Raw genomic sequence first — 55,761 nt, forward strand, 5'->3', positions numbered from 1 at the left:
GAGACGGCCCAGCACCGGCTGGAGGAGTTCAACGCCCGCACCGAGGACCCCGACCTCTGGAACGACCCGGCGAAGGCGCAGAAGCTGATGCGCGAGCGGCAGGTGCTGGTCGATGCGCTCGACACCTACAACGGGCTGAAGCAGGAGCTGGCCGACAACGTCGAGCTGGTCGAGCTGGGCGAGATGGAAGACGACGCCGAGGTGGTGGCCGAGGCCGAGAATGCCCTGATCGCGCTCGAGAAGCGCGCCGCCGAGAAGGAGCTGGAGGCGCTCTTGAATGGCGAGGCCGATGGCAACGACACCTTTCTCGAGATCAACGCGGGCGCGGGCGGCACCGAGGCCTGCGACTGGGCGCAGATGCTGCAGCGGATGTATGTGCGCTGGGCCGAGAAGCGCGGCTTCAAGGTGGAGCTCCAGTCGGAGGAAGCCGGCAGCGAGGCGGGCATCAAGAGCTGCTCCTACAAGATCAGCGGCACCAATGCCTATGGCTGGCTCAAGTCTGAGAGCGGCGTGCATCGCCTGGTGCGGATCAGCCCCTTCGGCAAGGGCACGCGCGAAACCTCCTTTGCCTCGGTCTGGGTCTATCCGGTGGTCGACGACAACATCGAGATCGAGGTGAACCCGGCCGACATCCGGATCGACACCTACCGCTCCTCGGGCGCGGGTGGCCAGCACGTGAACACCACCGACTCCGCCGTTCGCATCACCCACCACCCCACCGGCATCGTGGTCACCAGCTCGGAGAAGTCGCAGCACCAGAACCGCGACATCGCCATGAAGGCGCTGAAATCGCGGCTCTACCAGATGGAGCTCGACCGCCGGAACGAGGCGATCAACGCGGCGCACGAGAGCAAGGGCTCGGCCGGTTGGGGCAACCAGATCCGCTCCTACGTGCTCCAGCCCTACCAGATGGTGAAGGACCTGCGGACCAACCACGAGACCTCCGACACCTCCGGCGTGCTCGACGGCGACCTCGATGGCTTCATGGCCGCGACACTGGCGATGGATGTCTCCGGCAAGAGCCGGAGCGAGGCGCAGGCCGAGAGCTGATGACGGTCACCGACCTCTCCGCGGTGGAGCTCGCGGGGCTTCTCGCGCGGCGCGAGGTCGGGCCGGTGGAGGTGATGCAGGCCACGCTGGCGCGGGTGGGGGAGGCGAACCCCGCGGTCAACGCGGTGGTTTCCCTGCGGGACGAGGAGGCGCTGCTGGCCGAGGCGCGGGCAGCGGAAGCTGCGGGGCCTTCCGGCCCTCTCTGGGGTCTGCCGATGGCGGTGAAGGACCTCGTGGCCACCAAGGGCATTCGCACGACCTGGGGCAGTCCCGTCTACTCCGGCACCGTGCCGCAGGCCGATGACCTGATCGCCGCGCGGATGCGGGCAGCGGGGGCGATCTTCATCGGCAAGACCAACGTGCCCGAGTTCGGGCTTGGCTCGCATTCCTACAATCCGGTCTTCGGGGTCACCCGCAACCCCTATGACCTGTCCCGCACGGCGGGCGGCTCCTCGGGCGGGGCCGCGGCGGCGCTGGCCTGCCGGATGGTGGCACTCGCGGATGGCTCCGACATGATGGGCTCGCTCAGAAACCCGGCGGCCTGGTGCAACGTGTACGGGATGCGGCCCAGCCACGGGCTGGTGCCGGGCGACCCGGTGGGCGAGATGATGCTGCATCCGCTGGCGACCCTCGGCCCGATGGCGCGGACACCCGCCGATCTGGCACTGCTGCTCGGCGTCATTGCCGGGCCGGACCCCTTGCAGCCTGCGGGCGCCGATTTCGTTTTGGGCGGCGAGGGGCCGGCGGGCAAGCGGATCGGCTGGCTGGGCGACTGGGGCGGGGCCTGGCCGATGGAGCCGGGGCTGCTGGAGCGCGGCGAGGCGGCGGCGGCGGTGTTTGCCGAGCTGGGCGCGGTGGTGGAGCCGGTGGCGCCGCCCTATCCGGCGGAGCGGATCTGGGAGAGCTGGGTGGCGCTGCGGGCCTGGGCGGTGGCGGGCAAGCAGGGGGCGCTCCTCGACGACCCGTCAAACCATGGCCGGATGAAGCCCGCGCTGATCTGGGAGATCGAGCGGGGCAGGGGGCTTTCCAACGCGGAGATCCTGGAGGCCAGCGCGCGGCGCTCGGAGTGGTACCGGGCGGCGGCGCGGATGCTTGACCGCTACGATGCGGTGATCCTGCCCAGCACCCAGATGTGGCCGTTTCCGGCAGAGTGGGACTGGCCGAAGGAGGTGGCGGGGGTGGCCACCGACACCTATCACCGCTGGATGGAATGCGTGGTGCCGGCCTCGCTGATCGGCCTGCCGGTGGTGAACCTGCCGGCAGGGTTCGGGCCGGAGGGTCTGCCGGCGGGGGTTCAGCTCATGGGGCCGCGCGGGGCGGACGGGGCGCTGCTGGCGCTGGCCGAGGCCTATCACGCGGCGGTGGACTGGCCTGCCGCGCGGGTGCCGGGCGCTGCTCACCGGGGCCTCGGCTGACGCCCCGGCCTCTCTTTGCAGCGCGGTGCCGACCTGCGGGGCTTGCGCCGCCGGTGCCGCTCGGGCCAAATGGCGCCCGGAAACGCGCGGGCATGGGATGGAGGACACATGCTTGACGCCACATATGCCGAGGCCGACCCCAAACCGGATGTCGCCCGGCTGGGATTTGCCGACCTGCGCGCGGCGCTCGCCGCCGGGTGGCGCGACTTCACCCGCGCGCCGCAGTTCGGCCTGTTCTTTGCACTGGTCTATGCGCTGGGCGGCTTTGCCATGGTGAAGCTCTCGCTCGGCCATGTCGCCACGGTGCTGATCCTGTCGCTCGGCTTTCCGCTCATCGCGCCTTTTGCGGCGGTGGGGCTCTACGTGGTGTCGCGCCGCCTGGCTCGCGGCGAGAGGCTCGCCTTCCTCGGGCGCAACGGCGTGCTGCTCCGGGTCTGGCGCGAGAGGGCGCGGCAGATCCCGTGGATCGGGGCGATCATCGTGATCTACTTCCTGTTCTATACCTTCTTCGCCCATATGCTCTTTGCCGTCTTCCTCGGGCCGAGGGCGCTGATCAACATCTCCGCCGGGCTGGAGGCGCTGATGACACCGGCGGGCTACCGGATGATCGCGGTGCAGCTGCTTTTCGGAGGCGCGGTGGCGGTGCTGCTCTATGCACTCACCGTTGTCTCGATCCCCTTCGCGCTGGACCGGGAGGTGGATTTCATCACCGCCATGCTGACCAGCCTGGCTGTGGTGCGGGAGAACGCGCTGGTGATGCTCGCCTGGGCGGCCTTTCTCGCGCTGGCACTCTTTGCCGCGATGGTGCCTTGGTTCCTTGGCCTGCTCATCGCCCTGCCTGTGCTGGGCCACGCGACCTGGCACCTCTACACGCGGGCGCTGATCCACCCGGCCACTAGCCGGCCAAGCCCAGGAGCGCCAGAAGGGCCGTGAGGGTGACGAAGCTGGCCAGCGTCTGAAGCAGCAGCACCGCCGCCGGCGTGGTGATCTCGCCGTAGCGGCGCGCCAGCACCGGGTAGATCGTCATCGCGGGAAGCGCCGTCATGACGAGGAGGGCGGGGGCGAGTGGTGCAGGTTCGGGGGTGAGGCCGAAGGCGGCGCATGCTTGCAGCAGGGCATAGGCGAGGGCGGGCATGGCGAGCAGCTTCAGGCCGGTGATCGTCCAGGCTTGCGGCCCGAGGTCGCGCAGGGTGAGGCCGGCCAGCCCGCCGCCGATGACCAGCAGGGAGACGGCGGCGGAGGAGTTGGCGAGGATGTTCACCGGGCCCGAAACGATCTGGGGCAGGTTGAGGCCCAGGGCGGCGACGGCGAGACCGGCGAAGAGGGCGAGGATCACCGGAGAGGTTGCCAGCCTGCGGGCGATGAGCGGCGCGATGCGGGCGGTGCTGGCGGCGGCGCGGGCCTTCTCGGCTTCGGCCAGGGCCAGCACCAGCGGGATCATCACGAGGTTCTCGAAGCTCATGTTCAGGGCCAGCGCGTGGTCGGCCACCTGCGGCATGGCGAGGCCCATCATCGGGTAGCCGACGAAGCCCGAGTTCGCGCAGCTTGCCCCCATCGCTCCGAAGCAGGCGGCCATGGGCGAGCCGCCGAAGACGCCGCGCACCAGCCAGTAGCTCGCCGCGAAGACGGTGAGCGAGGTGGTGAGGAGCGCGAGCAGGTAGGCGGCGTCGAAGGTCTCTGCCACCGGGCGAGAGGAGACGGCGCGGAAGATCAGGGCGGGCAGCGCGCAGGTGACGACGTAGCCGCCCAGTACGTCGAGCGCCGTGCCGTCGAAGACCCCGCGCCGCACCAGCAGCCAGCCCAGCGCGATGACGGCAAAGATGGTGCCGGAGATGGAGAGAACCTGGATCACCCGCGCAGGTATGGGCGCGCAGCAGGGGGATCGCAAGATGCTTCACTTGTTCAGGTGATCGTCGTCCCGCCAAGGCCGCGCGTCGAGGCTGGCGGCGGCCCCTGGGGCACCGGGCAGGCTCCGGGGTTGGCGGGCTTCCTCCCGAGCGCAGCGAGGCCACCGAAAGCAAGAAGGGCGCCCGGAGGGCGCCCTTTCAGAACCGCATGGAGCCGTCGCTCAGCCCTGGGCCTTGGCCTCGGAGGTGGGCGTGGGGAGCGGCTTGGGGGCGGAGGTGTTGCCGGAGGCGAGCGGGTCGTCCTGGCGCTGCACCGAGCCCTCGAAATGGGCGCCGCTTTCGATCGCGATGGTCTTGTGGATGATGTCGCCTTCCACCCGGGCGGTGGAGGTGAGGCGGACCTTCAGGCCGCGCACGCGGCCGACGACGCGGCCGTTGACCACGACATCATCGGCGATGCACTCGCCGCGCACGGTGGCGCCTTCGCCGACGGTCAGAAGGTGGGCGCGGATGTCGCCTTCGACGGTGCCCTCGATCTGGATGTCGCCCGTGGTCTTGATGTTGCCCACGATCGTCAGGTCCGACGAGAGGGTCGACGCCGGCGGCTTGGCCTTGGGCGTGCTCGAGGTGGGAACGGGGGTGCCGGTGGGCGGCGTGGTGGCCTGCTTCGCGGGCGCAGACGACTCGGGCGAGCTGGGTTTGTTGGCGTCGGCGCCAGCGCCGGAGCCAGGCTCGTTGATCCTGGATTTAGAAAACATCTTGTCCTGCCTTGATGTAGGTCATCGGGTTCACCGGTTTGCCGCCAACCCGCACTTCGTAGTGGAGATGGACGCCGGTGGACCGTCCGGTGCTTCCCATATCACCGATGCGGTCACCGCGCGAGACCCTTTGGCCCACTTTAACGCGAACGGCGCTCATATGCGCATAGCGGGTCTCGATGCCGAACTCGTGCTGGATCTTCACGAGATTTCCGTAGCCCGACTGGCGGCCTGCGTGGATCACCACGCCGTCGCCGGTGGCATAGATCGGGGTGCCGTAAGCGGCGGCGAAATCGGTGCCGTTGTGCATCCGGCCCCAGCGCGGCCCGAAGCCCGAGGTGAAGCGGAAGGCCGACTTGACCGGGATCGCGAAGGGCGCCTTTTGCGCCGCGATCCGGTAGTAATCCATGCGCTCCAGCCCCTTGAGGATGTTGTTGGCGCGATTCTGCCCCATGTCGAGCGGCAGGCCCTTGGTCGAGAAGGTCAGCGGGGTCAGCGGGCCGCCCTGGCCCGAGTAGCCGCGCTTGACGGTCGAGATCAGCTGGTCGGGCGGCAGGCCCGCATCGCGGAACATCTTGTCGAGCGGCGCGACGGAGACGGTGAGCGCCTCTTCGAGCTGGGTGAAGATCTGGTCGTTGCGGTCGAGGATCAGCTCGCGCTCGAAGGCGAGGGCCTGGGCCTCTTCGCGGGCGGCGGCGGCGGTATCGGCCATCGCGTCGCGCTCGCGGGCGGTGCTCTCGAGCGCCGCCGTCAGGAAGTCGACGGTGCCTTCGACATCGGTCAGGCGGCCGTCGGTCGTCTTGGCGGAGCCGGTGGCACCCTGGAGGGTGGCGATGGCCTCGGCCTCGCCCTTGAGCGCCGCGTCACGCTCCTTCATCGTCCGCCGCAGGGTGCCCTGCACCACGTTCAGCCCGGTCTCGAGCTCGCGGCGGCGGTCTTCGGAGGCGAGCAGCTGGGACTGCATCACCGAAATCTGCGCCAGCGCGGCGTTGAAACGCTCCTGCGCGGCGGCGGCCTCTTCGGCCCGAGCGTCGCGCTGGGCGGAGAGGGCGTTGAGCCGCATCTCGTAGCTCTTCTGCTCGCGCTTGGCCTGCTCGCGGAACGAGCCCGATCCGATCGAGTCCATCAGCAGGACGGCGGTGGCGATGATCGCCCAGCCGACCACGAGGGCGGAGCCCGCGAGCGCGATGAGCTGCGTCTCCGGCTTCAGCCGGATGAACCGGGTTTCGGTATCCGAGCGGAGAAAGAGCCGCTGCTCGGGCAAGTGGCGCTCAAGGGCGCTGTGCAAGCGGTGCAAGACGCGTGCTTTCAATGATCCGTTCCTGTTCCCGATACCCCAATTTCGTCTGCCCGGTGTCCCAGCGCCCCGGACGAACTGCAGCCCTGTTAGCGCAACCCCCCGCCGGATGGCAACAATGGCGGGCCGGGCGAGAGGGTTAACGCCGGTTATCCGGCGCGATTCGGCGATTTCTTGCCGACTTTTTACCGTGTGAACAAAAAGCTGCGGCAGCCTGACGCAGCGGGCGTCGGCGCGGGGTCAGGCGCGTTCGACCAGCGGCCAGTAGAAGTCGGGCGGCATACCGGCCTCGGCGCGCTTTTCCTCGTTGAAGGGCGGCTTGGGACCGCCGGGGAAGTAGCGGCGCACAAGATCGTGGAAGGCCTCCTTCGGGTCCAGCCCGTCGCGCCCGCAGAGCCAGTTGAACCACTTGGCGCCATAGGCCACGTGGCTGACCTCCTCGGCGTAGATGGTCTGGAGGGCGGCGACGGCGGAGACGGCACCGGCCTTCGAGAAGAGTTCGATCATGCCGGGCGTCACATCGAGCCCGCGGGCCTCGAGCACCATCGGCACCACAGCAAGGCGGGCGGGCAGGTCGTGGGCGGTGTCGGAGGCGGCGCGCCACATGCCGGCGTGGGCGGCAAGATCGCCATAGGCGAGGCCCATCTCCTCGAGGCAGTCGCACATCAGCATGAAGTGGCGGCTCTCGTCATCGGCCGCCCGCACCCAGTCGTCATAGAAGCCCAGCGGCATGGGCGTGTCGGTGAAACGCGCCACGACATCCCAGTGCAGGTCGATGGCGTTGAGCTCGATATGGGCGACGGCGTGGAGGATGGCCTTGCGGCCTGCCTCGGTGCCGGGGCGGCGGCGGGGCACGTCGCGCGGGTCGAGCAGGGCGGGGCGCTCGGGGCGGGCCGGCATGTCGGGCGGGGCGGCGGTGCCAAGGGGCAGGGGCTGGCCGGCCTCGCGGGAGGCCAGCCAGGCGGCGGCATGGCGGCGGGAGAGCTCGGCCTTGCCGCGGCCTTCGGCGCAGGTGAGGACTTCGGTCGCGAGGGCGGCGAGGGTGGTGCTGGTCATGGCCGGGTTGTAGCGGCGCGGGCGGGCGCGTGGAAGGCGCAGCAGGCTCTCGTGGCCTTCATGACGGCTGCGAAGCGGGTCGCAGGGGCCGATGGGGGCGGGCGGGATCAGAGATCGCGCACCGCCTCCAGCACCTCGTCGACGTGGCCCTTGACCTTCACCTTGCGCCACTCGCGCACCACCGTGCCCGCGCCGTCGATCAGGAAGGTCGCGCGTTCGATGCCCATGCTCTTCTTGCCGTACATGCTTTTTTCGACCCAGGTGCCGTAGGCCTCGCAGACCGACCCGTCCTCGTCGGCCACCAGCGGGATGCCGAGGCCGTGCTTGGCGATGAACTTCTCGTGCTTGGCGACGGTGTCGCGGCTCACGCCGACGACCTTGGCGCCGGCCGTCTCGAACTGCGGCAGGGCGGCGGTGAAGTCGAGCGCCTCGGTGGTGCAGCCGGGCGTGTCGTCGCGCGGGTAGAAGTAGAGCACCACCGGCGCGGGCCGCAGGCCGGAGAGCGAGAGTTCGCCACCGCCGTCGCGGGGCAGGGTGAAGTCGGGGGCGGGCGTGCCGGTAAGATCCATGGTATTCTCCTGTCATGACGCTTCTCAAACCGTGCCGGTCCTGCGAATATGGCGCGCAAGAGCTGCGAGGCCAGAGCAAGGATAACGAGGCCGGATGAGCCCGCCGAAGGAAAAGCCCCAGGACGAGGCACGGGAGGCCGGTGCGCGGTGGTTCGACGCCGCCGCCGAGGCCGAACGGCTGGAAGCGGAGGCGCGCGAGGCCGGGCGTCTCGGGCCTGCGGGCGCGGAGGGCGTGCCGCCGCCGCTCGGGGTGCCGGAGCGCGAGCCGCAGGGCCCGAAGCTTGCGCCGCTGCTGTTGCTCACGCCCGAGCGGATGGGGCTCGAGGCGGAGCTGCCGACCGACAGTGCCGCCCCGGCGCTGGGCGCGCCGGATGTGCCGGTGACAGGCGGCGGGGCCAAGGTGGTGGAGGCGCTGCGACAGGGCGGCGCGCTGGACCGTCCGGCGGAGCCGGGCGAGGCGGGCGAGGCCCATGTGCCTATGCCGCGCCGGAGAGGGCGCAAACGCCGCCTGCTCGCCAGGCCCCTGGTCTGGGCCTTCGACGTGGCCGTGCTCTGCGTCGTGGCCCTGATCCTCGCCATCCTGCTGACCGCGGGGCGTGAGCTGCCCGCGCCCGGCTGGTTGGCCGAACGGGTGCAGGCGCGGCTCAACGAAGGCCTGGGCGGCGCGACGGTGGAGATGGGCGGGCTCTACGTGGTGTTCTCCCGCACCGCCCTGCCGCGGGTCAGCTTCCGCGATGTCGACATCCGCGCCCCTGATGGCACGCATATCGTTCATGTTCCGGCCCTTGGGGCCACGCTGGACAAGGCCGCGCTGATGCAGGGTCGCATCCAGCCACGCGGGATCAGCATCACCGGCGCGGCAATGCGGGCCGAGCGCGACGCCGAGGGCAACTTCGACCTCCAGCTCGGCGACGTGGCCATGAGCTGGGAGGGCACGGGCAGCCTTGCCGGGCTGCTGGGGAGCGTCGACCGGATGCTGGCCCTGCCGAGTTTCGCGCCGATCGACGAGATCAGCGCCGACAACCTCGTGCTCGAGTTCTTCGATGCCCGCACCGGCCGCGAATGGGTGCTCTATGACGGCACGCTGACCATCGCGCAGGCGCCCGAGCAGGTTTCGGTTCGGCTGGCCCTGCAACTGGCCGCCGACGCGGTGACCGAGGACGCCCGGGACGCCGCTGCCGAGGGGGCCGGGGGCGCCGGGAGCGCTGCCGCCGAGCTGGCGTCCGGCGATACCGGCGCGGCCTTTGACATCGCCCCGGCCGCCGTGACCCTGAGCTTTGTCTCGCAGAAGGGCTCCAGCGCCGCCGAGCTATCGGCCAGTGTCGAGGGCGTTGCGGCGCAGGACATCGCCACGCTGAGCCCGGCCACCGCCTTCCTCGGCCTGATCGACGCGCCGATCTCGGGCTCGATGCGCGCGCAGGTCGACGTGGTGGGCGGGCTGGAAGAACTTGCCGGGCGGCTCGAGATCGGCGCAGGCGCGATCGACCCGGGACAGGGGCAGGCGGCGATCGGCTTCGACGGCGGGCGCAGCTACTTTCGCTATCAGCCGGAGCGCGCGCGGCTGGTTTTCGACGAGCTGCGGCTCGCGGCGCCCGACGGGGCCTTCACCGCCAGCGGGCAGGCCTACCTGGAGGGCATGGAAGAGACCGGATGGCCGACCGACCTGGTGGGCCAGCTTGCCTTTTCCGATGTTGCGGTGAACCCCGAGGGCGTCTTCGCCGATGGTCTGGCCTTCCAGTCCGGTGCGCTCGACCTGAAGCTCTCGCTCGACCCGCTGCGCCTGCGGATCGGCCAGATGGTGCTGAGTGGCGAGGAGGTGACGCTGCGGGCCAAGGGCGGCGCCCGGCCGGTGCCGGAGGGCTGGGAGGCGGCGATTGACCTCGAGATCGACCGGATCGACCACGAACAGCTGCTCACCCTCTGGCCGCTGGCGCTGGCCCCCAACACCCGCGACTGGATCGCGGAGCGGGTTCAGGCCGGCGAGCTGTTCAACGTGGCCGGTGCGCTCCGGGCGCGGCCGGGAGAGACGCGCCCGGTGGTCAGCCTGGTCTACGAGTTCCGCGACGCCAAGGTGCTGCCGCTGCCGACGCTGCCGCCGGTCGAAGGGGCCTCGGGCTATTCCTCGATTTCCGACGGCGCCTATACGCTGTCGCTCGATGCGGGCCACATGGACGCGCCCGAGGGCGGGCGGGTCGATGTTGCGGGCTCTGTCCTGCGGGTGCCCGACGTGCACCAGGAACCGGCCGACATGGAGGTGCACCTCGTCTCGGAAAGCAGCGCGACGGCGGTGCTCTCGATCCTCGATCAGGAGCCGTGGCGGTTCATGAGCAAGGCCGGGCAGCCGGTGGACATTGCCGAGGGCCGCGCGGCGCTGGACGGCGTGATCCGCTTTCCGCTCATCAAGGACGTGCCGAAGGAGGTGATCGCGTTTCGCGTGGGCGGCGTGCTGACCGGGGTGCGCTCGGAGCGGGTGGTGCCCGGCCGCACCCTCACCGCCGAGCGGCTGGAGGTGCTGGCCCATGGCGAGGAGATCGTGATCGAGGGCGCGGGCCGGATCGAGGGGCTGCCGATCACCGCGGCCTGGGTGCAGCCGATCGACAAGCCGGGGCCCCAGCCCTCGCGGGTGGAGGGCACCATCGAGCTGAGCCAGGCCTTCGTCGACCGGTTCAACATCGGGCTGCCCGACGGCATGGTCTCGGGCACCGGCACCGGGCAGTTCACCATCGACCTCGCCCGCGGGCAGGCGCCGCGGTTCAGCCTGCGGTCGGACCTGAACCGCATGGGCCTCGCCATCCGCGAGCTTGCCTGGAGCATGGGCGCCTCGGCCAAGGGGTCGCTGCAGGTGGAGGGCCAGCTGGGCGAACCGCCGGTGATCGAGCGGCTCTCGCTGACCGCGCCGGGCCTGTCGGCGGAGGGCCGGGTGACGCTGAACGCGGGTGGCGGGCTGCGCACGGCGGAGTTCTCTCGGGTGCAGGCGGGCCGCTGGATCGACGCGCCGGTGACGCTGACGGGGCGCGGCAAGGGCGCCACGCCTGCGGTGACGGTGCAGGGCGGCTGGGTGGATATCCGGCAGACCTCCTTCGCGCAGGGCAGCGGCGGCGGCACGGCAGGTGCGCCGATGACGCTGGCGCTCGACCGGCTCGTGATCTCCGACAGCATCTCGCTCACCGGGTTCCGCGCCGACCTGACCACGCGGGGCGGGTTGAACGGCACATTCCGGGGCGCGGTGAACGGCGCGGCGCCGGTCTCGGGCTCGGTGGTGCCGGTGAAGGGCAAGACGGCGGTGCGGATCGCCTCGGACGACGCGGGCCGGGTGTTTCGCGCGGCCGGGCTCTTCAAGAAGGGGCAGGGCGGCGCGATGCAGCTCACGCTGGTGCCGCGCCCGGAGCCCGGGCAGTACAACGGCGAGCTCAGGGTGAAGAACGTGCGGGTGCAGAGCGCGCCGGGGCTGGCGGCGCTGCTCAACGCGATCTCGGTCGTGGGGCTGCTCGAGCAGGCCAACGGGCCGGGGCTGCTGTTTTCGAACACCGAGGTGGATTTTCGCCTGACCCCCAACGCCGTGCAGATCAGCCACGGCTCGGCGGTGGGCCCTTCGGTGGGGATCTCGATGGCCGGTGTCTACGACATGAACCGCGACTACATGGCGGTGCAGGGCGTGTTCTCGCCGATCTACGTGCTCAACGGGATCGGGCGGATCATCTCGAAGAAGGGCGAGGGGTTCTTCGGCTTCAACTACAAGATGACCGGCCCGGCCTCGGGGCCGAAGGTGACCGTGAACCCGCTCTCCGTGCTGACGCCGGGGATCTTTAGGGAGATCTTCCGCCAGCCGCCGCCCAAGCTGGGGAACTAGGCGCCCCTGGCGGGCGGCGGAGTGGGGGCGCTGCCCCCACACCCCCGAGGTATTTGGACCAAGAAGAGGGGAGGCGCGCGGGTTCGCGCGGGGCTTCGTCGGGTTTGGGCTTGTGCTGGGAGGGGCCGCGCTTGTAGGGCGCTCGTGATGAAGCTGGATGATTTCGATTTTGCGCTCCCCGAGGAGCTGATCGCGGTGCGGCCTGCCTATCCGCGCGGCGCGTCGCGGCTGCTCGTGGCCGGTGCCGACTGGATCGAGGACCGGGGCGTGGCCGATATCGTGGACTACCTGCGGCCCGGCGACCGGCTGGTGCTGAACAACACGCGGGTGATTCCGGCGCGGCTGAGCGGCGTCAGGCGGCGCCTGTCGGCGCAGGGACCGGTCGAGGCGCGGGTGGAGGTGACGTTGCTCGAACCCGGCGCGGGCGGCGAATGGCTGGCCCTGGCGCGCCCGGCCCGGAAGGTGAAGCCGGGCGAGGTGCTGGAGTTCGGGGCTGGGCTTGCAGCGGAGGTGCTGGAGCGCGAGGGCGGCGAGGTGCGGCTGCGGTTCTCGGTGGAAGGTGCCGATTTCGACGCGGCGCTGGAGCAGGTGGGCGCGATGCCGCTGCCGCCCTACATTGCCGCGCGCCGCGCCGCCGACGAGGCCGACCGGGAGGATTATCAGACCGTCTTTGCCAAGCGGCGGGGCGCGGTGGCCGCGCCGACGGCGAGCCTGCATTTCGACGAGGCGCTTCTGGCGCGCATCCGGGCGATGGGCGTCGGGCTCACGGAGGTGACGCTGCACGTGGGCGCGGGCACCTTCCTGCCGGTGACCGTGGAGGATGTGACCACCCACCGGATGCATGCCGAGCGCGGCGAGGTGAGCGCGCAGGCGGCCGACGAGATCAACGCGACCAAGGCGGCGGGCGGGCGGATCATCCCGGTCGGCACGACGGCGCTGCGGCTGATCGAGAGCGCGGCGGTGGAGACGGGCCGGATCGCGGCCTGGGACGGGGAGACGGATATCTTCATCTATCCCGGCTTCCGTTTCCGGCTGACCGATGCGCTGATGACGAACTTCCATCTGCCGAAATCCACGCTGATGATGCTGGTTTCTGCGCTGATGGGACAGGACCGGATACGCGAAGTTTACCGGCACGCCATAGAGGCGCGCTACAGGTTCTTCTCCTACGGTGATAGCTCGCTGCTGCTGCCCGGCGCTTAACGACCGCAAGTGTCGCTTGCAGGCGGCTCAGCCCGGGGCCGGATGGGCGATCAGGGCGGGAAACACGGAAAGGCCGAAGACGATGATAAAGGTGATTTCGAGCACATGGGCGCTTCTGCTGGGCGTGATGCTGCTGATGGTGGGCAACGGCGTGCAGGGCACGCTGCTTGGCATCCGGGGCGCGCTCGAGGGATTCTCGACCTGGGAGATGTCCTTTGTCATGTCGGCCTACTTCGTGGGCTTCCTCGGCGGGTCGCGGCTGGCGCCGGAGATGATCCGGCGGGTGGGCCATGTGCGCGTCTTCGCGGCGCTGGGCTCCTTCATCTCGGCGGTGCTGGTGCTCTACCCGACGGTCACCGAACCCTGGGCCTGGATCTTGGGGCGGGTCATCATCGGCTTCTGCTTCTCCGGCGTCTACGTGACGGCGGAAAGCTGGCTCAACAGCTCCGTCACCTCCGACATCCGGGGCAAGGCGCTCTCGCTCTACATGATCGTGCAGATGGTGGGCATCGTGGCCGCACAGGGGCTGCTGCTGACCGCCGACCCCTCGGGCTTCGTGCTCTTCGTGATTCCCAGCGTGCTGGTGTCGATCTCCTTCGCGCCGATCCTGCTGAGCGTCCAGCCGACGCCGGCTTTTGCGACCACCAAGCCGCTCTCGCTTGTCGCGCTTTACCGGATATCGCCGCTGGGGTGCGTGGGCACCTTCCTGGTGGGGGGCATCTACTCGGCGCTCTTCGGCATGGCGGCGGTCTTCGGTGCCCAGGCCGGGCTGTCGGTGGCGCAGATCTCGGCCTTCGTCGCCTCGATCTACATCGGCGGGCTGGTGCTGCAATACCCGGTGGGCTGGATCAGCGACCGGATGGACCGGCGGTTGCTCATTGCCATGCTTGCCGTGGCGGGCGGGGCCGGGGCGATCTTCGGATTCGTCTTCGGCGGCTTCTTCGTGGCGATTCTGGTTGCGGGCCTTGCCATCGGCGGCATGACCAATCCGCTCTATGCGCTGCTCATCGCCTATACCAACGACTTTCTCGACCCCGACGACATGGCCGGCGCGAGCGGTGGCCTGATGTTCATCAACGGGCTCGGCGCGATCGCCGGCCCGCTGGTGACCGGCTGGCTGATGAGCGTGGCGGGGCCCAACGGGTTCTTTCTCTACATCGCGGTGCTGATGGCGGCGGTCGCGGGCTATGCCTTCTGGCGGATGACGCGGCGGCCCGGCGTGGCCGTGGAAGACACCGGCCATTACGCGCCGGTGCTGCCCTCCGCCACGCCGGTGGCGGCGGAGATGGCGCAGGAGGTCTTCATCGAGGGGCTGGAGGGCGAGGCCGCCGAAGAGGCCGCCGCGCGCGGCTGAGACGCGGCGGACAGTTGCTCCTCCCGCGCACCCGTGCAAGGCTGGATACGGGAGGATTGCAGATGGTCGAACCGGAGGAGATTTGCCGGTATTGGGTCGACGAGGTTGGCCCCGAGGGATGGTATGCCCAGGACGAGGCCCTCGACGCCGATATTCGCGCACGCTTTCTGGAGAGCTGGGAGGCGGTGGCGGCGGGCGACCTGCCACGCTGGGGCTGGAACGGACGGGCCGTGCTGGCGCGGATCATCCTGACCGACCAGTTTCCGCGCAACATGTTCCGCGGCGATGCGCGCAGCTTTGCAACCGATGGCCGCGCCCGGGAGTGGGCCAAATGGGCGGTGCAGGAAGGCCGCGACGGGCGGGTGGAGGGCCCGGCGAAGCAGTTCTTCTACCTGCCGATGATGCATTCGGAGGTGCTGGCCGACCAGGACCAGGCGGTGCGGCTGTTTCTGTCGCGCCTGCCGGGCGACAACCTGCGCCACGCCCGCGCGCATCGGCAGGTGATCCGCGACTTCGGACGATTTCCCTATCGCAACGCGGCGCTCGGGCGGGTCTCGAGCCCGGCGGAAGAGGCCTATCTGGCGGCGGGCGGTTACCGGTGGTCGCTCCAGCATGTCGACGATCCGCATGGGGCAAGCTGGCATGAAGTCGCATAAAGCGCTGAAATCTTTCTGCTTTCGCGTAGTTCTGCCCCTGCGGCAGTTCTGCGCGGGGCGGGGGCTATCGCCGGTGGGCGAAAATAGTTTAATACCAAACTAGTTTTGGAACGGGAGAGAATCATGGCCTCGCAGAACTTCGACATGATCGTCATCGGTGCCGGACCGGGTGGCTACGTGGCCGCGATCCGCGCCGCGCAACTGGGGCTGAAGGTTGTCTGTATCGAGCGGGAGAACCTGGGCGGCATCTGCCTGAACTGGGGCTGCATCCCGACCAAGGCGCTGCTGCGCAGCTCGGAGGTGTTTCACCTGATGCACCGGGCCAAGGATTTTGGCCTTTCGGTCGAGAAGGCCGGCTTTGACCTCGACGCCGTGGTGAAGCGCTCGCGCGGCGTGGCCGCGCAGATGGAAGGCGGGATCAAGCACCTGTTCAAGAAGAACAAGGTGACCTCGATCATGGGTGAGGCCAGGATCACCGGCAAGGGCAAGGTTTCGGTCAAGACCGACAAGGGCACCGAGGAGCTGACGGCCAAGAACATCGTGGTGGCCACCGGCGCGCGGGCCCGCGAACTGCCCGGGCTGGAGGCCGATGGCGACCTCGTGTGGACCTACCGCCATGCGCTCACCCCCAAGCGGATGCCGAAGAAGCTGCTGGTCATCGGCTCGGGCGCCATCGGGATCGAGTTTGCCAGCTTCTACAACACGCTGGGTGCCGACACGACCGTGGTGGAAGTGATGGACCGGGTGCTGCCGGTGGAAGACAAGGACATTTCTGCCTTCGCCAAGAAGCAGTTCGAGAAGCAGGGCATGAAGATCATGGAGAAAGCCATGGTCAAGCAGCTCGACCGCGCCAAGGGAAAGGTGACGGCCCATGTCGAGGTGGGCGGCAAGGTCGAGAAGATGGAATTCGACACCGTGATCTCCGCCGTGGGGATCGTGGGCAACGTCGAGGGGCTGGGGCTCGAGGAGCTGGGCGTGAAGATCGACCGGACCCACGTGATCACCGATGAATACTGCCAGACCGGGGTCGAGGGCGTCTATGCCATCGGCGACATCGCCGGCGCGCCTTGGCTGGCGCACAAGGCCTCTCATGAGGGCGTGATGGTGGCCGAGAAGATCGCGGGCCAGCATGTACACCCGATCAAGCCGGGCAGCATTGCCGGCTGCACCTATTGCCACCCGCAGGTGGCCAGCGTCGGCATGACCGAGGCGAAGGCCAAGGAAGCGGGCCACGAGGTGAAGGTGGGCAAGTTCCCCTTCATCGGCAACGGCAAGGCGGTGGCGCTGGGCGAGCCCGAGGGGCTGGTGAAGACGGTGTTCGACGCCAAGACCGGCGAGCTGCTGGGGGCGCATATGGTGGGCGCCGAGGTGACCGAGCTGATCCAGGGCTACGTGGTGGGCCGCCAGCTGGAGACCACCGAGGAAGACCTGATGCACACGGTCTTCCCGCACCCGACGCTGAGCGAGATGATGCACGAGTCGGTGCTGGAGGCTTACGGCCGGGCGATCCACATCTGAAGGCCCGCGGGTGGTTTCATCCCGCTTTCAGCCGCGATCCGGAGTTGGACGCAGATTTGGCCGGGAGCGACGCGGGGCGTCGCTTCCGGCCTTGTCTTGATCGGGACGGGCTGATTTGCTGGCGGCAACGGAGGCTGCCGCTTGCGCTACAATGCACTGAAAATCCTGACCGAGGGGCTGACCGGCAACAAGGGCTGGCGGCCGGCCTGGCGCACGCCGGAGCCGAAGCCGGCCTATGACATCGTCATCATCGGCGGCGGCGGGCACGGGCTTTCGACCGCCTATTACCTCGCCAGGGAGCACGGGCTGCGCAACGTGGCGGTGCTGGAGAAGGGCCGGCTGGGGCTGGGCAACGTGGGCCGTAACACCACCATCGTGCGGGCCAATTACTTCTTGCCCGGCAACTCCGAGTTCTACTCGATGAGCCTGAAGCTCTGGGAGGGGCTTTCGGCCGATCTCAACTACAACGTGATGCACAGCCAGCGCGGGCTGATCAACCTGTTCCACTCCGATGGCCAGCGCGATGCCTTTGTCCGGCGCGGCAACGCGATGATCAACCAGGGCGACGACGCGGTGCTGCTCGACCGGGAGGGGGTGCGCAAGATGCTGCCCTATCTCGACTTCGAGCAGGGGCGGTTTCCGATTTACGGCGGGCTTTACCATCCGCGCGGCGGCTCGGCGCGCCATGATGCGGTGGCCTGGGGCTATGCCCGGGGGGCCGACAGCCGGGGCGTGGACCTGGTGCAGAACTGCGAGGTGACCGGGATCGACGTGGAGGGCGGACGCGTGACGGGCGTGCAGACCACGCGGGGCGCGATCCGGGCCAACAAGGTGGCGATCGTCACTGCAGGCCGCTCGGGCCAGGTGGCGGCGCTGGCGGGGCTGCGGCTGCCGATCGAGAGCCACGTGTTGCAGGCCTTCGTGACCGAGGGGCTGAAGCCGGTGATCGACCATGTCATCAGCTTCGGGATGGGGCACTTCTACATCAGCCAGTCCGACAAGGGCGGGCTGGTCTTTGGCGGCGATCTCGACTTCTACCCGAGCTATGCCCAGCGGGGGAACCTGCCGATGGTGGAGCACGTGATGGAGGCGGGCATGACGCTGATGCCGATGATCGGCAAGGCGAAGGTGCTGCGCTCCTGGGGCGGGATCATGGACATGACGCCCGACGGCTCGCCGATCATCGACAAGGCGCCGATCGACGGGCTCTACCTCGATTGCGGCTGGTGTTACGGCGGGTTCAAGGCGGTGCCGGGCTCGGGCTTTGCGCTGGCCCATCTGATCGCGACCGGGCGGCCGCACCCCGATGCGGCGGGCTTCCGGCTCGACAGGTTTCGCACCGGGCGCGGACTGATGGACGAGGAGGGGACGGGTGCGCAGCACAATCTTCATTAGTGCACTCTTCATTGGTGCGCTGACCCTGGCCGGGTCGGCGGGGGCGCAGGAGTTCGGGGGCGAGTGCTATGCGCGCGACTATTCCGCCGAGCATCTGGCAAAGTTTCCCGCACAGGGCGTGGCCTCCGTTCGGGTCGATTTCGGGCAGATGGGAGGCGCGGTGGAGGGCGAGATCGGCGTGGCGGGTCTGCGGGCGGTGATGGCCGACACTGCCTTGACGCGGCAAGAGGGCTCGGCGGGCGAGACCTTCTCGGCCTTTCTGATCTGCCGGAAGAAGCCGGCGGAATGGGACATGGGCGACTGGGTCAGCGACGGATCGGTGATCTGCAGTGCGGAGTGCGACGGCGGCTTCTTCATGGTGGAGCGGATCAGCGCCGACGAGCTGGTGATCCGCACGGAGGGCGTGGCGCTGGAGGGCGAGGGCGAGGGCTGCGGGGGCCGCGCGATGCTGGCCGACTTCGCGCCGGGCGACCCGACCCGCCACGTGCTGACCCGCTTCCGGCTGACCCGGGCGCCCGCCGAGGTCTGCGCTCAATGAGGATCGACTGCCCCCTCTGTGGCACCCGCGACAGCCGCGAGTTCACCCCGATCGGTGGCGCCGAGCTGCTTGACCGGCCCGCAGCGGATGCGGGGGCAGAGGCCTGGGATGACTACCTCCACAACCGGGCAAATGCCTGCGGGCCGAGCCGGGAGCTGTGGTATCACGGCGCGGGCTGCGCAAGCTGGCTGGTGGTGGAGCGGGACACGGCCAGCCACGAGGTGCTGGGCGTGACCCTGGCGCGCGAGGTGGCGCGGTGAGGGTGGTCGGCCGGTGGATTACTCCCACCCTTCAGCACCGGGCAGGCATCGCATGAGGATCCAGGGCCGGGGACATGCGCTGGACCGCGGGCGGACGATGCCCTTCTCCTTCGACGGCAAGCTGATGCACGGGCATCCCGGTGACACGCTGGCCTCGGCGCTGCTGGCCAATGACCAGCGGGTTATTGCACGTTCGTTCAAATACCATCGCCCGCGCGGGATTTTCAGCGCCGGGCCGGAGGAGCCGAGCGGGTTGGTGACGGTAAAGGGCCCCTGGGGGCCGGTGCCCAATGTGCGGGCGACCATGGCGGAGCTGCATGAGGGCCTCTGCGCCAAGAGCCAGAACCGTTGGCCCTCGCTCGGGTTCGACCTGCTGGGGATGAACGACCTGCTGCATCCCTGGCTCGGCGCGGGGTTCTACTACAAGACCTTCATGTGGCCGCCGAAGGCCTGGCTGAAGCTCTATGAGCCCTTCATCCGGCGGGCGGCGGGCATTGGCGCTCTGAGCACGACGCATGACGAGACGCCGCAGGAGAAGGGTTTTGCCTTTTGCGATCTGCTGGTGATCGGCGGCGGGCCTGCGGGGCTGATGGCGGCGCTGGTGGCGGGGCGGGCCGGCAAGCGGGTGATCCTCTGCGACGAGCAGAGCGGGTTCGGCGGGCGGCTGCTGGGCGAGCGCGAAGAGGTCGGCGGGGTGCCGGGGCAGGACTGGGCGGCGGGCGCGGCGGAGGAACTGCGGGCGATGGCGAACGTGCGGGTCATGGCACGAACCTGCGTGACCGGCGTGTATGACCACGGAACCTTTGCCGCCGTCGAACGGGTGGGAGAGCATCTCGCCAGGCCGGCGGAGCACCTTCCGGCCACGTGCTTCTGGCGGATCGTGGCGGGGGCGAGCGTGCTGGCCACGGGCGCGGTGGAGCGGATGGTGGCCTTTCCCGGCAACGACCGGCCCGGCGTGATGGCGGGCGGGGCGGTCAGGGCCTTTCTCAACCGCTGGGGCGTGGTCGCGGGGCCGCGCGTGGCGGTCTTTGGCGCGGGCGCGGGCGTGGTGCGCACCGCGCGGGAGCTGGCGGCGATCGGCCTGCCGCCGGTGGCGGTGATCGACGGGCGCGACGGGGCCGAGCTGCCCGAGGGCCTCGATGCGCCGTTCTTCGGCGGGGCCCAGGTGGCGGCGGTGCAGGGCCGGATGGGTATGACCGGGGTGACGGTGCAGGCGGCGGGCCGGCGCGAGAAGATCGGGGCGGATGTGCTGGCGGTCTGCGGTGGCTGGGTGCCGCAGGTGCAGCTGGCCACCCATCTGGGCGCAAGGCCGCTGTGGCGCGACGGGATGTTTCTCGCGCCGGAGGGGGCGGTGCCGGGCATGGTGGTGGCCGGAGCGGCGGCCGGGCTGGCGGGCACCCATGAGGCGCTGCGCTCGGGCGCGGAGGCGGCCCGGCAGGCGCTGGGCCTGACGGCGGCGGCGGATATCCCCGAGGCCGAGGACAGGCCGCACGAGGAGGCGCCGCATTTCGTGGACCTGAAGGGCCGGGCCTTCCTGGACCTCGGCAACGACGTGACGGTGAAGGATATCCGCCTGGCCGCGCAGGAGGGCTTTCACCGGGCCGAGCACACCAAGCGCTACACCACGCAAGGGATGGCGCCCGACCAGGGGCGGGTTTCGGGCGAGGCGGCGATGGCGGTGCTGGCCGACGCGACCGGGCGGACGCTGGCCGAGACCGGGCTGACGACGCACCGGCCGCCCTACGCGCCGGTGAGTATCGGGGTGATGGGTGCGGGCGGGCGCGGCAAGGGCTTTGCCCCGGTACGCGAGACCACGAGCCATGCCGCCGCCCTGGCGGCGGGCGCGCCGATGGTGGAGGCGGGGCTGTGGTACCGGGCGAGCTACTTCCCCAAACCGGGGGAGACCACATGGCGCGAGGCCTGCGACCGCGAGGTGCGGATGGTGCGCGGGGCGGTGGGCGTGTGCGACGTGTCCACGCTGGGCAAGATCGACCTGCAGGGGCCGGGGGCGGCGGCGCTGCTGGACCTGCTCTACACCGGCAAGATGTCTGGCCTGAAGGAAGGCCGGGTGCGCTACGGGCTGATGCTGCGGGAGGACGGCCACGTGATGGACGATGGCACCGTGGCGCGGCTGGGGCCGGAGCATTTTCTGGTGACGACCACCACCGGCGCGGCGGGGCCGGTGATGCGGCACGTGGATTTTGCCGCGCAGGTGCTGGCGCCGGATCTGGACGTGCAGGCGATCTCGGTCACCGAGCACTGGGCGCAGTTTGCCGTGGCCGGGCCGCGGGCGTGGGCGGTGCTGGGCGCAGTGGTGCAGGAGGTGCCGGAGCTGCCCTTCATGGGCTGCGCGGCGGTGGATGTGGCCGGCGTGGCCGGGCGGCTCTTTCGCATCAGCTTTTCCGGCGAGGCGGGCTGGGAGATCGCGGTGCCGTCGCGCCATGGCGCGGCGCTCTGGGCGGCGCTGGTGGCGGCGGCGGAGGCCGAGGGCGGCGGGGCCTACGGGATGGAGGCGCTGAACGTGCTGCGGATCGAGAAGGGCTTTGTGACCCATGCCGAGATCCATGGCCGTGTGACGGCGGGCGACGTGGGCCTGGGCGGCATGGTCAGCCCCTCGAAGGACTGCATCGGCAAGGTGATGAGCGCGCGTCCCGGGCTGGCCGACGGGCCGCATCGCGAGCAGCTGGTGGGGCTGAGGGCGGTGGGCGCGGTTAAGGCGCTCAGCGCCGGGGCGTTTCTCTTCGAGGAGGGGGCGGAGGCGAGCCGGGTGAACGCGCAGGGCTACACCACCTCGGCCTGCTGGTCGCCGACGCTGGAGACCGGGTTGGCGCTGGGGTTCCTGAAGAACGGGCGGGCGCGGCATGGCGCGCGGCTGCAATTCATCGACCACCTGCGCGATGTGCGGGCGGTGGTGGAGGTGTGCGAGCCGGTGTTCCTAGACCCCGAAGGGGAGCGGATGCGCGGCGAGGTTGCGGTAGAAGGCCGGTGGAGGGCGCCTGCCCTGGCGGCCGCGGAGTTTGCGGCGGAGCCGGTGGAGGCCGGCGGGCTGCGGCTTTCGGCGCTCGGTGCCGGGCCGATCTGGGCGGTGCTGCCGCTCGGCGGGGCCAGGGTGAAGGTTGCGGGCATGGCCCTTCCGGCCCCCGGCAAGAGCGCGGCAAGGGGGGGCGCGCGGCTCTGCTGGTGGGGGGCGGGGCAGGCGATGCTCCTTGGCGCGGAGCCGGGCGCGGTGACAGGGGCCGCGCTGGTTGACCAGTCGGATGGCTGGGTGGGATTTGCGCTGGAGGGCGCCGGCGCGGCGGAGGTGCTGGCGCGGCTGGTGCCCCTGGACTGCGCGGCCATGGCCGAAGGCTGCGTGGCGCGCAGCCTGCTCGGGCACATGCCGGTGGCGGTGCTGCGGCTGGGCGAGGGCTTTGCGCTCTACGTGTTTCGCTCGATGGCCGGCACGGCGCGGGAGGAGCTTGGGCACGCGATGATGGGCGTGGCGGCGCGGCTGGGTTCGGCTTGAAAAATCTACAGGATGAAGCGGTTGCGCACCGGCGTTACTGCTATTTCTGACGCCGGATGACGCGCGCCAACCAGACACCCAGAAAGATCGTCAGGCCGAGGGCCGCGAGAAAGCCGATGGCCTGAGAGGCCACCTGGGCCCCGAGGGCGAGGTTGTCGGCAAAAACGAAGCCGAGGCCGACGTAGAGACCGACCCAGACCACCTCTCCGGCGAGACCCCAGAGGGTGAAGGTGAGCCAGCTCATCCGGCTCGCCCCGGCGGCGAGGTTGGCATAGGGGCCGAGCGGCGCGAAAAGCCAGCAGGTGAAGAAGATGCCCGGCCCGCCGCGATTGAGGGTAAAGTCGCGGGCGCGGGTGAAGAGCTGCTGGCGTTTGGGGCGACTGGCGACGGTGCGGTCGAGCCATGCGCCGCCCCGACGGCCGACCTGGTAGCCCGTCTGGTCGCCCAAGACCGCGCCGCCATAGGCCCCGAGCACGACGGGCGCGAGCGAGAGGTCGCCGGTGGCGGTGAAGGCTCCGCCGGTGAGCATCAGCAGCGACGAGGGGACAGGCACGCAGAGGCAGGAGAGAAAGGTGACGCAGGCGAGGATTGGCACGCCGTAGGCCGCGAGGAGTTCGAAGAGGAGATCGGACACCGGGCGCTACTCCTGGCGTTCGGCGTGGAGGGCGAGGAAGGCTTCGGCCTCGGCGATCACCTCCGCCAGCGGGACGCCGCGCTTTTTGGCGATGGTCTCGAGCGTGGGGCGCTCTTTGGGGTCGGGCGGGACGCCGAGGTGCCGGGCGAGGGCGCGGCCGTCGACGAGCCAGGAATGGGCGATGTAGCGCGGCGTCATCCAAGGCTCCAGCGCCTGGGCCTGATGGGCCGGGTCCATCCAGTAGATCGTGCGCTGGATGGTGCGGACGCCGAAGTAGAGCGTTGCCGAAAGGGCGAGCGCGAAGCAGGTGACGAGGACGGGGTGGCGGCGGAGGAGGGTCATTTGCTGTGTGCGGGGAGAGATCCTCGGGGCGGGCCGGAGGATGACGGGGGTGCGGAGGGGAGCGGAGCGTTCATTTCGTCAGGCTCTTCATGCCTGCCGTCAACCCTTCGAGGGTCATCGGGACCATCCGGTTCTCGAAGATCTCGCGGATCATTGCGATCGACTGGGTATAGCCCCAGTGGCGCTCGGGCACCGGGTTGATCCAGAGGGACTGCGGCCATTGGGCGCGGGCGCGGGCGAGCCATGTGGCGCCACTTTCCTCGTTCCAATGCTCATTGGCGCCGCCGGGGTAGGCGACCTCGTAGGGCGACATGGAGGCGTCTCCGACGAAGATCGCGCGGTAGTCGGGCCCGTAGGTGTTGAGCACCTCCCAGGTGGGCGTCTGCTCGGACCAGCGGCGGCGGTTGTCGCGCCAGAGGCCCTCGTAGAGGCAATTGTGAAAATAGTAGTATTCGAGGTGCTTGAACTCGGCGCGGGCGGCGGAGAAGAGCTCTTCGACCACCTTGATATGCGGGTCCATCGAGCCGCCGACATCGAGGAACAAGAGCACCTTCACGGCATTGCGCCGCTCGGGGCGGGTCTTGACGTCGAGGTGGCCGTGCTCGGCGGTGGCACGGATGGTGCCGTCGAGGTCCAGCTCCTCGTGGGCGCCGTCGCGGGCCCATCGGCGCAGGCGCTTCAGGGCCACCTTGATGTTGCGGGTGCCGAGCTCCACGGTGTCGTCGAGATTGCGGAATTCCCTTTTGTCCCAGACTTTTACGGCGCGTTGATGACGTGATTTATCCTGCCCGATTCGCACGCCCTCGGGGTTGTAGCCATAGGCGCCGAAGGGCGAAGTGCCGGCGGTGCCGATCCACTTGTTGCCGCCCTGGTGGCGGCCCTGCTGCTCTTTCAGGCGGTCGCGCAGGGTTTCCATCAGCTTCTCGAAGCCGCCTGCCGCCTCGATCTCGGCCATCTCCTCTGGCGTCAGGCGCTTTTCGGCCTGCTTGCGGAGCCAGTCGGCGGGCAGGTCGACGGCCTCCAGCACGGCCTCGAGCGGGATGCTCTCGATCCCCTTGAAGGCATGTGAGAACGCCTGGTCAAAGCGGTCGAGATGGCGCTCGTCCTTTACCAGGCAGGTGCGGGCGAGATAATAAAAAGCCGTGATGTCGTAAGTGGTTAGCCCCGCCGACACGGCATCGAGAAAGCCCAGGTGTTCCCGAAGCGTTACCGGAACGCCCGCCTTTCGGAGGGTCTGAAAGAAGGGCAGGAACATGGGGGCAGGGTGGGGCCGCAAGCGGGGGCGGTCAAGGCCCGGTTCACGTGTCGGCGAACTTGATCGACTCGCCGCAGCCGCAGGCCTCGGTCACATTGGGGTTGTTGAACTTGAAGCCGGACTCCAGAAGCGAGGTTTCATAGTCGATCTCGGTGCCGAAGAGGAACATCTGCGCCATCGGCGCGATCATCACGCGCGCGCCGTCCTGCTCCACGACCTCGTCATGGGCATTGACCTCGGTGGCGTATTCCATCGTGTATTCCATCCCAGCACAGCCGCCCTTCTTGACGCCGATGCGCAGGCCCTGGTGGCCGTCGCGGGCCATCAGCCTGGCGATCTCCGCCACGGCGCGGGGGGTGATGGTGACGGCTTGCTTGCCGGGAATGCCGAACATGGGTGTGCTCCTTTGGCCCATATGTAGGCCGCGAGGGGCGGTGGCTCAAGGGTGCTGTGGGGGGTGGAAAATCTTCACGAAGATTTTCCGGCCCAGGCAGGACTCCCGGCGAAGGAGCCGCCGTGGGGGGAGGGCGCCCCGCGCGCCGGACGCGCAGGGCGCCAAGGGCTCAGAGGCCCATGCAGTTGGCGTAGAAGGTGACCGTGGCGGGCCAGTCGGAGAAGATGCCTTCAACTTCAACGTCTTGGGCCAGGGCGTCGACCAGCTCGTAGATATCGCCGTCACTGTCGGTGATCTCGGTGGTCGAGTTGTAGTACCAGCCGCCGCCCGAGGCGAGGGGGCCGGAGCGCTCGAGCGACCAGGTGATGAGCTTGAGGCCTGCCTCCCTGGCCGCCTTGGCATAGGCGGAGGCGGCGTAGGTGCCGTTCTCGGGGGTGACCAGCATGTTCATCGAGGGGGCGAGATATTGCACGCCGCGGGCCTTCAGATCGGCGAAATCCTCGGCCCAGGTCTCGGGGGTCTGCTCGTCGAAGCCCTCGGCGGGCTCCACGAGAAACACGGCCTGCTTGCCGAATTCCGGTTCGTTCTCAACCCAGTAGAGGACATCCTCGAGGTTGAAGGACTGCGGGAAGACCTGGCTCGGATCGACACCGGCGGCCTTGTACTCGTCGATCATCTTCTGGGCGTAGTCGGCCTGGGTGAAGCCGTTGAAGGGCATCTCGACGGAGGGCGATTTGAGCTCGGGGGTCATCTTGACGCCCAGCTCCTTGAACAGCTCGATCGACTCGGCGTGGGTGAGGATGGTGGGCTCCTGCACGTAGAGCGCGGTGCGCCAGCCGGCGATGCCGCCCTGATACTCCTCAGCCGTGGTGGCGGCGCTGTCGGCGCTGTCCATCTTGGGCATCAGGCTCTTGAATTCGCTCAGGGAAAGCTCGCTGGTGCGGCACTCGGCCGCGGCCTTCGTCTCGCCGGAGGCGGGGCTGAAGGGGGTGGCGCAGGTGGCGGCGAGATCGCTGACCAGGATGTCGGTGGTGGTGTGCAGGTCGTTCTGGGCGTGACGGCAGACCAGTTCGAGATCCTTGGTGAAGGTCACGTCGCATTCGCCGATGCCCGCTCCCATGGCCGCGCCGGCGCGGTAGCTCTCGGCGGTGTGCTCGGGAAACATCATCGGCGCACCGCGGTGGGCGATGGAAAAGTCAGACTTTGCAATGGGTTGGCCGAGGCAGCTTTGCAGCTTTGTCTTCAGCTCGCCCTCGGGCAGCTTGCCGATCAGATAGGCCGGGCGGGGGCCGTAGCCGTCGAGCGGGGCGGCGGCGAAGGCCGGGGCGGCAGTGCTCAAGGCTAGGGCGGCGAGAAGGGGGATCTGGCGCATTTGGTGCGACTCCTTGGTTTGCGATGGGCGCAAGAAAGGGTCGGTGTGTGACGCCCGCAAAACGGCTGCGTGACGTTCAGGTGAATTTGCGCAAGGCCCTGGAAGGGTTACATGAATCCGAGTTCGAGGCGGGCCTCGTCGCTCATCATCTCCATGCCCCAGGGCGGCTCCCAGGTGATCTCGACATCGACCTGCTTGACGCCGGGGATGGGCTCGATGGCATCGGCCAGCCAGCCGGGCATCTCGCCGGCCACGGGGCAGCCCGGCGCGGTGAGCGACATGATGACGTTCACCTCGTTCTCGGGCGAGATGGCGAGCGTGTAGACCAGGCCGAGGTCATAGATATTTACAGGGATTTCAGGGTCATAGACCGTGCGGCACGCCTCGACGATCTGCTCGTAGAGCGGATGATCGGTAGAGGAAGGCTGGATCAGCGGGGTGCCTTCGAGGGGGGGCGTGTCTTCGGGCATGGATCTGGTGGCTCCTGTTCCTGAGGGTTTACATAGGAGAAAGGGGCCGGTGCGGCAAGGGCAGGGTGTTGCGCGCACGGTGCGGTAACGCCTGGTCGATTTTCGGCATTAACCGCAGGGAGGTCACAGGCACAACCCATGCACAAGTGATGCACATCCCATGCATACGCGATTTCGGGCGTGATGGTTAAGTGAACGGTGCGTGCGGTGGGCGCCCGGGCGGCGCGGGTATGGCCGCAGGATGGAGCGGCCCCCAGGTGGGCGGCGCGTCGCGCAGGAGGGTGCTGGCCTCGAGCTGGTCGAGCCGGGCGAGCGCCGCCTGGACATCGCCGTCATGCCGGGCCAGCGCGCGGTTGAAGGCGCGCAGTGCGGAGCGGGCCGACCACGGAAGGGCGGCGCGTGAGAGCCAACCCCGGAGCGCGGGTGGCAGGCTGTCGTAGGCGCGCATCGGGCTGGCTCCGCGCCGCCGCCGGCGGGGCAGGGAGGTGGCGAGGTTGCGGCGGGTCATGCCGGCTCGGGCTCGGCCGCGCGCCAGCCGGGGAAGGGATCGGGGAGGTGGCGCCAATTCTCCGAGAGCGCATCGGTCCCGGGCATCAGGGCGGCGTCGAGTGCGGCCGTTATGGCGGGCTGGTCCATGCCGGCGCCGATGAAGACCAGCTCCTGCCGCCGGTCGCCGTAGGGCTCCTGCCAGTGGTGGTCGATGTAGCGCCGCGCCTCGGGGTGCGTGGGCCATCGCTCCTGCGGGACCGAGGCCCACCAGCGGCCCATGGGTTTGACCGAGGAGAGCGCCCCGGCGAGCGAATACTCGGCCAGCCAGTCGGGGCGCGTGGCGATCCAGAAATGCCCTTTGGCGCGGATCACGCCGGGCAGCGGGCCGTTCAGCACGGCGTGGATCTTCTCGGGGTGGAAGGGCGCGCGGGCGCGGTAGGTGAAGGAGCTGACGCCGTATTCCTCGGTTTCGGGCACATGGTCGGCGAAGCCGTAGAGCTCCTTGGCCCAGAGCGGGTGTTCGTGGGCGGTCTCGAAGTCGAAGAGCCCTGTGCCCAGGATCGCGGAGGGGGTGACGGCGCCGTAATCGGCCTCGATGATCCTGGCGTCGGGATTGAGGGAAGTCACGATCAGGCGGGCGGCGCGGCGGGCGTTGTCGCCTGCGGTGGTGACCTTGTTCAGAACCACGACGTCGGCAAACTCGATCTGCTCGACCAGCAGATCGACGAGGGTGCGCTCATCCTCGGGGCCGAGGCTCTCGCCCCGGTCGCGCAGGAAGTCGTGGCTGGCGTAGTCGCGCAGCAGGTTGGCGGCATCGACCACGGTGACCATGGTATCGAGCCGGGCGACATCGGAGAGGCTGGCGCCAGCCTCGTCGCGGAACTCGAAGGTTGTGGCGACGGGGAGCGGCTCGGAGATGCCGGAGCTTTCGATCAGCAGGTAGTCGAAGCGGTTCATCTCGGCGAGACGGCGGACCTCGGTGAGCAGGTCGTCGCGCAGGGTGCAGCAGATGCAGCCGTTGGTCATTTCGACCAGTGTTTCATCGGTGTGCGAGAGGTTGGCGCCGCCGTCGCGGATGAGGTCGGCGTCGATGTTCACGTCGGACATGTCGTTGACGATGACCGCCACGCGCAGGCCCTCGCGGTTGGAGAGCACGGCGTTGAGCAGGGTGGTCTTGCCCGCGCCGAGGAAGCCGGAGAGGACGGTGACGGGGAGGCGGGTATCGGGCATGGGACTCACTGTAGGTATGTTATAACATAACAATACAGGGACCGCGGGCCGGGTGCAAGCGGTCGGCGGGGCGTGATGGGCTAGAGAATCGGGCCGATGGTCGCGACGGCGTTCTGCCAGATCCGCTGGCGCAGGGGCCAGCCGCGGACCGTGGCCAGGGTGATCTCCTTCGAACGGGCGAGATACTCGGCCTGGCGCGCCTCGATGGTCGCGGTGGTGGCGCGGTCGTGCAGCAGGATGTTGTTCTCGTAGTTCAGGTCGAAGCTGCGCAGGTCGAGGTTGGAGGAGCCGATAAGGGCGGTGGCCCCGTCGATCGTGAGGGTCTTGGCGTGCAGCAGCCCGCCCTCGAACTCGTGGATCCGGCAGCCGGCCTCGAGCAGCTGGCGGTAGTAGCTGCGGGAGGCGGCGCGGACGATCAGGCTGTCGTTCCGGCGCGGGAAGACGAGGGTGGTGGCGACGCCGCGGTTGGCGGCGGCGGCGAGGGCGGAGAGCACTGTGGCGTCGGGGACGAAGTAGGGGGTGGTCAGCGTGATGCGCTCCTGCGCGGCGGCCAGCAGGGTGGCGAAGAGCTGGGGCGTGGCGCCGGGGCGGAGAGTGGGGCCGTCGCCCAGGGCGACGGCGGGAAAGCCGGGAGCGGGAGATGCGAGGGTCGGGTCCGAGGATGACGGGGCGCGGGGGGCGGGAGATGCGAGGGCCGGGGCCGGGGATGACGGGGCGCGGGCGGGGGCGATGGCGAGCTGGGTGAGCGGGGTGCCGGTGGCGGCCATCCAGTCGGAGGCGAAGAGCAGGGCGTTCTGGGTGACGACCGGGCCGGTGAAGCGCAGCATGATGTCGACCCAGGGCGCGAAGCGGTGCTTGGGCCGGAAGGCCGGGTCGGCGGCATTGCCGGAGCCGCACCAGGTGACCCGGCCGTCGATGACGGTGATCTTGCGGTGGTTGCGCAGGTCGATCCGGGCGGTCAGCAGGGTGCGGAGCGGCTTGTCGAGGGGCAGGGCGGTGGCGGTGTGCACGCCGGCATCGCCCATCTCCTTCCAGAGGGCGGAGCGCAGCATGGCCCGCGACCCCAGCGCATCGGCCATGGCGCGGACCAGAACGCCGCGGCGGGCGGCGCGGATCAGGGCGCGCGCCAGCGCCGTGCCGGTCTCGTCCTGCAACCAGATGTAGAACATCACGTGGACGTGGTCGGTGGCGGCGTCGATGTCGGCGATCATCGCGTCGCGGGCGGCGGCGCCATCCTCCAGCAGGGTGGCCTCGTTGCCGGGCGCGGGGGTGAAGCCGTTGATCGAGGCGGCGGTGCGGAAGGCGGGGCGGATCTGGGGCGGCAGCGCGCTGGTGGCATCGGTCTGCGGGTGGGCGCGGAGCCACTCGTCGATCTGGGCGAAAATGTAGCTGTCGTGCCGGGCCGCCTCGTGGCCGATGTCGACCTCGCCGAAGAGGAAATAGGCGGCGGTGCCGATGTAGGGCACGGCGGCCAGCACCACGAACCAGGCCATGCGGGCGGGCGGCGAGAGGTCGTCGCGCAGCAGGATGCGCAGGGTGAAGCCGATGACCAGCAGGGCGTGGAGGGTGAGGAGCAGGGTGATCATGGGTCAGCCTTGCAGGTCGAGCACGATGGGCAGGTGGTCGGAGGCGCGGGCGGCGGCGGGCGAGTGGTGCACATGGGCCGAGGCGTGGCTGACCCCGAGCAGGGCGAAGCGGTCGAGCGCGACGGTGGGCCGGGAGGCGTGAAAGCTGGGGCCGGGCGCGAGGAGGCGAAAGTGCGAGGCCTCGCCCTTGCGCCCGCGCCACATGTTGAAATCGCCGCCGATCACCACCGGCCCCTCGGGAAAGCGGCTTTCCAGCGTGGAGAGCTGGCGGGTGCGGGTGCGGGGGGTGAGGCCGAGGTGGACGCCGACCACGGTGACGCCGGCGACCCGAGCGGCGACGGCCCCGCGGGGCTCCAGCGAGGGCAGGTGCAGGCGCTGGGGCCGTTCGGTGCGCAGCCGCGACAGGATGGCGTTGCCGTGCCAGCCGTGGCTCGCCGGGCGCAGGTTGACCGGGGCGAAGCGGTAGCCCATGTCGCCCAGCGCCTCGGCGGGCAGCACGCCCGCGCGGGAGCCGAAGCGGCGGTCGGCCTCCTGGAGCAGGACCACGTCGGCGTCGATCTCCTCGAGCACCGCGAGGATGCGGGCCGGGTCGCGCCGCCAGTCGAGCCCGACGGCCTTGCGGATGTTGTAGCTGGCGATCCTCATCTGCGGCGCAGGGGGCGCGACGGGGAGCGCGACGGGGGGCGGGTCGGGGCGGCGGCAGGGGGCATGACGATCTCTCCGGGGCGGGCTGCAATACAGGGTGCCGCCTGGGGGCGGGGAGTCAATGCGGAGCGGGGGCGCGGGGTTCCGGCGGGTGGCGCGCTTCGGGGTCAGGCCTTGCGGCGGCGGACGTGCTTGGGCCTCACGTGATGCTCGATCTCGTCGTAGAGCTTGCCGACCACGTTCTTGCCGGTGGCCGCCTCGATCCCCTCGAAGCCGGGCGAGCTGTTGACCTCCAGCACGCGCGGGCCCTCGGCGGCGCGCAGCATGTCGACCCCGGCCATGCCCAGCCCGAAGGCGCGGGCGGCGCGGGCGGCCGTTTCGCGCTCTTCCCTGGAGATCCGCACGGCGGTGGCGGTGCCGCCGCGGTGCAGGTTGGAGCGGAAGTCGCCCTCGGCGCCCTTGCGCTTCATCGAGGCCACCACCTTGCCGCCGACCACGAGGCAGCGGATGTCCTCGCCGGCGGCCTCCTTCACGAAGTCCTGCACCAGGAAGTTGGCGTTGAGGCCGCGGAAGGCGTCGATCACCGACTCGGCGGCCTTGCGGGTTTCGGCCAGCACCACGCCCTTGCCCTGGGTGCTTTCCAGCAGCTTGACGATCAGCGGCGCGTTGCCCGCCAGCGCGATCAGGTTGTGGGTGTCCTTGGGCGAGGCGGCGAAGGCGGTGTCGGGCATGGGCACCTTGGCGCGCGACATGATCTGATGCGCGTGGAGCTTGTCGCGGGAAGCGGTGATGCCGTGCGACGGGTTGACCGAGAAGGTGCCGATGGTCTCGAACTGGCGCACGATGGCGGTGCCGTACTGGGTGACGGAGGCGCCGATCCGGGGGATCACCGCGTCGTAGCGGGGCAGGCGCTTGCCGTCGTAATGCACCTCGGGCGCGAGGGTGGAGATGGCCATGTAGCAGCGGGTGGTGTCGATCACCTCCACGGTATGGCCGCGCTTCTCGCCCTCCTCGACCAGGCGGCGGGTGGAATGGTTGTTCTCGCGCGAGAGCACGGCGATGCGCAGGGCGCGCGGCGGCTGGGCGGCGCGGACGGAGGGGCTGTGGTAGACCTCGTAATCCAGCTCGGGCTGGCAGAAGCGGTCGGTCGCGTGGATGTTGATCGCCTCGTGCAGGGCCTGCCGGCCGAGCAGCATCCGGGAGGCCATGGTGGAGCGGTCGGTCAGCGTGACCTCGATGGGCCAGCGGGTGCCGGCGACCTCGAGCGGGGTTTCGATGACGTAGCGTAGTTCCTTCTCGCCGTTGGAGGAGGTGATCTCGCGGCGGTCGGAAATGGCGGCGGAGCAGGGGATCAGCAGATCCTCCCGGCCGGGAATCGGGTGCACGGTGAATCGCACCTTGGGCCGCGCCTGGGGGCCGAAGGTTTCGATGTCGGAGGCGTGCAGCGCCGAGGTGCGGGCGCCGGTATCGACCTTGGCCCTCAGGGCCGGCAGGCCCAGCGCGGGCAGGGCGATCCATTCTTCCCAGCCGAACTGGAGGGGGGTGGGCGCGGGACCGGTCATGGGAGGCTGGCTCCTTGGCATTTGGTTTCAACTGTCGGATATGGAGCGCCAAGGAGACGGTCTCATGACGACGCGCGTGACATACGAAGTGAAGGCGAGGGACGGCAAGGCCCGATTGGGTGTGCTGTCGACGCCGCGAGGGGAGATCCGCACGCCGGCCTTCATGCCGGTGGGCACGGCGGCGACGGTGAAGGCGATGCTGCCCGAGAGCGTGGCGGCCACCGGGGCCGACATTCTGCTCGGCAACACCTATCACCTGATGCTGCGGCCCGGCGCGGAGCGGGTGGCTCGCCTGGGCGGGCTGCATGGCTTCATGAACTGGGAGAAGCCGATCCTGACCGACTCGGGCGGCTTTCAGGTGATGAGCCTGGCCGATCTGCGCAAGCTGACCGAGAAGGGCGTGACCTTTCGCAGCCATGTGGACGGGTCGAAGCACTTTCTCTCGCCCGAAACCTCGATGGAGATCCAGCGGCTGCTCGGATCGGATATCGTGATGTGTTTCGACGAGTGCCCGGCGCTGCCTGCCGAGGAGGCGGCGGTGGCCGAGAGCATGCGGCTCTCGATGCGCTGGGCGGAGCGCTCGAAGGCGGCCTTTGGCGACCGGCCGGGGCACGCGCTCTTCGGCATCCAGCAGGGTGGCGTGACGGAGGCGTTGCGCGGCGAGAGTGCCGAGGCGCTGAGGGCGATCGGCTTTGACGGCTATGCCATCGGCGGGCTTGCGGTGGGCGAGGGGCAGGAGGCGATGTTCGGCGTGCTCGACTATGCGCCGGGGATGCTGCCCGAGGACAAGCCGCGCTACCTGATGGGCGTGGGCAAGCCCGATGATATCGTCGGCGCGGTGAAGCGGGGCGTGGACATGATGGATTGCGTGCTGCCCTCGCGGAGCGGGCGCACCGGGCAGGCCTGGACCCGCCGGGGGCAGGTGAACCTCAAGAACGCCCGCCACGCCGACGACCCGCGCCCGCTCGACGAGCACTGCACCTGCCCGGCCTGCCGGGGTTATTCACGGGCCTATCTGCACCACGTCTTCCGGGCGGGCGAGATGATCTCGGGGATGCTGCTGACCTGGCACAACCTGCATTACTACCAGGAGCTGATGGCGGGGATGCGCGCGGCCATTGCCGAGGGGCGGTTCGCGCAGTTCGAGGCCGAGTTTCACGCGATGCGGGCGGAGGGGGACATTCCGCCGCTGTGAGGCGGGGCTCGCCCGGCACTCATGCGTTACCGAATTATGCCCTATCGCGGTATCGTGTAACGTATCGGTTGCGCCGAATCTCCCCGGAGCGTAGATTTCTCCCGGCGAGCAGGGAGGAATACGCATGGCCGGAGAGGCTTTCATCTGTGACGGGGTGCGCACGGCGATCGGGCGTTATGGCGGGGCGCTGTCTTCGGTGCGGGCGGATGACCTGGCGGCGGTGCCGATCCGGGCGCTGATGGCCCGCAACGCGGGGCTGGACCCGGCGGCGATCGACGATGTGATCTATGGCTGCGCCAACCAGGCGGGGGAGGACAACCGCAACGTGGCGCGGATGGCGCTGTTGCTGGCGGGCCTGCCCGAGACGGTGCCGGGGGCGACGATCAACCGGCTGTGCGCGAGCGGGATGGATGCGATCGGCACGGTCGCACGCGCGATCAGGGCGGGAGATTACGACCTCGCCCTTGCCGGCGGCGTGGAGAGCATGAGCCGCGCGCCCTTTGTGATGGGCAAGGCCACCAGCGCCTTTTCGCGGGCGGCGGAGATCTACGACACCACCATCGGCTGGCGCTTCGTGAACAAGGCGATGAAAGCGGCCCATGGCACCGACTCGATGCCCGAGACCGCCGACAACGTGGCCGCCGATTGGGGCGTGAGCCGCGCGGATCAGGATGCCTTTGCGGCGCGCTCGCAGGCCCGCTGGGCCGGGGCGGACGCGGCCGGGATCTTTGCGCAGGAGATCGTTCCGGTGGAGGTTCCGCAGCGCAAGGGCGAGCCGCTGGTGGTGGACCGCGACGAGCACCCGAGGCCGGGCACGACCGCCGAGCAGCTTGGGCGGCTCAAGGGGGTCAACGGGCCGGAGCTGACGGTGACCGCAGGCAATGCCTCGGGCGTGAACGACGGGGCGGCGGCGCTGCTGGTCGCTTCTGAGGCCGCCGCGCAGGCGCAGGGGCTCACGCCGATGGCGCGGATCGTGACCATGCAATCGGCGGGCGTTGCGCCGCGGGTCATGGGGATCGGCCCGGTGCCGGCGGTGCGCAAGGCGCTGGCGAAGGCGGGGCTGGAGATCGGCCAGATGGACGTGATCGAGCTGAACGAGGCCTTTGCCGCCCAGGGCATCGCCGTGCTGCGCGACCTCGGCGTGGCGGAGGATGCGGCCCATGTGAACCCCAACGGCGGGGCCATCGCGATTGGCCATCCGCTCGGAATGAGCGGCGCGCGGCTGGTGCTGACGGCGGCGCGGGAGTTGCAGCGGCGCGGCGGGCGCTACGGGCTCTGCACCATGTGCGTGGGTGTGGGGCAGGGGGTTGCCCTCATCATCGAAAGGGTCTGAGCCATGTATGCACAGATGATCAAGTCCGAGGGCGGCAAGAGCCGTGCGGAGATGAGCCCGCAGGAGGCGGCGTTTCAGGACCGGATCGACGCGGGCGAGACCATCGAGCCGCAGGACTGGATGCCGGAGGGCTATCGGAAGACGCTGATCCGGCAGATCGGCCAGCATGCCCATAGCGAGATCGTGGGGCAGCTGCCGGAGGGCAACTGGATCACCCGCGCGCCGACGCTGGAGCGCAAGGCGATTTTGCTCGCCAAGGTGCAGGACGAGGCGGGGCACGGGCTCTACCTGTATTGCGCCGCCGAGACGCTGGGGATCAGCCGCGACGACATGACGGAGCAGCTGCTTTCGGGCCGGATGAAATACTCCAGCATCTTCAACTATCCCACGCTGAGCTGGGCCGATATCGGCGCGGTGGGCTGGCTGGTGGATGGCGCGGCGATCATGAACCAGGTGCCGTTGCAGCGGACGAGTTATGGGCCCTATTCGCGGGCGATGATCCGGATCTGCAAGGAGGAGAGCTTTCACCAGCGGCAGGGCTTCGACATCATGATGAAGATGGCGAAAGGGACGGAGGCGCAGCGGCGGATGGCGCAGGATGCGCTGGACCGGTTCTGGTATCCGTCGCTGATGATGTTCGGGCCGAGTGACGCGGAGAGCGTGCATTCGGCGCAAAACATGGCCTGGCGGATCAAGATCAACGGCAATGACGAGCTGCGCCAGAAGTTCGTGGACCAGACGGTGCCGCAGGCGGAGTACCTCGGGCTGACGGTGCCCGACGAGAAGCTGGCCTGGAACGAGGAGAAGGGCGGCTACGACTTTTCGGAGCCCGATTGGGAGGAGTTCTTTGCCGTGCTGAAGGGGCAGGGGCCGGAGAGCGCCGAGCGGATGAAGGCGCGGCGCGATGCCTGGGAGGAAGGCCAGTGGGTGCGCGATGCGATGAGCGCCCATGCGGCGAAGAAGGCGGCGCGGCGGGAGGCGGCGGAGTGAGCGGCAAGGTGCGGGGGAGTGAGCGGCGTCATCCTCGGGCTTGACCCGAGGATCTCGTGGAATGAGGCCCTCGGGTCAAGCCCGAGGGTGACGGTGGAACGGGGATGCTGGAGGCCCTCGGGTCGAGACTGAGGGTGACAGTGGAGTTGGGGGGCTGGAGATCCTCGGGTCAGGCCCGAGGATGACGGAGAAAGGGAGCAGGCGATGAGCAGGGAATGGCCGTTGTGGGAGGTGTTCATCCGGGGCAGCCACGGGATGAGCCACCGGCATGTGGGGAGCCTGCATGCGGCGGATGCCGAACACGCGCTGCTCTCGGCGCGGGATGTGTATACGCGGCGCAACGAGGGGGTCTCGATCTGGGTGGTGCCCTCGGTGCAGATCACCGCCTCGAACCCCGATGACAAGGGGCCGTTCTACGAGCCGTCGCAATCGAAGGTTTACCGGCACCCCAGCTTCTTCGACATCCCCGACGACGTGGGGGCGATGTGATGCTGGATGCGGGCTTCGACCCGGTCGGCGCGCTGGCGCTCCGGATGGGAGACAACGCGCTGATCCTCGGGCACCGGGTGAGCGAGTGGTGCGGGCGGGCGCCGGTGCTGGAGGAGGACATCGCGCTGGCCAATATCGCGCTCGACCTGATCGGGCAGGCGCAGCTCTGGCTCGGGCTGGCCGGGGAGAGCGCAGGGAAGACGGCCGATGAGCTGGCGTTTCTGCGCGATGCCTGGGACTTCCGGTGCCTGCTGCTGGTGGAGCAGCCGAACGGGGATTTCGGGCGCACGGTGATGCGGCAGTTTCTCTTCGATGCCTGGCATGTGGAGATGCTGCGGGGCCTGTGCGCCTCGTCGGAGCCTCGGATTTCGGAGATCGCGCAGAAGGCGGTGCGGGAGGTGGACTATCACCTCGAGCGCTCCTCGGCGCAGGTGGTGGCCCTCGGCGACGGCACCGAGGAGAGCCACGCGCGGATGCAGGCGGCGCTCGACTGGCTCTGGCCCTGGGCGGGCGAGGCGCTGGTGGCCGATCCGGTGGATGTGGCGCTGGCCGAGGAAGGGATTGCGCCTGCGCCGGAGGCGGTGCGGCCGGGCTGGGAGGCGACGCTAAGGCGCGTGCTGGGGGAGGCGAGTTTGGCCCTTCCGGAGAGCGATTTTGCCCATCGTGGCGGCAAGGATGGCAAGCGCCATTCCGAGGCGCTGGGGCATCTGCTGACCCAGATGCAATGGCTCCAGCGCGCCTATCCGGGGGCGACATGGTGAGCGTGGCCACATCGCGCCTGTCCGAGGCGGAGGCCTGGGAGGTGCTGGCGGGCGTGCCGGACCCGGAGATCCCGGTGATCAGCCTCGTCGACCTGGGGGTGATCCGGGGGCTGGGCTACGAGGGCGCGCTGCTGGTTGTCACGGTGACGCCGACCTATTCGGGCTGCCCGGCGACGGCGGTGATCAACATGGAGATCGAGGCGGCCCTGCGCGCGGCGGGGGTGGAGCAGCTGGAGCTGCGCCGCCAGCTCGCGCCGCCCTGGACGACCGACTGGCTCTCCGAGGCGGGCCGCGCCAAGCTGGAGGCCTATGGCATCGCCCCGCCGCAGCCCGCGGGCGGGCCGGAGCGCTGCCCGCGTTGCGGATCGGACAACCTGAGCAAGGTCAGCCAGTTCGGCTCCACCCCCTGCAAGGCGCAGTGGCGCTGCGGCGACTGCCTGGAACCCTTCGACTACTTCAAGTGCATCTGACATGGCCCGATTTCTCCCCCTCACCGTGACCGACGTGCGCCCGACCACCCGCGAGGCGGTGGTGGTGACGCTCAGGCCCGACGACCCCGAGGCCTTTGCCTTCGTCCAGGGCCAATACCTGACCTTCCGGGCGGTGATCGACGGCACCGAGATCCGGCGCAGCTATTCGATCTGCTGCGGCGTGGGCGAGGGGTTGCAGGTGGGGATCAAGCGGGTCGAGGGCGGGGCCTTCTCGTCCTGGGCCAATGACAACCTCAAGCCCGGGATGCGGCTCGAGGCGATGCCGCCGGCGGGGCGGTTCTTCGTGCCGCTGGAGGCGGGCCTGGCGCGGCATTACCTCGGTTTCGCCGGCGGCTCGGGGATCACGCCGGTGCTCTCGCTCATCCGCACCACGCTGGCGCGGGAGCCGCAGGCGCGGTTCACGCTGGTCTATGCCAATCGCGCGGCGGCGACGGTGATGTTTCGCGAGGAGCTGGAAGACCTGAAGAACCGCCACATGGGGCGGTTGCAGGTGATCCACGTGCTGGAGCACGACGCGCAGGAGGTGCCGCTGTTCTCGGGCCGGGTGGACGGCGAGAAGGTGGCGGCGCTGTTCTCGGGGTTGATCGAGTCGGAGGGGGTGGACGTGGCCTTCATCTGCGGGCCGGAGCCGATGATGCTGGCGATTTCGGAGGCGCTGAAGGCGGCGGGGTTGCGCGACGATCAGATCAGGTTCGAGCTTTTCACCTCCGACCAGCCGGGGCGGCTGCCGCAGCGGGCGGCGGCGGCGGTGGCGGCGGGGGCGGCGGGCGCCAAGGCGCTGGTCACGCTCGACGGCGTGACGCGGACGCTGGTGGTGGAACCGGGGCAGACGGTGCTGGAGGCCGGGCTGGCGGCCTCGCTTGAGCTGCCCTTTGCCTGCCGCAAGGGCGTGTGCTCGACCTGCCGCTGCCGGGTGCTGGAGGGCGAGGTGGAGATGGCGGCGAACCATGCGCTGCAGGATGACGAGGTGGCCAAGGGCTACGTGCTGAGTTGCCAGAGCCACGTGATCTCGGACCGGGTGGTGGTGAGCTACGACGCGTGATCCGCAGGTCGGAACAAGTCCCGGCCTGCGCTTCCGCCCCGGCCTGTGCCAGAAGGACCGCATGGACTGGACAGCCCCGATCGACGGCTATTGCGAGCGGCTCTCCCCGGCGTTCTGGGCGGAGCCGGTCAATGCCCTCACCAACGCGGCCTTCCTGCTGGCGGCGTTGGTCGCACTCCTGCACGCGCGTCGGATCGGGCAGGCGCGGGGCGCGGTCACCGTGCTCTGCCTGCTGCTCGCCGCCATCGGGATGGGCTCGCTTGCCTTTCACACCTTCGCGACGCGCTGGGCCGCGCTGGCGGATGTGGTGCCGATCCAGCTCTTCTCGCTGGTGGCGCTGGTCGCCGGGCTGCACCGGTTCACCGGGGCGCAGGGGCGCCGGACAGCCCTGCTGGTGCCGCCGGTGCTGGCGCTGCTCATTGGCGCCACATGGGGGCTTGCGCTGATCGCGCCGCCCCTGCTGCGCGGGGCGGTGGGCTATGCGCCGGCCTTTCTCTCGCTCTGGGGCTTCGCCGCTCTCACCGCGGCGCAGCGCAGCCCGCCCTTTGGGCGGATGGCCACGGCGGCGCTGGTCTTCACCGCCTCGCTCACCGCCCGCACGCTCGACGGGCCGCTCTGCGCGGTGCTGCCGCTCGGCACCCATTGGCTCTGGCACCTCGCGAACGCGGTCACGCTGGCGCTGGTGATCGGGGTGCTGGCGCGGCAGGGGGCGCTGCTGCGGCGGCGCCAGGAGCGGCGGGCAGATTGCCCGCCCCACGGACCGTCGCCAAGTGGCAGGCTGACAGACCGGCCTACCTGTCCACGGGCAGCCCGCTGGGCACGGTATCGGGCACGCCGAGGCGGCCGTCGATGGCGGGCTGGTCGGTGAGGCTTTCGAGAAAGGCCATGATCGCATCGGTCTCGGCCGCCGAGAGCGGCCTGTCCTCGACCTCGATGGCGGCCTCCAGCGCGGCGCGGTCGGCGGCGTCGGAGAGCGGGCCCAGCGCGTCATGCTCGAGCGCGGCGAGGCGGGCGGGGGCGCCGGTGTAGGCGGCGAGCGCGGCGCGTGGGGCGGCATGGGCCTGCACGAAGTCGCGCAGATCGGCATAGGCGCCGGAATGGCCATAGGGGGCGGTGGCCGTCACGTTGCGCAGGGACGGCGTGCGGAAGGCATAGGCATCCTCCGCGCGGCCGGTCACCCCCATGCGGCCGATGTCGCTGTGGTGGGTCTCGAAGGCCATGCGCTTGCCGGGGCCGATCTGGGGCACGCCCATGGCGTGAAAGCCGTGGTCGGTTTGCAGGGCGCCGGCGTGACAGCCCGAGCAGCCGGCCGCGCCGTAGAAGAGCTTTGCGCCCTCGAGGGCCTCGGCCGAAAGCGCGGCGGCGTCACCGCGCAGGAAGGCATCGAAGGGGGCCATGTCGGCCCGCCACTCGAAGGCCATGAAGGCGGCGATGGCGTTGGAGATATCGGTAAAGTGCAGCGGGCGGCCTGCGGCCACCTCGGGGTAGACCGCCTCGAAACGCTGCTGGTAATCCCCCGCGCCCTCGACGCGCCGGGCGATGATGTCCCAGGCGCCGCCGGGGCCGGTGATCCGGCCCGAGCGCACCGCCTTGGCGATGTCGTTTTCCTTCACGTGGCCTGCCATCTCGTCGGCCGAGAGCACCGGGAACATGGTTTGCGCCGACAGGATGCCGGAAAAGCCCACCTCCATGTCTTCGCCCATCGGGGTGCGGAAGCCGGATGTGCGGGCCGGGTCCACCTCGATGCGGCCGTCGTGGAAGAGCACGGTGACCTGAGTGGCCCCGAGGTTGAAGAGCGCGGGCGCGTTGCGGGGGATGAACTCGGTGGGGTAGTTGGCGGGGTCGGCCACCCGGTCGGGGCCGAGGCCGATGCCGCCCTCGCCCATGCCGAGCGAAAGCCCGTCGGAGGTGGCGAAACGGGGGTGGTGGCAGGTGGCGCAGGCGATGTTGCGGTTGCCCGAGAGGATCGGGTCGTAGAACAGCAGTTGCCCGAGCGCGGCCTCGGCCTCGTTCACGGCGATGAAGTCGGCCTCGGTCAGCGGGGCGGGGAACTCCTGCGCGGCGGCGGTGACCGGGAAGGCGAGGGCGAGCAGCAGGCTACGCATAGGCGGCGGCCTTCTCTTCGAGCGTGATGACGCAGGGCTCGGCCAGGGGTTCACCGCCGGGAAACAGCGGGTGGTGCTTTTGTGCGCCCTTCAGCCAGCCGCCGAGGATGATGCGGCCCATCACCGCCACCGCAGCGAAGGTGCTGCCCTGCGCGGGCGGCAGGCCCTCGGGCAGCACCTTTCCCTTGGGGATGTTCACCCGTGCCTTGAGCGGGCCGAGGCGGTCCTTGTCGGCGATGGTGTGGGTGATCGCGCCGAAGAAGGGGTATTTCGGGCCGGGGCCGGTGTTGCCGAGCGGCGTGGTGCAGCAGGCTGCATACCAGCGGGCGAGACCCTTGGGCGAGAGGCGCAGGGCGGCGATGTGCTCGGCACCGCGGGCGATGGCGAGCCGGTCGCAGCGGACCTGGAGGATCTCGGTGCCGTCGCCCGCATCGAGAATGTCGGCCCGGCCCAGCACCCGGGCGAAGGCGCGGCAGGCGTTGCAGTGGCAGATCACCCGGTTGCCCTGGGGCGGGCGGGACCGGGCGGCGATGTGCAACTGAACCTTGCCGCAATCGCAGGTGAGGGGGATCGGATCCATGGCTGCGCCTCCCGTCGCGGGGGCGACAATAGGGCAGGACGCGCGGGCAGGGAACACCCCGCGACTGCGCCGGGCCAGGGCCTTCACAAAAGTGATTCGAAAAGTCCTTCCCATGCGAATCACCTTGCGTTACTGTCGGATCAGACCCGGAAAACCGGGCGTTTCGAGGCAGTCAGGCAGTCTGATGACAGAGATGGTTTTCGGCACGGCACCCGTGGGCGCGGGCGAGCCGGTGCTCCCCAAGTGGTGGCGGACGATCGACCGGTGGTCGATGTCGGCCATACTCCTGCTGTTCGGGGTCGGGCTGCTGCTCGGCCTGGCCGCTTCGCCGCCGCTGGCGGCACGAAACGGGCTGGACCCCTTCTATTACGTGCAGCGCCAGGCCTTCTTCGGGGGGCTCTCGCTGGTGGTGATGTTCGCCTTCTCGATGATGAACCCCAACCTCGTGCGCCGCCTCGCGGTGCTGGGGTTCTTCGTGTCTTTCGTGGCGCTGATGCTGCTGCCGTTCTTCGGCACCGACTTCGGCAAGGGCGCGACCCGGTGGTTTTCGCTGGGGTTTGCCAGCGTTCAGCCCTCGGAGTTCCTCAAGCCCGGCTTCGTGGTGCTGGCGGCCTGGCTGATGGCGGCCTCGCAGCAGGTGGCGGGCCCTCCGGGCAAGAGCTTTTCGTTCATCCTGGCGGTGATCATCGTGCTGCTGCTCGCGCTGCAGCCGGACTTCGGGCAGGCCTGCCTGATCCTCTTTGCCTGGGCGGTGATGTATTTCGTGGCCGGAGCGCCGATCACGCTGCTGGTGGTGGTGGCCGGGATGGTCGTGGTGGGCGGGCTGACCGCCTATGAGGGCTCGGAGCACTTTGCCCGCCGGATCGACGGCTTCCTGAACCCCGATCTCGACCCGCGCACCCAGCTGGGCTACGCGACCAACGCCATCATCGAAGGCGGGTTCTTCGGGGTCGGCGTGGGCGAGGGGCAGGTGAAGTGGTCGCTGCCCGATGCGCACACCGACTTCATCATCGCGGTGGCGGCGGAGGAATACGGGCTGGTGCTCGTGCTCGCCATCATCCTGCTTTACGCCTCGATCGTCGTGCGCTCGCTGCTGCGGCTGATGCGCGAGCGCGACCCCTTCATCCGGCTTGCGGGCACCGGGCTGGCCTGCATGTTCGGCGTGCAGGCGATGATCAACATGGGCGTGGCGGTGCGGCTGCTGCCGGCCAAGGGCATGACGCTGCCCTTCGTCTCCTACGGCGGCTCCTCGATGATCGCCGGGGGCATCCTGGTGGGGATGCTGCTGGCCTTCACCCGGACCCGGCCGCAGGGCCAGATCGGCGATATCCTGCTGCGGAGAGGCCCGTGACAGGAAACCTGCTTCATATTCCTGCCGAAAGGACACACTCCCCCGGCTGCGATCCCAGGCAGGCCGGAGCAGGACAATGACGCAGCCTCTACTCATCATCGCCGCGGGGGGCACCGGCGGGCACATGTTTCCGGCGCAGGCGCTGGCGGAGGCGATGCTGGCGCGGGGCTGGCGGGTGAAGCTCTCGACCGACGCGCGGGGCGCGCGCTACGTGGGCGCCTTTCCCGACGCGGTGCAGATCGAGGTGATGTCGAGCGCCACCTTCGCGCGGGGCGGGGCATTGGCCAAGCTGGCGGTGCCGTTCCGGATTGCGGGCGGGACGATCTCGGCCATGGTCCGGATGCTGCGCGACACGCCCGCCGTGGTGGTGGGCTTTGGCGGCTACCCCTCGATCCCGGCGCTGGCCGCCGCCATGCTGCTCAAGCGGCCAAGGGCGATCCATGAGCAGAACGGCGTGCTGGGGCGGGTGAACGAGCTTTTTGCCAAGCGGGTTCATGCCGTTGCCTGCGGCACGTGGCCGACCGAGCTGCCCGAGGGTGTGCAGGGCCATGACATCGGCAACCCGGTGCGCGGGGCGATCCTCGACCGGGCCGGCGCGGGCTACATCGCGCCGGGCGATTACCCGATGTCGATCCTCGTGATGGGCGGCAGCCAGGGTGCGCGCATCCTGAGCGACGTGGTGCCCGAGGCCATCGCGGCGCTGCCGGAGCATCTGCGCCGGCACATCCGGGTGAGCCACCAGGCCCGGCCCGAGGACGAGGCGCGGGTGGTGGCCTATTACGAGCAAGCGGGTATTCCGGCCACGGTGCAGCCCTTCTTCGCCGACGTGCCGGAGCGCATGGCCGAGGCGCAGCTTGTCATCACCCGGGCGGGGGCCTCGACGGTGGCGGACCTGAGCGTGATCGGGCGGCCCTCGATCCTGATCCCGCTGGCCGCCGCCATCCGTGACGAGCAGACAGCCAATGCCCGTGGGCTGGTGGACGCGGGCGCGGCCATCCTGATCCCCGAGAAACGGCTTGACCCCGAGAGCCTCGCGGCGCAAATCCAGACAATTCTCGACACCCCCGAGGGGGCCAGCCAGATGGCACGGGCGGCGCTCTCCACCGGCAAGCCCGACGCGACCATGCGCCTGGTGGAGCTGGTCGAGGGGCTGGCAGAACAACGAACGGCGGAACCGACCGGAGAAAACTCCGGCGAGCAGTGAAGAGGCAGTGACATGGACGGAAGCAATATCATGCAGGGTGTAACCAAACTCCCGACGCAGCTTGGGGCGATCCACTTCGTCGGAATCGGCGGCATCGGCATGTCGGGCATCGCCGAGGTTCTGCTTAATTTCGGCTACCAGGTTCAGGGCTCCGACCTGAAGAAGAGCAAGATCACCGACCGGCTGGAGAAGCTGGGGGCCACGATCTACGAGGGCCAGGCCGCCGAGAACCTGGAGAACGCGGAGGTGATCGTGATCTCCTCCGCGATCAAGCCGGGCAACCCCGAGCTCGACGCCGCTCGCGCCAAGGGCCTGCCGGTGGTGCGCCGCGCCGAGATGCTTGCCGAGCTGATGCGGCTGAAGTCCAACATCGCGGTGGCCGGCACCCACGGCAAGACGACGACCACCACCATGGTGGCCGCGCTGCTCGACGAGGGCGGGATCGACCCCACGGTGATCAACGGCGGCATCATCCACGCCTATGGTTCCAACGCCCGGATGGGGCAGGGCGAGTGGATGGTGGTGGAGGCCGACGAGAGCGACGGCACCTTCAACCGCCTGCCCGCGACCATCGCCATCGTCACCAACATCGACCCCGAGCACATGGAGCACTGGGGCTCGATCGAGAACCTGCGCCAGGGCTTTCTCGACTTCGTCTCCAACATCCCGTTCTACGGGCTGGCGGTGTGCTGCACCGATCATCCCGAGGTGCAGGCGCTGGTGGGCAAGGTGACCGACCGGCGCGTGGTGACCTACGGCTTCAATGCCCAGGCCGACGTGCGGGCGGTGAACCTGACCTACAAGGCGGGCGTGGCGCATTTCGACATCCGCCTGCAGGCCGAGGACATGGTGATCGAGGGCTGCTCCCTGCCGATGCCGGGCGACCACAACGTGTCAAACGCCCTGTCGGCGGTGGCCGTGGCGCGGCATCTCGGGATGAAGGCCGAGGAGATCAAGGCGGCGCTGGCGAACTTCGGAGGGGTCAACCGCCGCTTCACCCGCGTGGGCGTGGTCAACGGCGTGACCATCATCGACGACTACGGCCACCACCCGGTGGAGATCGCCGCGGTGCTGAAGGCCGCGCGCCAGGCCACCGAGGGCCGGGTGATCGCCGTGCACCAGCCGCACCGCTACTCGCGGTTGTCGAACCTCTTCGACGACTTCTGCGCCTGTTTCAACGAGGCCGACGTGGTGGCGATTGCCGAGGTCTATGCCGCCGGCGAAGATCCGATTCCGGGCGCGAGCCGCGATGATCTGGTGGCCGGGCTCATTGCCCATGGCCACCGCCATGCCCGCGCGATCCTCAGCGAGGACGACCTGGTGCGGCTCGTGCGCGAGCAGGGCCGGGAGGGCGACATGGTGGTCTGCCTCGGGGCGGGCACGATCAGCCAATGGGCCAACGCCCTGCCGGAGAGGCTGAAGGGCTGAGGCCGGGAGAGGGCCGATGCCTGTTTTCGTGACTTTCGCGGCGCTCGCCATCGCCGCCGCCATGATCGTTGCCCGCCCGCTCTGGGCGCTGACGGTGCTGGTGGTGCTGATGCTGGCGAGCGCGCTGCTGATGGCCGCCTTCGAAGTGAGGCCGGACTGGGCCGCGGGCCTGATCGCGCAGAGCGCGGCGGCGGGGCCGCTGGCGCTGGTGCCGCTGGCATGCGGCGTGGCCCTGGGCCTGCTGATCCGGCGCAGGGAGGCGCGGCGTGGCTGAGCCGGGGACCCGCCGGAGCGCACCGGAGCCGCGCGCTTTTCGCGCCGCCGTTAACCCTTGGGCGACCGTTTTGGGCGCAGGATCGGAGCGGAAGCCGCTGCGCGTGCCGCCGACCGCGCCGGACGAGAGGACTGCGCCATGAGCCCGCTCCTGATCGCCGCCCTGCTCTGGGTCTTTGCCGCGACCGCCACGGCCTTTCTGCCGATGCGCTGGCAGATCGTGCCGGGGCTCGCGCTGATTGCCGGGGCGGTGGTGCTGATCGGGCTGATACTTGCCGACTACGGGCCGGTGCCGGGTGTGCTGGCGCTGGCTGTCTTTGTCTCCTTCTTCCGCCGCCCGCTCGGGCATCTGTTGCGCAAACTCACCGGGAGGGCCGGGGCATGACGCCGTCGCTCATCTGCTTCTTCGCCTGGGCGCTGGCCGCCAACCTCGCGGCGATGATCCCCTCGAAAGACAACCACTGGACCCGGGCCTATGTGCTGATCGCCGCGGGGATCCCGCTGCTGGGCTGGGTGACCTACCAGAACGGGCCGTTGATCGGGATCATCTGCATGGCCGCCGGGGCCTCTGTGCTGCGCTGGCCGGTGGTCTACTTCTGGCGCTGGATCCGCAGCGGCGGGCGCGGCAAGGCCGGAAGCTGAGGCCCGGGCTTGCCAGCCGCGCCGGGGCCGCCGATGCTGCGCGCATGTTTCACGAACTCCACGCCGTGGCCGCCGGGGCGGCGCTTGTCTTCGGGCTGATCGGTTTCGGGCTGCGCTGGATGAGCCCGCTTGGCGGGGCGATCTACCTCGGCGGGATGCTGGCGATCTGCCTCGGGCTGAGGCTCTGGCTCGGGCGCGGCCCGGTGGGCTGGGACAACGTGGGCCACGCCTTTCTGCTCTACTGGGTGCTGCTGCCGGGGTTGGCGGGGGCTTTCGTGGGGATGGCGCTAGCGTGGTGGCGGACCAAGGGCGGCTGATGCGCGGCCCGGCTTGCACCCGCGCCGCCGCCCGGCAATAACGCCCCCCATGACAGAGCTTCCCGAAGTGCGTGGTGTTCTCACGCCGAACCGTCCCTTGAACGATCTCACCTGGCTGCGCGTGGGCGGGCCGGCGGACTGGCTGTTTCAGCCGGCGGACATCGAGGATCTTCAGGCCTTCCTGGCGGCGCTGGACCCGGCGATCCCGGTCTTTCCGATGGGCGTGGGGTCCAACCTGATCGTGCGCGACGGGGGCATCCGGGCGGTCGTCATCCGGCTGGGGCGGGGGTTCAACGGGATCGGGATCGAGGGCACGCGCGTCACCGCGGGGGCGGCGGCGCTCGATGCCCATGTGGCGCGGAAGGCCGCCGCCGAGGGGGTGGACCTGACCTTTCTGCGGACCATTCCGGGCTCCATCGGCGGGGCGGTGCGGATGAATGCGGGCTGCTATGGCACCTATGTGGCCGACCATCTGGAAAGCGTGCAGGTGGTGCTGCGCGACGGCACGCTGGCCACGCTGCCTGCCGAGGCGCTGGAGCTGCGCTACCGCCAGTCGACCCTGCCCGAGGGCGCGGTGATCGTGGCGGCGAGCCTTGTCGGGCCGAGGGGGGCGCCGGCGGAGCTGGAGGCGCGGATGGCCGACCAGCTGGCCAGGCGCGACGCGACCCAGCCCACGAAGGACCGCACCGCGGGCTCGACCTTTCGCAACCCCGCCGGGTTCAGTTCCACCGGCCAGGCCGACGACACCCACGAGCTGAAGGCCTGGAAGCTGATCGACGACGCCGGGATGCGGGGTGCCCGCGAGGGCGGGGCTGTGATGAGCGAGAAGCACTCGAACTTTCTCACCAACGCCGAGAACGCCACCGCCGCGGAGCTGGAGAATCTCGGCGAGCGCATCAGAAAAAAGGTTTACGAAACCAGCGGCGTAACATTAGAGTGGGAGATCATGAGGGTCGGCGAACCGGCCCCTGAAAAGGCAGGCGGCTGAGCGCTCAACGAAGCGGCTCAAGCATCAACGAAAACAAGGGCGAGACGCGCGAACTCAACGCGCGAGACCCATCGCCCGGTGACAGAGGCGGACATGTCGAGCAGGGCAGTCCAGAGCATTGCCGTCCTGATGGGCGGTCCTTCGGCAGAGCGCGAGGTTTCGCTCTCGACCGGCCGTGAATGCGCCAAGGCGCTCCGGTCGGAGGGCTTTGACGTGACCGAGATCGACGCGGGCGAAGACGTGGCCGAACGGCTGAAGGCGCTGGCCCCCGACGTGGTGTTCAACGCGCTGCATGGCCGCTGGGGCGAGGATGGCTGCATCCAGGGCCTGCTCGAGTGGCTGAAGATCCCCTACACCCATTCCGGCGTTCTGGCCTCGGCCACGGCGATCGACAAGGAGCGGACCAAGGCGGTCTACCGCGCCCACGGGTTGCCGGTGGCCGAGAGCCGGCTGGCCTGCCGCGACGATATCGAGGCGCGCCACGTGCTACCGCCGCCCTATGTGGTCAAGCCCTACAACGAGGGCTCCTCGGTGGGCATCTACATCGTCCGCGAGGACGCCAACACGCCGCCGAAGCTGGCCGAGGATGCGGCGGAGGTGCTGATGGTGGAGGCCTTCGCGCCGGGGCGCGAGCTGACCTGCACGGTGATGGGCGACCGCGCCCTCGGCGTGACCGAGATCCTCACCGAGGGCTGGTACGATTACCACGCCAAGTATGCCGCCGGCGGGTCGCGCCATGTGTGCCCGGCGGAGATTCCGGCCGAGATCACGCAGGCCTGCCAGGCCCATGCGCTGACCGCCCATGAGGCGCTGGGGTGCCGGGGGATCAGCCGGACGGACTTTCGCTGGGATGACGGCAAGGGCGCCGCGGGCCTTGTGCTGCTCGAAACCAACACCCAGCCCGGCATGACCCCCACGTCGCTCAGCCCCGAGCATGCCGCCCATGCGGGCTTCACCTTCGGCGCCTTCTGCCGCTGGATCGTGGAGGATGCCTCATGCGGGCGCTGAGGGGCAGTGAGCCGGTGCGGCGCGAGCCCCCCGTGAGGCGCGACCCGGCGCCGTCGCGCGTGGCCTACCGGCTGGAGCGGATGTGGCTGACGCCCTTCTATCGTCGCCTGCTGCGCGTGGGGCTGCCCAGTGCCGCCGTGGCCCTGGCGGTGACCTGGTACTTCTCCGACGAAGGCCGCCGCAGCCAGATCACCGATGCCTTTGCCGAGGCGCGGCGGTCGGTGGAGGAGCGGCCCGAGTTCATGGTGAAGATGCTGGCCGTGGAGGGCGCCTCGGAGGAGCTGGCCGGCGACATCCGGGCGCTGGTGCCCTACGAGTTTCCGCTGTCGAGCTTCGACATGGACCTCGACACCACCCGCGAGACCATCGAGCAGCTCGATGCCGTGGCCCGCGCCCATGTGCGCATCAGGCCCGGCGGCGTGCTTCTGGTGGAGATCGAGGAGCGCATTCCGGTGTTGGTCTGGCGCAAGCGGGACGGCTCGCTTCAGATGATCGACGTGGAGGGGCACACGGTGGCCCCCCTGATCTCGCGCGGGCTGCGGCCCGACCTGCCGCTGGTGGTGGGGCGCGGGGCCGACAGGCCCGAGGCGGTGGCCGAGGCGCAGGCGATCTATGCCGCCGCCCTGCCGCTCGCCGGGCGGCTGCGCGGCATCATCCGCCGCGGCGAGCGCCGCTGGGACGTGGTGCTGGACCGGGATCAGGTGATCCAGCTGCCCGAGACCGGCGCGGTGGCCGCGCTGGAGCGCGTCATCGCGCTCGACGAGGCAGAAGACATGCTGGGCCGCGATCTCGCGGTCATCGACATGCGAATTCCCGGCCGTCCGACCCTGCGGATGGCCCCCGGAGCGGTGGACGAGTTCCGCCGCATCAAATCGCTCGAAATCGGAGGCTCGAACGGCTGATGACCGATCTCTATGACACCCAGCGCGCCATGCGGCGGATGCGCAAGCAGGCAATGGACCGTGGCGTGATCGCCATTCTCGACGTGGGCACCAGCAAGATCGCCTGCCTGGTGCTGCGGTTCGACGGACCGGGGCGGTTTCGGGAGTCCGACGGGGTGGGAAGCCTTGCCGGGCAGTCGAGCTTTCGGGTGATCGGCGCGGCCACCACCCGCTCGCGCGGGGTGAGCTTTGGCGAGATCGACGCCATGCAGGAGACCGAGCGCGCCATTCGCACCGCCGTTCAGGCGGCGCAGAAGATGGCGGGCGTGCGGGTGGATCACGTGATTGCCGCCTTTGCAGGCGCCCGGCCGCGCAGCTACGGGCTGGACGGCGCCATCGAGCTGGCCGACAGCGTGGTGAGCGAGGCCGACGTGGCCCGCGTGCTGGCCTCCTGCGTGGTGCCGGACTTCGGGCAGGGGCGGCAGGCGCTGCATGCGCATCCGGTGAACTTTGCCATCGACCATCGCTCCGGCCTGATCGACCCGCGCGGCCAGATCGGCAACCGGCTGGCCGCCGACATGCACCTGCTGACGATCGAAACGAGCGTGGTGCAGAACCTGCTCTACTGCATCAAGCGCTGCGACCTGGAGCTTGCCGGCCTGGCCAGCTCTGCCTATGTCAGCGGCCTTTCGGCGCTGGTGGAGGACGAGCAGGAGCTCGGCTCGGCCTGCATCGACCTGGGCGGCGGCGCGACGACGCTCTCGGTCTTCATCAAGAAGCACATGATCTATGCCGACAGCGTCCGGCTGGGCGGCGATCACATCACCCGCGACATTAGCCAGGGTCTCCAGGTGAGCCCGCAGAAGGCCGAGTGGATCAAGACCCGCCATGGCGGCGTGGTGGCGACCGGCATGGACGACCGCGAGATGATCCCGCTCGGCGGCGAGACGGGCGACTGGGAGCACGACCAGCGCCGGGTGTCGCGCAGCGAGCTGATCGGCATCATGCGTCCTCGCGTGGAGGAGATCCTCGAGGAGGTGCGCACGCGGCTCGACGCGGCGGGCTTCGACCATCTGCCCTCCCAGAAGATCGTGCTGACCGGCGGCGGCAGCCAGATTCTCGGGCTCGACGAGCTGGCGAGCCGGATCCTCGGCCAGCAGGTGCGGCTTGGCCGCCCGCTTCGGGTGCAGGGGTTGCCGCAGGCCGCCACCGGCCCGGCCTTCTCGGCGGCGGTGGGGCTCTGCCTCTACTCGGCGCACCCGCAGGACGAGTGGTGGGACTTCGACATTCCCGCCGACACCTACCCGGCCCGATCGCTCAAGAGAGCGATGAAATGGTTCCGGGACAACTGGTGACCCCCATATGAGGTGGCATACGCAAGATACCGCCGAACCGGGGAAAAAACTCCACTACAAATTGTGGCATTTTTGCGTTTTTCGGATGACGCATGGTGCCCGAGGCGGTAATGTGCCTTAAATTTCGAGTCATTTTGGGCGGTGGGGCGCCGAAGGTGGCGGACCCGGGGACAGAAACGAAAAGAGACAGGCGGAACAGAAATGACTTTGAACCTCACCATGCCGACCGAATTGGACCTGAAGCCGCGGATCACCGTGTTCGGTGTCGGCGGGGCAGGCGGCAACGCCGTCAACAACATGATCGAGAAAGAGCTCGACGGGGTCGAGTTCGTGGTGGCCAACACCGACGCGCAGGCCCTGCAGCAGTCGGCCGCGCAGAACCGCATCCAGATGGGCGTGAAGGTGACGGAAGGTCTCGGCGCCGGCGCACGGCCCACGGTGGGCGCCGCTGCCGCCGAGGAGACCATCGAGGAGATCATCGACCACCTGGCGGGGGCGCATATGTGCTTCATCACCGCCGGCATGGGCGGCGGCACCGGCACCGGCGCCGCGCCGATCATCGCCCAGGCCGCCCGTGAGCTGGGCGTGCTGACCGTGGGCGTGGTGACCAAGCCCTTCCAGTTCGAGGGCGGCAAGCGGATGCGCCAGGCCGAGGAGGGCGTGGAAGCCCTGCAGAAGGTCGTGGACACGCTGATCATCATCCCGAACCAGAACCTGTTCCGGCTCGCCAACGAGAAGACCACCTTCACCGAGGCCTTCGCGCTGGCCGACGACGTGCTCTACCAGGGCGTGAAGGGCGTGACCGACCTGATGGTGCGGCCGGGCCTGATCAACCTCGACTTCGCCGACGTGCGTGCGGTGATGGACGAGATGGGCAAGGCGATGATGGGCACCGGCGAGGCCGAGGGCGATGATCGCGCCAAGGTCGCCGCGCAGAAGGCCATCGCCAACCCGCTGCTCGACGAGATCAGCCTGAACGGCGCCAAGGGTGTGCTGATCAACATCACCGGCGGGCACGACCTGACCCTGTTCGAGCTGGACGAGGCCGCCAACGAGATCCGCGAGAAGGTGGACAGCGACGCCAACATCATCGTCGGCTCCACGCTGGACACCTCGATGGAAGGCTTCATGCGGGTCTCCGTCGTGGCCACCGGCATCGACGTGATGGACGAGGAGCGCGAGATCCCCGTGCCGCGCCGCTCTATGGCCGCGCCGCTCACCCACACCCAGCAGGCGCCCGAGCCCGCCCCGGCGCCGGTCGAGGCGGCCCCCCTGGCCGCGCCCGCCGTGGCGATCACCGGCGCGCGCCCGGCCGAGCCGCAGATGCCCCGCCAGCCCGAGCCTCAGGCCGAGGCCGAAGAGCCCTCGCTCTTCCCGGCCTTCCGCCCCTCGGCGCGTGACGCGGTGGACAGCCATGCCAGCGACGACGTTCCGCCGCCGGCCTATCGTCCGGCTGCCGAGCCCGAGCCGCTGGAGGCCGCCGAGCCGGTGGCCGAGTACCAGCCCCAGGCCGCTCCGGCCCGTCCGGCCCCCGGCACGCCTTCGGCCGAGGCCCTGGCCCGGCTGCACAACGCGGTCCGCAAGGTGCCCGGCGCCCACACCGGCGAGCAGCCCCGTGCCGCCGCCCCGGCGCCTGCACCGCAGCCGCAACCGCAGCCGCAGCAGCCCGCCGCGGCCGCCGACCAGAAAGCCCGCTTCGGCATCGGCTCGCTGATCACCCGGATGGCCGGTCATGGCGGCGAAGGCCAGCCCGCGGCCCCCGCGCACCGCGAGCCGCCGGTGAGCGCCGCCGCCGCCCAGCAGCCGCGCCCGGCCTACCGCCAGCCGCAGCTGGACCACGAGGAAGAGGTGGATCCCGAGCAGGAGCGCATCGAGATCCCGGCCTTCCTGCGGCGCCAGGCGAACTGATCGCAGTCACGAAATCCAGTTGAGGAAGGGGCCGGGAGACCGGCCCCTTTCTTGTTGTGGGGCAGGGGGTTGCGGCGGGGCTTTGAGGTGATCGGCCAAGTGTTGCCATAGCCCGCGCGGGGGATGTTACAGACCGTTGCAAAGATTGAATTGTGGCGCCCGGCCCTGCCGCCTATCTGGGGTAGCAGCCGGGCGAGCCATGCCCGAGCGATGGCCCGGAGCCTGATCGAGGATCGCCCCAGGCTCTAATACAAGACCGACCAAAGAGGCACGTGGTGCAGACAACGCTCAACAAACCGGTAACGCTCCAGGGCGTGGGCCTGCATTCGGGCCGCCCGGCGCGGATTACCCTGAAACCGGCCATGGCCGACCAGGGCATCTGGTTTCGTCGCACCGATGCGGTGGAGGGCGATGCCTTTCTGCCCGCGCGCTGGGATGCCGTGGTGGAGAGCCCGCTCTGCACCCTGCTGACCAACGATGACGGCGTGAGCCTCTCGACGGTCGAGCACGTGATGGCCGCGCTGGCCGGCTGCGGCGTGCACAATGCGCTCATCGAGGTGTCCGGCCCCGAGGTTCCGATCCTCGACGGATCGGCGGCGCCCTTCGTCTCGGCCATTCTCCGCGCCGGCATCCGCGAGCTCGACGCGCCGGTGCGCGCGATCCGGGTGCTGAAGCCGGTGGAGGTGATGCGCGGCGGGGCGGTGGCCCGGCTGGAGCCTTCGGAGAACCTGCACATCGACTTTTCGATCGACTTCGAGGATGCGGCCATCGGCACGCAGGACAAGTCGATGAACATGGCCAACGGGGCCTTCGTGCGCGAGCTCTGCGACAGCCGCACCTTCTGCCGCGCCGCCGACGTGGAGGCGATGCGGGCCGAGGGCAAGGCGCTTGGCGGCACCTATGACAATGCCGTGGTGGTCGAAGGCGACCGCGTGCTCTCGCCCGGTGGCCTGCGCCACGAGGACGAGCCGGTGCGCCACAAGATGCTCGACGCCTTGGGCGACCTGGCGCTTGCCGGCCACCCGCTGCTGGCCCGCTACACCGGCGAACGTGCAGGTCACGCCATGACCAATGCGCTCCTGCGCGCCCTCTTTGCCGACGAGGCCAACTACGAGGTCGTGATCTGCGACGCCGAGATGGTGCGCCGGCTGCCCGGAACCGGCCTGAAGTCGCGCGATCTGCGGCTGGTGGCCTGAGCCTCGCGCAACGTTGCAGCGAGGACCCTCCGCGCCATTTGAACAGCCGATGTGCGCCAAAGCCATTTTGCCCCGAAAAATCTTGTGCTACACCGCAGTTAATCTCCGCGGGCCTTTCGCCGCGTGGGCAATAAAGACACGGGATTAGAGGCGCATGGCGACTGAGACGGGGCGAGCGGGGCTGGCAGGGATCGTGGCGCTTTCGCTGACCCTGTCCGGGTGCGGCCTGTTCCGCGCGCAGGATCCGGCGGTTGCGCTGGAGAACCAGACACCGGAACAGATCTACCGGCAGGGCGAGGCGACGCTGGAAAACGGCAAGCCCGACGATGCGGCCGAGCTCTTTGCGGAGATCGAGCGGCTCTATCCCTATTCGGTCTGGGCCAAGCGCGCGCTGATCATGCAGGCCTTTGCCTATCACCGCGACCGCGACTACGAGAACAGCCGCGCCACCGCACAGCGCTACATCGACTTCTACCCGGCGGAGGAGGACGCGGCCTATGCCCAGTATCTCCTGGCGCTCAGCTACTATGACCAGATCGACGAGGTCGGCCGCGACCAGGGCCTGACCTTCCAGGCGCTCCAGGCGCTGCGCGACGTGATCGAGAAGTATCCGGACAGCGAATACGCCTCTTCGGCGATCCTGAAGTTCGACCTGGCCTTCGATCACCTGGCTGCCAAGGAGATGGAGATCGGGCGCTACTACCTGCGCGGCGGTCACTACATTGCCGCGATCAACCGCTTCCGGGTGGTGGTGGAGGAATTTCAGACCACCACGCAGACGCCCGAGGCGCTGCACCGGCTGGTGGAGGCCTATCTCTCGCTCGGCCTCACGGCCGAGGCGCAGACGGCGGGGGCGATTCTGGCCTACAACTACCGTTCGACCCAGTGGTACGACGACACCTACACCCTGCTGGCCCGCCGCAACCTTCAGGCCCAGGCCAAGGGCGACAGCTGGTTGCGGCAGATCTATCGCCAGATGATCCGGGGCGAGTGGTTGTAACGGCTGGTGGGATTCACCCACCCTACGGACTGCGGAGAGGGTAAGGCCCATGCTGCGCGGGCTCGACATTCGGGACATGCTGATCATCGACCGGCTGGAGCTGAGCTTCGCGCCGGGGCTGAACGTGCTGACCGGCGAGACCGGGGCGGGCAAGTCGATTCTGCTCGACGCCTTGGGGTTCGTGCTGGGCTGGCGCGGCCGGGCAGAGCTGGTGCGCGCGGGCGCGGAGCAGGGCGAGGTCACGGCGGAATTCGCGCTGGAGGCGGGCCATCCGGCGCAGGCCGTGCTGGAGGAAGCGGGCATTCCGGCCTCGGACGAGCTGATCCTGCGGCGCGTGAACACGGCGGACGGGCGCAAGACGGCCTGGGTCAATGACCGGCGGGTGAGCGGCGAGGTGCTGCGCGCGCTCAGCGATGTGCTGGTGGAGCTGCACGGGCAGCAGGATGACCGCGGCTTGCTGAACCCGCGCGGCCACAGGGAGCTGCTCGACGAGTTCGGCGGGATCGACACCGCGCCCGCGCGGGCGGCCTGGCGCGCCCGCCGGGTGGCCGCGGTGGCGCTGGAGGAGGCCCGCGCGGCCCAGGCGGCACTGGCGGCGGAAGAGGAGTTTCTGCGCCATGCGGCCGGCGAGCTGACCAAGCTCGACCCGCAGCCGGGCGAGGAGGCGGAGCTGGATGCGCGGCGGCGGCTGATGCAGGCCGCCAGCCGTATCCGCGAGGATATCCGGCGTGCCCATCAGGCGCTTGGCCCGGAGGGGGCGGAGGGGATGCTCTCGGACGCCTCGCGCTGGCTCGATGGCGCGGCGGAGGCCGCCGAGGGGCGGCTAGACGGCCCGCTGGAGGCGCTTTCGCGCGCGGTGGATGCGCTGGGGGAGGCGGAGCAGGGGGTGGCGGATGCGCTGGATGCGCTGAGCCATGACCCGCGCGAGCTGGAAGCTGCGGAGGAACGGCTCTTTGCCATCCGCGGCCTGGCGC

General features: G+C 69.6%; 53 protein-coding genes (2 of these 53 cut by a window edge). 35 read left to right on the plus strand and 18 right to left on the minus strand.

Translation table 11 applies throughout. The annotated features are described in order from the left end of the window. The 3 genes from prfB to BUR94_RS04990 all read left to right on the plus strand — a co-directional run. A protein-coding gene (gene prfB / locus BUR94_RS04980) for a peptide chain release factor 2 (protein WP_074257589.1) crosses the window boundary here: on the plus strand, positions 1-1,050 show its 3' portion. 75 nt of this gene lie to the left of the window's left edge; 1,050 of the gene's 1,125 nt are visible here — the last part of the coding sequence; the start codon falls outside the window, past its left edge; it ends in the stop codon at positions 1,048-1,050. Further along, positions 1,050-2,465 (plus strand): amidase, encoded by a 1,416-nt coding sequence (locus BUR94_RS04985; RefSeq protein ID WP_074255129.1) that lies wholly within the window; start codon positions 1,050-1,052, stop codon positions 2,463-2,465. The genes prfB and BUR94_RS04985 overlap by 1 nt, the downstream gene beginning before the upstream one ends. 108 nt (positions 2,466-2,573) lie before the next feature. Continuing rightward, positions 2,574-3,398: a DUF2189 domain-containing protein gene (locus tag BUR94_RS04990; protein ID WP_074255130.1), complete on the plus strand. Its 825-nt coding sequence runs from the start codon at positions 2,574-2,576 to the stop codon at positions 3,396-3,398. Here BUR94_RS04990 and BUR94_RS04995 read toward each other — a convergent pair. The 5 genes from BUR94_RS04995 to BUR94_RS05015 form a co-directional block, all read right to left on the minus strand. After that, positions 3,361-4,317, minus strand: coding sequence for an AEC family transporter (locus BUR94_RS04995; protein WP_074255131.1), 957 nt, complete (start codon positions 4,315-4,317; stop codon positions 3,361-3,363). The genes BUR94_RS04990 and BUR94_RS04995 overlap by 38 nt on opposite strands. A gap of 216 nt (positions 4,318-4,533) precedes the next feature. Then, complete coding sequence (locus BUR94_RS05000; protein WP_074255132.1) at positions 4,534-5,070, minus strand: bactofilin family protein; 537 nt, start codon at positions 5,068-5,070, stop codon at positions 4,534-4,536. Then, the gene (locus tag BUR94_RS05005) at positions 5,060-6,382 is read right to left on the minus strand and encodes a M23 family metallopeptidase (RefSeq protein ID WP_074255133.1); all 1,323 of its coding nucleotides are present in this window, start codon (positions 6,380-6,382) and stop codon (positions 5,060-5,062) included. The genes BUR94_RS05000 and BUR94_RS05005 overlap by 11 nt, the downstream gene beginning before the upstream one ends. 225 nt (positions 6,383-6,607) lie before the next feature. Next, positions 6,608-7,423 carry a ferritin-like domain-containing protein gene (locus BUR94_RS05010; protein WP_074255134.1) on the minus strand — a complete coding sequence of 272 codons (816 nt, stop codon included), beginning with the start codon at positions 7,421-7,423 and terminating at the stop codon, positions 6,608-6,610. Between the two features lie 107 nt (positions 7,424-7,530). Further along, entirely contained in the window at positions 7,531-7,992 is a 462-nt protein-coding gene (locus BUR94_RS05015; protein ID WP_074255135.1) for a peroxiredoxin, read from the minus strand. Positions 7,993-8,086: 94 nt separating this feature from the next. On the opposite strand from BUR94_RS05015, the gene BUR94_RS05020 reads away from it, so the two are divergent. From BUR94_RS05020 to BUR94_RS05060, 9 genes are all read left to right on the plus strand, one after another. After that, positions 8,087-11,842, plus strand: a complete 3,756-nt coding sequence (locus tag BUR94_RS05020) for an AsmA-like C-terminal region-containing protein (RefSeq protein WP_084192924.1) — start codon at positions 8,087-8,089, stop codon at positions 11,840-11,842. Positions 11,843-11,989: 147 nt separating this feature from the next. Next, positions 11,990-13,045, plus strand: coding sequence for a tRNA preQ1(34) S-adenosylmethionine ribosyltransferase-isomerase QueA (gene queA, locus BUR94_RS05025; protein ID WP_074255136.1), 1,056 nt, complete (start codon positions 11,990-11,992; stop codon positions 13,043-13,045). Between the two features lie 82 nt (positions 13,046-13,127). After that, positions 13,128-14,399, plus strand: a complete 1,272-nt coding sequence (locus BUR94_RS05030; protein ID WP_074255137.1) for an MFS transporter — start codon at positions 13,128-13,130, stop codon at positions 14,397-14,399. Between the two features lie 62 nt (positions 14,400-14,461). Continuing rightward, positions 14,462-15,055 (plus strand): DUF924 family protein, encoded by a 594-nt coding sequence (locus tag BUR94_RS05035; protein WP_074255138.1) that lies wholly within the window; start codon positions 14,462-14,464, stop codon positions 15,053-15,055. Between the two features lie 123 nt (positions 15,056-15,178). Continuing rightward, the gene (lpdA, locus tag BUR94_RS05040; RefSeq protein ID WP_074255139.1) at positions 15,179-16,573 is read left to right on the plus strand and encodes a dihydrolipoyl dehydrogenase; all 1,395 of its coding nucleotides are present in this window, start codon (positions 15,179-15,181) and stop codon (positions 16,571-16,573) included. A 141-nt stretch (positions 16,574-16,714) separates the two neighbouring features. Beyond that, positions 16,715-17,968, plus strand: a complete 1,254-nt coding sequence (locus tag BUR94_RS05045; protein WP_074255140.1) for a sarcosine oxidase subunit beta family protein — start codon at positions 16,715-16,717, stop codon at positions 17,966-17,968. Then, positions 17,946-18,506: a hypothetical protein gene (locus BUR94_RS05050; protein WP_074255141.1), complete on the plus strand. Its 561-nt coding sequence runs from the start codon at positions 17,946-17,948 to the stop codon at positions 18,504-18,506. The genes BUR94_RS05045 and BUR94_RS05050 overlap by 23 nt, the downstream gene beginning before the upstream one ends. Beyond that, positions 18,503-18,766 (plus strand): sarcosine oxidase subunit delta, encoded by a 264-nt coding sequence (locus BUR94_RS05055; RefSeq protein ID WP_074255142.1) that lies wholly within the window; start codon positions 18,503-18,505, stop codon positions 18,764-18,766. The genes BUR94_RS05050 and BUR94_RS05055 overlap by 4 nt, the downstream gene beginning before the upstream one ends. Positions 18,767-18,818: 52 nt before the next feature. Beyond that, the gene (locus BUR94_RS05060; RefSeq protein WP_074255143.1) at positions 18,819-22,271 is read left to right on the plus strand and encodes a 2Fe-2S iron-sulfur cluster-binding protein; all 3,453 of its coding nucleotides are present in this window, start codon (positions 18,819-18,821) and stop codon (positions 22,269-22,271) included. A 40-nt stretch (positions 22,272-22,311) separates the two neighbouring features. Here BUR94_RS05060 and BUR94_RS05065 read toward each other — a convergent pair whose 3' ends face one another. The 11 genes from BUR94_RS05065 to rimK form a co-directional block, all read right to left on the minus strand. Further along, positions 22,312-22,905 (minus strand): DedA family protein, encoded by a 594-nt coding sequence (locus tag BUR94_RS05065; RefSeq protein ID WP_074255144.1) that lies wholly within the window; start codon positions 22,903-22,905, stop codon positions 22,312-22,314. A gap of 6 nt (positions 22,906-22,911) precedes the next feature. Continuing rightward, entirely contained in the window at positions 22,912-23,247 is a 336-nt protein-coding gene (locus BUR94_RS05070) for a hypothetical protein (RefSeq protein WP_074255145.1), read from the minus strand. Between the two features lie 70 nt (positions 23,248-23,317). Then, complete coding sequence (locus BUR94_RS05075; protein WP_074255146.1) at positions 23,318-24,502, minus strand: vWA domain-containing protein; 1,185 nt, start codon at positions 24,500-24,502, stop codon at positions 23,318-23,320. A gap of 43 nt (positions 24,503-24,545) precedes the next feature. Further along, positions 24,546-24,896: a HesB/IscA family protein gene (locus tag BUR94_RS05080; RefSeq protein WP_074255147.1), complete on the minus strand. Its 351-nt coding sequence runs from the start codon at positions 24,894-24,896 to the stop codon at positions 24,546-24,548. 169 nt (positions 24,897-25,065) lie between these two features. Further along, positions 25,066-26,268, minus strand: a complete 1,203-nt coding sequence (locus tag BUR94_RS05085) for a glycerophosphodiester phosphodiesterase family protein (protein WP_074255148.1) — start codon at positions 26,266-26,268, stop codon at positions 25,066-25,068. A 107-nt stretch (positions 26,269-26,375) separates the two neighbouring features. Continuing rightward, the gene (locus BUR94_RS05090; protein ID WP_074255149.1) at positions 26,376-26,738 is read right to left on the minus strand and encodes an SUF system Fe-S cluster assembly protein; all 363 of its coding nucleotides are present in this window, start codon (positions 26,736-26,738) and stop codon (positions 26,376-26,378) included. Between the two features lie 187 nt (positions 26,739-26,925). Then, positions 26,926-27,246 (minus strand): DUF6525 family protein, encoded by a 321-nt coding sequence (locus tag BUR94_RS05095; protein WP_074255150.1) that lies wholly within the window; start codon positions 27,244-27,246, stop codon positions 26,926-26,928. Beyond that, positions 27,243-28,457, minus strand: coding sequence for a GTP-binding protein (locus tag BUR94_RS05100; protein WP_074255151.1), 1,215 nt, complete (start codon positions 28,455-28,457; stop codon positions 27,243-27,245). The genes BUR94_RS05095 and BUR94_RS05100 overlap by 4 nt, the downstream gene beginning before the upstream one ends. Positions 28,458-28,537: 80 nt before the next feature. Then, positions 28,538-30,043, minus strand: a complete 1,506-nt coding sequence (locus tag BUR94_RS05105) for a phospholipase D-like domain-containing protein (protein ID WP_074255152.1) — start codon at positions 30,041-30,043, stop codon at positions 28,538-28,540. A gap of 3 nt (positions 30,044-30,046) precedes the next feature. Then, positions 30,047-30,688, minus strand: a complete 642-nt coding sequence (locus tag BUR94_RS05110; RefSeq protein ID WP_074255153.1) for an endonuclease/exonuclease/phosphatase family protein — start codon at positions 30,686-30,688, stop codon at positions 30,047-30,049. A 167-nt stretch (positions 30,689-30,855) separates the two neighbouring features. Continuing rightward, the gene (rimK, locus tag BUR94_RS05115; RefSeq protein ID WP_074255154.1) at positions 30,856-32,250 is read right to left on the minus strand and encodes a 30S ribosomal protein S6--L-glutamate ligase; all 1,395 of its coding nucleotides are present in this window, start codon (positions 32,248-32,250) and stop codon (positions 30,856-30,858) included. A gap of 64 nt (positions 32,251-32,314) precedes the next feature. Between rimK and tgt the strand changes: the two genes are divergently transcribed. From tgt to BUR94_RS05155, 8 genes are all read left to right on the plus strand, one after another. Then, a complete protein-coding gene (tgt, locus tag BUR94_RS05120) occupies positions 32,315-33,445 on the plus strand; it encodes a tRNA guanosine(34) transglycosylase Tgt (RefSeq protein ID WP_074255155.1) in 1,131 nt (376 codons plus the stop codon). Positions 33,446-33,569: 124 nt separating this feature from the next. Next, on the plus strand, positions 33,570-34,778 hold the full coding sequence (pcaF, locus tag BUR94_RS05125) for a 3-oxoadipyl-CoA thiolase (protein ID WP_074255156.1): 1,209 nt from the start codon (positions 33,570-33,572) through the stop codon (positions 34,776-34,778). A gap of 3 nt (positions 34,779-34,781) precedes the next feature. After that, positions 34,782-35,768, plus strand: a complete 987-nt coding sequence (gene paaA, locus BUR94_RS05130; protein ID WP_074255157.1) for a 1,2-phenylacetyl-CoA epoxidase subunit PaaA — start codon at positions 34,782-34,784, stop codon at positions 35,766-35,768. Positions 35,769-35,972: 204 nt separating this feature from the next. Next, positions 35,973-36,257, plus strand: coding sequence for a 1,2-phenylacetyl-CoA epoxidase subunit PaaB (gene paaB, locus BUR94_RS05135; RefSeq protein ID WP_074255158.1), 285 nt, complete (start codon positions 35,973-35,975; stop codon positions 36,255-36,257). Next, a complete protein-coding gene (gene paaC / locus BUR94_RS05140) occupies positions 36,257-37,018 on the plus strand; it encodes a 1,2-phenylacetyl-CoA epoxidase subunit PaaC (RefSeq protein ID WP_074255159.1) in 762 nt (253 codons plus the stop codon). The genes paaB and paaC overlap by 1 nt, the downstream gene beginning before the upstream one ends. Beyond that, on the plus strand, positions 37,012-37,488 hold the full coding sequence (paaD, locus tag BUR94_RS05145; RefSeq protein ID WP_175570424.1) for a 1,2-phenylacetyl-CoA epoxidase subunit PaaD: 477 nt from the start codon (positions 37,012-37,014) through the stop codon (positions 37,486-37,488). Before paaC ends, paaD begins: the two co-directional genes overlap by 7 nt. Before the next feature lies 1 nt (position 37,489). Continuing rightward, complete coding sequence (locus tag BUR94_RS05150) at positions 37,490-38,551, plus strand: 2Fe-2S iron-sulfur cluster-binding protein (protein ID WP_074255160.1); 1,062 nt, start codon at positions 37,490-37,492, stop codon at positions 38,549-38,551. A 61-nt stretch (positions 38,552-38,612) separates the two neighbouring features. Further along, on the plus strand, positions 38,613-39,419 hold the full coding sequence (locus tag BUR94_RS05155) for a ceramidase domain-containing protein (RefSeq protein ID WP_074255161.1): 807 nt from the start codon (positions 38,613-38,615) through the stop codon (positions 39,417-39,419). On the opposite strand, the gene BUR94_RS05160 is transcribed toward BUR94_RS05155, so the two are convergent. Together BUR94_RS05160 and BUR94_RS05165 are read right to left on the minus strand one after the other, a co-directional pair. Then, positions 39,343-40,656 (minus strand): cytochrome-c peroxidase, encoded by a 1,314-nt coding sequence (locus BUR94_RS05160; RefSeq protein ID WP_074255162.1) that lies wholly within the window; start codon positions 40,654-40,656, stop codon positions 39,343-39,345. The genes BUR94_RS05155 and BUR94_RS05160 overlap by 77 nt on opposite strands. Then, positions 40,649-41,236 carry a DUF6151 family protein gene (locus BUR94_RS05165; protein ID WP_074255163.1) on the minus strand — a complete coding sequence of 196 codons (588 nt, stop codon included), beginning with the start codon at positions 41,234-41,236 and terminating at the stop codon, positions 40,649-40,651. The genes BUR94_RS05160 and BUR94_RS05165 overlap by 8 nt, the downstream gene beginning before the upstream one ends. A 184-nt stretch (positions 41,237-41,420) precedes the next feature. Between BUR94_RS05165 and ftsW the strand changes: the two genes are divergently transcribed. The 15 genes from ftsW to recN form a co-directional block, all read left to right on the plus strand. Further along, the gene (gene ftsW / locus BUR94_RS05170; protein ID WP_074255164.1) at positions 41,421-42,587 is read left to right on the plus strand and encodes a putative lipid II flippase FtsW; all 1,167 of its coding nucleotides are present in this window, start codon (positions 41,421-41,423) and stop codon (positions 42,585-42,587) included. 76 nt (positions 42,588-42,663) lie between these two features. After that, the gene (locus BUR94_RS05175) at positions 42,664-43,791 is read left to right on the plus strand and encodes a UDP-N-acetylglucosamine--N-acetylmuramyl-(pentapeptide) pyrophosphoryl-undecaprenol N-acetylglucosamine transferase (protein ID WP_074255165.1); all 1,128 of its coding nucleotides are present in this window, start codon (positions 42,664-42,666) and stop codon (positions 43,789-43,791) included. A gap of 12 nt (positions 43,792-43,803) precedes the next feature. Next, on the plus strand, positions 43,804-45,219 hold the full coding sequence (gene murC / locus BUR94_RS05180; protein WP_074255166.1) for a UDP-N-acetylmuramate--L-alanine ligase: 1,416 nt from the start codon (positions 43,804-43,806) through the stop codon (positions 45,217-45,219). A gap of 16 nt (positions 45,220-45,235) precedes the next feature. Next, positions 45,236-45,493 (plus strand): hypothetical protein, encoded by a 258-nt coding sequence (locus tag BUR94_RS05185; protein ID WP_074255167.1) that lies wholly within the window; start codon positions 45,236-45,238, stop codon positions 45,491-45,493. 138 nt (positions 45,494-45,631) lie between these two features. Further along, positions 45,632-45,877, plus strand: a complete 246-nt coding sequence (locus tag BUR94_RS05190) for a DUF2484 family protein (protein WP_074255168.1) — start codon at positions 45,632-45,634, stop codon at positions 45,875-45,877. Continuing rightward, positions 45,874-46,134, plus strand: a complete 261-nt coding sequence (locus BUR94_RS05195) for a DUF2484 family protein (protein ID WP_074255169.1) — start codon at positions 45,874-45,876, stop codon at positions 46,132-46,134. The genes BUR94_RS05190 and BUR94_RS05195 overlap by 4 nt, the downstream gene beginning before the upstream one ends. Positions 46,135-46,178: 44 nt before the next feature. Next, positions 46,179-46,451: a hypothetical protein gene (locus BUR94_RS05200; RefSeq protein WP_074255170.1), complete on the plus strand. Its 273-nt coding sequence runs from the start codon at positions 46,179-46,181 to the stop codon at positions 46,449-46,451. Between the two features lie 49 nt (positions 46,452-46,500). Then, positions 46,501-47,439 (plus strand): UDP-N-acetylmuramate dehydrogenase, encoded by a 939-nt coding sequence (gene murB / locus BUR94_RS05205; RefSeq protein ID WP_074255171.1) that lies wholly within the window; start codon positions 46,501-46,503, stop codon positions 47,437-47,439. Positions 47,440-47,532: 93 nt separating this feature from the next. Then, a complete protein-coding gene (locus tag BUR94_RS05210; protein WP_074255172.1) occupies positions 47,533-48,447 on the plus strand; it encodes a D-alanine--D-alanine ligase in 915 nt (304 codons plus the stop codon). Further along, the gene (locus tag BUR94_RS05215; protein WP_074255173.1) at positions 48,435-49,349 is read left to right on the plus strand and encodes a cell division protein FtsQ/DivIB; all 915 of its coding nucleotides are present in this window, start codon (positions 48,435-48,437) and stop codon (positions 49,347-49,349) included. The genes BUR94_RS05210 and BUR94_RS05215 overlap by 13 nt, the downstream gene beginning before the upstream one ends. Continuing rightward, positions 49,349-50,683 (plus strand): cell division protein FtsA, encoded by a 1,335-nt coding sequence (gene ftsA / locus BUR94_RS05220; RefSeq protein ID WP_074255174.1) that lies wholly within the window; start codon positions 49,349-49,351, stop codon positions 50,681-50,683. The genes BUR94_RS05215 and ftsA overlap by 1 nt, the downstream gene beginning before the upstream one ends. Positions 50,684-50,884: 201 nt before the next feature. Next, positions 50,885-52,591, plus strand: a complete 1,707-nt coding sequence (gene ftsZ / locus BUR94_RS05225; protein ID WP_074255175.1) for a cell division protein FtsZ — start codon at positions 50,885-50,887, stop codon at positions 52,589-52,591. Between the two features lie 275 nt (positions 52,592-52,866). Further along, positions 52,867-53,787 carry a UDP-3-O-acyl-N-acetylglucosamine deacetylase gene (gene lpxC, locus BUR94_RS05230; RefSeq protein ID WP_074257592.1) on the plus strand — a complete coding sequence of 307 codons (921 nt, stop codon included), beginning with the start codon at positions 52,867-52,869 and terminating at the stop codon, positions 53,785-53,787. Positions 53,788-53,941: 154 nt separating this feature from the next. Beyond that, positions 53,942-54,787 carry an outer membrane protein assembly factor BamD gene (locus tag BUR94_RS05235; protein ID WP_074255176.1) on the plus strand — a complete coding sequence of 282 codons (846 nt, stop codon included), beginning with the start codon at positions 53,942-53,944 and terminating at the stop codon, positions 54,785-54,787. A 49-nt stretch (positions 54,788-54,836) separates the two neighbouring features. Continuing rightward, on the plus strand, positions 54,837-55,761 hold the 5' portion of the coding sequence (recN, locus tag BUR94_RS05240) for a DNA repair protein RecN (RefSeq protein ID WP_074255177.1). 719 nt of this gene lie beyond the right edge of the window; the window shows 925 of its 1,644 coding nt (coding positions 1-925); it begins with the start codon at positions 54,837-54,839; its stop codon lies off the right edge, out of view.

This window comes from Vannielia litorea, assembly GCF_900142295.1.
GTDB lineage: Bacteria > Pseudomonadota > Alphaproteobacteria > Rhodobacterales > Rhodobacteraceae > Vannielia > Vannielia litorea.

What these genes read in the sequence shown, in the direction of transcription:
- BUR94_RS04985 (WP_074255129.1), top strand. Translation starts at nt 1,050, where the DNA reads ATGACGGTCACCGACCTCTCCGCGGTGGAGCTCGCGGGGCTTCTCGCG.
- BUR94_RS04990 (WP_074255130.1), top strand. Translation starts at nt 2,574, where the DNA reads ATGCTTGACGCCACATATGCCGAGGCCGACCCCAAACCGGATGTCGCC.
- BUR94_RS05000 (WP_074255132.1), bottom strand. Translation starts at nt 5,070, where the DNA reads ATGTTTTCTAAATCCAGGATCAACGAGCCTGGCTCCGGCGCTGGCGCC.
- BUR94_RS05010 (WP_074255134.1), bottom strand. Translation starts at nt 7,423, where the DNA reads ATGACCAGCACCACCCTCGCCGCCCTCGCGACCGAAGTCCTCACCTGC.
- BUR94_RS05015 (WP_074255135.1), bottom strand. Translation starts at nt 7,992, where the DNA reads ATGGATCTTACCGGCACGCCCGCCCCCGACTTCACCCTGCCCCGCGAC.
- BUR94_RS05020 (WP_084192924.1), top strand. Translation starts at nt 8,087, where the DNA reads ATGAGCCCGCCGAAGGAAAAGCCCCAGGACGAGGCACGGGAGGCCGGT.
- queA (WP_074255136.1), top strand. Translation starts at nt 11,990, where the DNA reads ATGAAGCTGGATGATTTCGATTTTGCGCTCCCCGAGGAGCTGATCGCG.
- BUR94_RS05030 (WP_074255137.1), top strand. Translation starts at nt 13,128, where the DNA reads ATGATAAAGGTGATTTCGAGCACATGGGCGCTTCTGCTGGGCGTGATG.
- BUR94_RS05035 (WP_074255138.1), top strand. Translation starts at nt 14,462, where the DNA reads ATGGTCGAACCGGAGGAGATTTGCCGGTATTGGGTCGACGAGGTTGGC.
- lpdA (WP_074255139.1), top strand. Translation starts at nt 15,179, where the DNA reads ATGGCCTCGCAGAACTTCGACATGATCGTCATCGGTGCCGGACCGGGT.
- BUR94_RS05055 (WP_074255142.1), top strand. Translation starts at nt 18,503, where the DNA reads ATGAGGATCGACTGCCCCCTCTGTGGCACCCGCGACAGCCGCGAGTTC.
- BUR94_RS05060 (WP_074255143.1), top strand. Translation starts at nt 18,819, where the DNA reads ATGAGGATCCAGGGCCGGGGACATGCGCTGGACCGCGGGCGGACGATG.
- BUR94_RS05070 (WP_074255145.1), bottom strand. Translation starts at nt 23,247, where the DNA reads ATGACCCTCCTCCGCCGCCACCCCGTCCTCGTCACCTGCTTCGCGCTC.
- BUR94_RS05075 (WP_074255146.1), bottom strand. Translation starts at nt 24,502, where the DNA reads ATGTTCCTGCCCTTCTTTCAGACCCTCCGAAAGGCGGGCGTTCCGGTA.
- BUR94_RS05080 (WP_074255147.1), bottom strand. Translation starts at nt 24,896, where the DNA reads ATGTTCGGCATTCCCGGCAAGCAAGCCGTCACCATCACCCCCCGCGCC.
- BUR94_RS05085 (WP_074255148.1), bottom strand. Translation starts at nt 26,268, where the DNA reads ATGCGCCAGATCCCCCTTCTCGCCGCCCTAGCCTTGAGCACTGCCGCC.
- BUR94_RS05090 (WP_074255149.1), bottom strand. Translation starts at nt 26,738, where the DNA reads ATGCCCGAAGACACGCCCCCCCTCGAAGGCACCCCGCTGATCCAGCCT.
- BUR94_RS05095 (WP_074255150.1), bottom strand. Translation starts at nt 27,246, where the DNA reads ATGACCCGCCGCAACCTCGCCACCTCCCTGCCCCGCCGGCGGCGGCGC.
- BUR94_RS05100 (WP_074255151.1), bottom strand. Translation starts at nt 28,457, where the DNA reads ATGCCCGATACCCGCCTCCCCGTCACCGTCCTCTCCGGCTTCCTCGGC.
- BUR94_RS05105 (WP_074255152.1), bottom strand. Translation starts at nt 30,043, where the DNA reads ATGATCACCCTGCTCCTCACCCTCCACGCCCTGCTGGTCATCGGCTTC.
- BUR94_RS05110 (WP_074255153.1), bottom strand. Translation starts at nt 30,688, where the DNA reads ATGAGGATCGCCAGCTACAACATCCGCAAGGCCGTCGGGCTCGACTGG.
- rimK (WP_074255154.1), bottom strand. Translation starts at nt 32,250, where the DNA reads ATGACCGGTCCCGCGCCCACCCCCCTCCAGTTCGGCTGGGAAGAATGG.
- tgt (WP_074255155.1), top strand. Translation starts at nt 32,315, where the DNA reads ATGACGACGCGCGTGACATACGAAGTGAAGGCGAGGGACGGCAAGGCC.
- pcaF (WP_074255156.1), top strand. Translation starts at nt 33,570, where the DNA reads ATGGCCGGAGAGGCTTTCATCTGTGACGGGGTGCGCACGGCGATCGGG.
- paaA (WP_074255157.1), top strand. Translation starts at nt 34,782, where the DNA reads ATGTATGCACAGATGATCAAGTCCGAGGGCGGCAAGAGCCGTGCGGAG.
- paaB (WP_074255158.1), top strand. Translation starts at nt 35,973, where the DNA reads ATGAGCAGGGAATGGCCGTTGTGGGAGGTGTTCATCCGGGGCAGCCAC.
- paaC (WP_074255159.1), top strand. Translation starts at nt 36,257, where the DNA reads ATGCTGGATGCGGGCTTCGACCCGGTCGGCGCGCTGGCGCTCCGGATG.
- paaD (WP_175570424.1), top strand. Translation starts at nt 37,012, where the DNA reads ATGGTGAGCGTGGCCACATCGCGCCTGTCCGAGGCGGAGGCCTGGGAG.
- BUR94_RS05150 (WP_074255160.1), top strand. Translation starts at nt 37,490, where the DNA reads ATGGCCCGATTTCTCCCCCTCACCGTGACCGACGTGCGCCCGACCACC.
- BUR94_RS05155 (WP_074255161.1), top strand. Translation starts at nt 38,613, where the DNA reads ATGGACTGGACAGCCCCGATCGACGGCTATTGCGAGCGGCTCTCCCCG.
- BUR94_RS05160 (WP_074255162.1), bottom strand. Translation starts at nt 40,656, where the DNA reads ATGCGTAGCCTGCTGCTCGCCCTCGCCTTCCCGGTCACCGCCGCCGCG.
- BUR94_RS05165 (WP_074255163.1), bottom strand. Translation starts at nt 41,236, where the DNA reads ATGGATCCGATCCCCCTCACCTGCGATTGCGGCAAGGTTCAGTTGCAC.
- ftsW (WP_074255164.1), top strand. Translation starts at nt 41,421, where the DNA reads ATGACAGAGATGGTTTTCGGCACGGCACCCGTGGGCGCGGGCGAGCCG.
- BUR94_RS05175 (WP_074255165.1), top strand. Translation starts at nt 42,664, where the DNA reads ATGACGCAGCCTCTACTCATCATCGCCGCGGGGGGCACCGGCGGGCAC.
- murC (WP_074255166.1), top strand. Translation starts at nt 43,804, where the DNA reads ATGGACGGAAGCAATATCATGCAGGGTGTAACCAAACTCCCGACGCAG.
- BUR94_RS05185 (WP_074255167.1), top strand. Translation starts at nt 45,236, where the DNA reads ATGCCTGTTTTCGTGACTTTCGCGGCGCTCGCCATCGCCGCCGCCATG.
- BUR94_RS05190 (WP_074255168.1), top strand. Translation starts at nt 45,632, where the DNA reads ATGAGCCCGCTCCTGATCGCCGCCCTGCTCTGGGTCTTTGCCGCGACC.
- BUR94_RS05195 (WP_074255169.1), top strand. Translation starts at nt 45,874, where the DNA reads ATGACGCCGTCGCTCATCTGCTTCTTCGCCTGGGCGCTGGCCGCCAAC.
- BUR94_RS05200 (WP_074255170.1), top strand. Translation starts at nt 46,179, where the DNA reads ATGTTTCACGAACTCCACGCCGTGGCCGCCGGGGCGGCGCTTGTCTTC.
- murB (WP_074255171.1), top strand. Translation starts at nt 46,501, where the DNA reads ATGACAGAGCTTCCCGAAGTGCGTGGTGTTCTCACGCCGAACCGTCCC.
- BUR94_RS05210 (WP_074255172.1), top strand. Translation starts at nt 47,533, where the DNA reads ATGTCGAGCAGGGCAGTCCAGAGCATTGCCGTCCTGATGGGCGGTCCT.
- BUR94_RS05215 (WP_074255173.1), top strand. Translation starts at nt 48,435, where the DNA reads ATGCGGGCGCTGAGGGGCAGTGAGCCGGTGCGGCGCGAGCCCCCCGTG.
- ftsA (WP_074255174.1), top strand. Translation starts at nt 49,349, where the DNA reads ATGACCGATCTCTATGACACCCAGCGCGCCATGCGGCGGATGCGCAAG.
- ftsZ (WP_074255175.1), top strand. Translation starts at nt 50,885, where the DNA reads ATGACTTTGAACCTCACCATGCCGACCGAATTGGACCTGAAGCCGCGG.
- BUR94_RS05235 (WP_074255176.1), top strand. Translation starts at nt 53,942, where the DNA reads ATGGCGACTGAGACGGGGCGAGCGGGGCTGGCAGGGATCGTGGCGCTT.